Genomic DNA, 57,671 nt, shown 5'->3' with positions numbered 1-57,671 from the left:
ACCCTGTCCGTCCAGGACCACCCGGTACGCGGCATCGGCGCCGCCCGCGACTGGCTGCTCGCCGAACTCCGCTCGTACGCCGCGGCCTCCGGCGGCCGGATGACGGCGGAACTGCAGTCGTACGTCCAGGAACCCGCCTCCCGGGTCCCGACCGCCACCCGCATCACCAACGTGCTCGCCACCCTGCGCGGCTCGGTGACCCCGGAGCGCGTGTACGTCGTCTCCGGCCACTACGACTCCCGCGTCACGGACGTCATGGACGCCACGTCGGACGCGCCGGGCGCGGACGACGACGCGTCCGGCGTGGCCGTGGTGCTGGAACTGGCCCGGGTGATGGCGAAGCGGCGTCCGGCGTCGACGATCGTGTTCGCGGCGGTGGCGGGGGAGGAGCAGGGGCTGTACGGGGCGGCGCACATGGCCCGGCAGTTCAAGGCGGCGGGCGCCGATGTGCAGGGCATGTTCACCAACGACATCGTCGGCAGTCCCACCGCGGACGACGGCATACGGGACCCGTACACCGTCCGTCTCTTCGCGGAGGGCGTCCCGTCCTCCGAAACACCCGAACAGGCCGCGACCCGCCGGTCGGTGGGCGGCGAGAACGACTCCGCGACCCGCCAGCTGTCCCGGTTCGTGCGCGACGTGGCCGACAACGACGCGACCGGCATGCAGGTCCGGGTGATCTACCGACGGGACCGTTACGGCCGGGGCGGCGACCACATCCCCTTCCTCGAACAGGGCTATGCGGCGGCACGGTTCACGGAACCCGCCGAGGACTTCGCCCACCAGCACCAGGACGTGCGTGTCGACGAGACGGGCAAGCAGTACGGCGACCTGCCCGAGTTCTGCGACTTCCGCTACGTCGCCCGGGTTGCCCGGGTGAACGCGGCGGCCCTGTGGTCCCTGGCCCAGGCCCCCGGCACACCGCGCGGCGCGAAGATCATCACCTCGGCGCTGACGAACTCGACGGACCTGGCGTGGACCCGGGGCACCGAGCCGGACCTGGCCGGCTACGAGGTCGTCTGGCGGGAGACGACGGACCCCGAGTGGACCCATGTCATCCCGGTCGCGGACGTGACGCGGCACGAAGTGGACCTGTCCAAGGACAACGTGTTCTTCGGGGTGCGAGCGGTGAACAGGGCAGGGCTCAGGAGCCCGGTCGCCTTTCCGCAGCCGGCCGCCGGCTAGGAGCGGTCCGGAAGGTGCCCAGGGCTCCCCAAACGGGTCGCGTCCGCCGGGCTCGGGTTGGTAGCTTGCGGGCGGCCGTGATCTGTCCGAGGAGGTGAGACCCATGAACGCGGTATCCGTGCGGGTGCTCCCTCCTGTCGTCATGGCCGGGCGATCGACGTAGCCGTCGCCGGGAGCGCCGCAACGACAAGGCACTCCCGAAAGGCATCAACCGATGCAGCATGCTGTGCAGTTCACCGCGCGGTCGTCGGCGGACGGCGTCGTCGAACGCGGCTTCACCGTGGGCGAGGTCCCCGGTGTCCTCTGGTCGCCCGCCGCCGGTTCTGATCGCGCGCCCCTCGTGCTGATGGGGCACGGCGGCGGCACCCACAAGAAGTGGCCGGGCATGACAGGCCGCGCACACCGCCTCGTGACCGGCTGCGGCTTCCACGTCGCCGTCATCGACGCGCCCGGTCACGGCGGCCGGCCGCGCACGGCGCACGACGAACAGGAGATCGCCGCGCTGTACCGGGCGCGGGCGGCGGGCGAGGCGGAAGGCCCGATCGTCGTGCGCTACAACGCCCACCTCGCGGCACGCGCCGTGCCCGAGTGGCGGGCGACCCTGGACGTCCTCCAGGAACTGCCGGAGATCGGCACCGACGGGCCGGTCGGCTACTTCGGTCTGAACATGGCCACCGCGATCGGGGTGCCGCTCACGGCGGTCGAACCCAGGATCACCGCGGCCGTCTTCGGCCTCCACTGGCCCGATGCCCTCGCCGACCGGGCGAAGCGGATCACGATCCCGGTCGAGTACGTGCTCCAGTGGGACGACGAGCACATTCCGCGCGAGTCCGGTCTCGCGTTGTTCGACGCCTTCGCCTCGCGGGAGAAGACGTTGCACGCCAATGCGGGCAGACACAAGGAACTGCCGAGGTTCGAGGCCGACAGCGCGGTCCGGTTCTTCGCCCGGCACCTCGGACGAGGGGGCCGTCTCGCCTGCCTGACGTGACCGGCGCCGGTGCCGGCGCCTCCCGGCCGAGGCGGTTCTGCCGTCTCGGTCCGGACCGGCACACCGAGTGCCGCCCCCGTCCAGCGCCCCGCACGAAGCCGCGATGAGACGTTTGCTACTGCGTTTTTTATTCCAGTCAACCCTTTACAGCATGCCGTGATGATGGTCACTGCGAACGCATTTGCAAATATGAGGCCCCCCTCGGCTACGCTGGCATCAGCCGAACATGAGGACCCCCTCCGGAAGAGCCCCCTTGGCTCGGCAACCGGGCGGTCCGGATTTCCCGGATCGCAGATCACAGACATGGCAGCGGCCGCCTCGCGGCGGCACCGCGGCACATCATGAGGAGACGAAGATGAACAGGTGGATCAGGCGGGTCTCGGTCGGTCTTGCTTCTGCGGCACTGGCGGGCGGCGCCGTTCTCGGCGCCGGCGGCGCGGCTTCGGCGGCGGTTTCGCAGCCCGTGCAGGAGACCCACGCACAGCCCGCCCAGCACGCCCAGGTCACGGCCGCTGCTCTGCGGACCGGCGACGACCGGATCGGTTACCACGGCGACCGGTACGGCAACGGGTACGGGTACGGGTACGGAAACGGGTACGGAATCAGCTGGCCCGGCCAGCCGAACTATTCAGCACGCTGGGACGGTCGCCACGCGTACTTCTGGGGCGGGAACGGGTGGAACCAGGTCACGCCGTGGCGCGGCATCGGAGCCACTCAGTGGTACGTGAACCAGTACGTGTGGTACCTGAACCACCGGTGATGCGAATGCGGGCCGTCGAGGTCGGCCCGGCGTCGCGCGCGGACGAGACCCAGGAGGGTCGCGTCCGCGCGCCGTCGGGCCGCCGCGTCATGTCGGGCCACCGTGCGCCGTCGGGCCATCGCGTGCCGGGCCGGGTGGTGTCCCTGGGAGCGGAGTCCAGTCGGCTCGACCCGGACGCCGAACCGGCGGAGTCGCTTGCCGGAAGCTGACGAACGCCGTCCCCGCCGGGCGGCGGCATCATCCGGGGCCCGAGATGCCCCTGGCGGACCTGGGTCCGGTCGCCGACCACGGCAACCGGACCCGTTGTGTGTCTCACGCTGTGTGTCTCATGACCGAGTCTCATGCCCGGTCTCTCGTGACCCCGAGCCGAATGACCCGAGCCTCATGACCTGGCGGGCACGCCCGCCACGTCCGTCGCCACGTCGGTCATTCCTCCCCGTGGCACTCGACGCACTCCTCCTCGGGGCACTCCAGAGCCACAAGGCTCGCGTCGACCTGCTGGGGAGTCAGCGGGGGCTCGGCCAGTTCGTGGGCGCACGGGGCGCGGAAGGCGTCGAGCATCAGATGGAGGTGGCGGCGCCACGCGGTGGGGGCGACGGTGCGGGTGGCCTGGATGATCCCGGCCTGCGACCAGATCACGAACGCGATGTCCTGCGGGGTGACGTCGTCGCGGAGGGTTCCCTGCTCCTGGGCCTTGGCGAAGATCTCGGCGGCCAGTCCCTTCGCGCGCTCGAACATTCCCCTGCCGAGTGCGTGCAGGGGCAGCCGCGCGGAGACCAGGTCGTGGAACGCGCGGTCGCACGCCTGTAGCTCACACAGTTTTTCCAGGTAGTGGCAGAACCCGTCCCAGGCGTCGTCCATGCCCGCGGCCGCCTCGGCGGCGTCGAGCAGTTCCGTGAACTTCGCGGTGAAGAGTTCCTCGACCAGGTCCAGCCGGCTGGGGAAGTGCCGGTAGAGCGTTCCGATCGCGACACCGGCCTCGCGGGCGATGCCTTCCAGGGAAGCGCCCAGACCCTGCTCGGCGAAGCTCCTGCGAGCTGCGGCCAGGATGGCGTCCCTGTTGCGCTGCGCATCACGCCTGAGCGGTCGTGCCGCCGCCCGTGGTGCGGAAAGGGTGGGCTGGGGGCTCATGCGGCCAGCATAACATGAGGGGGCCCTCGAATTAAAGGTGTGACCTCGCTCACGGCGCGGGAGCCGGCCGCGGACGCCGGGCCCGCGGCGGGCGGTCGCACTCATACGTCCGCTCTCCCGGGGACGACGGGGCGCGCCCGACGCGTCCGGCCCGCACGCGCGACCGACGTCGGCTCGCCGCCCGACACCAGGGGGACGCCCGGCTGCGCCATCCGCGCAGGCTGCGTACCGCCGGCTCCGCCGTCGCGCGCGACCTCGCCCCGTGGTCGGCCGGCGCGACGATCCGTGCCCGTGCGACGGGACCTGGACAAGCCCCGGCGGCACGGGACGACGGGAGTGAACTGCCCTGTCCCGGCACGGAGATGAGGCAATCGGAACAACCGCCGTGCGGATCGGCGCGCGGCCCCGGCGCCGTACGCCGCCCCGGCGCCGGGCGAGGGCCGCGAACACGCCCGGCAGAATGAGCCCACCGGGCCCGATCGGAGGCGGATGTGACAGCAGCGGAGAGCGTCGGCGCGCTCGTGCGCCGACCCGACCTCGGCATACCCCGTCTGGTCGGCCGCGACCGCGACCTCTCGGCACTCGGCCAGGCCCTCGACGAGCGGCCGGGCCTCGTCGTGGTCGCGGGCGAGGCGGGCATCGGGAAGACCCGGCTGCTCCACGAACTGCTCGGGCGACGACCGGAGACGGCACTGGTCGCGGTCTGTCCGCCGTTCCGGGAGCCGTACACGCTCGGCCCGGTCGTCGACGCCGTACGCCGGCTCACCGACCGGGTCACCGGCCTGCCGTTGACCGGGCTCGCCGGGGCGCTGCGCCCGGTCTTCCCGGAGTGGGCCGGGCAACTGCCGCCCGCCCCCGAACCGCTGCCCGACGCGGCGGCCGCCCGGCACCGGCTGCTGCGCGCGCTCGTCGAACTCGTCGACGCCCTCGGCGTCGGGCTGTTCGTGGTGGAAGACGCGCACTGGGCCGACGAGACCACCCTGGAACTTCTGCTGTTCCTGCGGGCCAGGCCGGAGCGGAGCCCGCGCCTCGTCCTCACCTACCGGCCCGAGGACGTCCGCCCCCAGTCGCTGCTGCGCCGACTGGTCGCACAGGCAGGCGTCACCCGCCTGGAACCCGGCCCCCTGGACATCGCCGACACCGCGGACCTGGTCTCCTCGATGCTCGGCGGGGAGCCGGTCTCCGAGGAGTTCGCCGGATTCCTGCACGGCCACACCGACGGGCTGCCGCTCGCCGTCGAGGAATCGGTCCGCCTGCTCTACGACCGGGCCGACCTGGTCTGTGAGGACGGCGCCTGGCTGCGGCGCGACGTCGCGGAACTCGACGTACCGCCCAGCATCCGCGACGCCGTGCTGGAGCGGACCTCGCGCCTCGGGCCCGCGGCCCGCGCGACGCTCGCCGCGCTCGCCGTGCTGGAGGGGGAGCGGGCGCCGGCGCTGGTCGCCGAGGTCGCCGGTCTGCCCCTGCCGGAGGCGGAGAACGGGCTGGCCGAGGCGCTCGCCGGCGGGCTGCTGCACGAGGACCGCGACGCCCGGGTGGGGTTCCGGCACATGCTGGCCGCGCGCAGCGTCCACCACGCCCTCGGTGCCCTCGAACGCGGCCGCCTGCACCGTCGCGCCGGGGCGGCACTCGAACAGGAACCGGTGCGCCGCGTCGCCGAACTGGCCCGGCACTTCCGCGAGGCGGGCGACCCGGACCGCTGGGCCGCGTACGCCGAGCAGGCGGCCGACCACGCGATCTCGTCGGGGGATCCGCGTACGGCGTTCGGGCTGCTCCTCGACCTCCTCGCGGGCGGTGCAGTCCGCGGCGCCGCGGTGTCCCGTCTGGTGCAGCGCATGCCGCTGTACGCCGCGCCCGGCAACGGGCCGCTGCGCGAACTCGTCACCGTGCTGCGCGCCACCGCCGCCGGCGAACTCGCCCCGCCCGAGCGGACCGAGGTCACCTGGCAACTGGCCCGGCTGATGTTCCACGTCGGTGACGTGGAGGGCGCCTCGGCGGAGATGGAACGGGCCGTGCCGGGACTGGTCGGGGACCGGCCGGTCGCCGCGGTCCACGCGATGATGATGCTCGCCCGGCCGCTCGGAACCGCGCACCCCGCCGCACATCACCGTGCCTGGCTGGAGCGCGCCGGGCGGCTGGTCGAGGACCGGCCGGACCCGGCGCCCGAGGACCGGCTCTCCTTCCTCATGGACCGCGCCGCCACCCTCCTGGTGCTCGGCGACCCGGCCGGCTGGACGGCGGCCCGCGACCTGCCGGCCGACGGACGGACCCCCGGCGAAGTGCTGCAGCGCGCCCGGGGGTTCGCCAACCTCGGCGAGGCAGCCATGCTGTGGGGCCGCTACGCCGACGCCCGGCACCGGCTCGACGCGGCCGCCGCCCTGGCCGAGGAGCACCAGCACCTGCGCCTGCGCGACCTCGTCGGGGCGACCCTCGCCCACCTCGACTGGCTCACCGGCCACTGGAGCGGACCGCGGAAGTGGCAGGCGTCGGCCCTCGACGCCGACGAACCCGTGCTGCGCGCCGACGCACTGCTGCTGGCGGGACTGCTCGACGCCGCCCACGGCGACCACCGCCGGGCGCGGGAGCGGGCCCTGGCCGCGATCGCGGTCGGGCGTCCACGCGGCCCCGCCGACGGGTCCCGCGACCCGTCCGCCGTGCTCGCGCGGCTGGCGATCGCCGCCGGCCGCCCCGCGGAGGCCCTGGCCGCCACCGATGCCGCCTGGCGGCTCGTCGAGACCAAGGAACTCTGGCTCTGGGCCGCCGAGATCGCCCCGCTGCGGGTCCGCGCCCTGCTCGAAACCGGACGGGCCGCGGAGGCCGCCCGCGCGGCCACGGCCTTCGCGGCGGGTACCCGCGGGGCGGACGCGCCGGTCGCGACGGCGGCCCGCCTGCTGACCGCGGCCCTGCTCGCCCGCGCCGACGGCGATCCGGGCCGGGCAGCCGGGCACTTCGAGGAGGCGGCCACCGCCTGGACCACCCTGCCCAGACCGTACGACGCGCTGCTGGCCCGCGAGTCGGCGGCGGACTGCCGCCTCGCCGCCGGCGAACGGGAGGGGGCCGTCGACGTGCTCCGCGAGGTCTTCGACGGCCTCACCGGCCTCGGCGCCCGGGGGGACGCGGACCGGGTACGGCACACCCTCGCGGACGAGGGGGTCCGGGTCGGCACCCGGGTGGGCCGGCCCGGCTACGGCGACCGGCTCTCACCGCGCGAACTCGACGTGGTGCGACTGCTGGTGGAGGGCCGGACCAGCGGACAGATCGCCCGGGTCCTCGGGCTCTCGCCCCGCACCGTCGAGAAACACGTCCACTCCGCGATGCGCAAACGGGACGCGCCCTCGCGCACCGCGCTCGCCGTCGCCGTGGTGGAGTCCGGTGACGTGCCGCTGCCCGGGAACGTGCCGCAGCCGCCCGCGTCGACGGGGTAGTTCCGCGAGCCGCAGGAGTTTCCCGGGTAGTTCTGCGCATTGCCGCCCACGCGTCGCGCGGCGTTCACTGCTGGCTCTGGGACAGAACGGAGCAGCCGCGATGACCTCTGGCAACGGCGCCGAACCGGCCGGCGAGGAACCGGCGGCCGACAGTGTCGACGGACCCCAAAAGGGTCACGGCGACGACTCGGACGACGGTGCGGAACCCGCTGCCGGTCCGGCCACGGGCGCGGAACGGACGCGCATGAGCCGGCGGAAGGCGGGCGTCGAGTACCGGCCGGTCTGACCAGCACCCCACTCAAGTCGGCCCGGCCGACGCACCCTTCCGAGGAGAGTGATGTACGCACGACTACGCATGTGGGCCGCCGGGCTGGCGGTCGCCTGCGCCGCGGCGTCCGGCCTGGTGGCCGTCGCACCGGCACAGGCGGCGGCCGGCGCGACCGGTGCAGCCCCGAGCAGCACGGCGGGCTACAGACCCGTCGGCTGCGCCCTCCCCCTGCCCGCCGCCGAGCGGAAGGGTGACGCGCCCTACGCCACCTGCGACCTCATGGGTGTGACGGACCGTCACGGTGCCCTGGCCGCAGACGCGGACGGCCCGCCCGCCACCGCCCTCACCCCGAACGACATCAGGGCGGCCTACGACCTGCCCGAGGGCGGCGCCGGCCAGACCGTCGCCATCGTCGACGCCGGCGGCTACGCGTCCGCCGAGGCCGACCTCGCCGTCTTCCGCACCACCTACGGCCTCCCCGCGTGCACGACGGAGAACGGCTGCTTCACCAAGGTCGACCAGAACGGCGGCCACAACCTCCCGGCCGAGGACCCCCACTGGTCCATGGAGACCGCGCTCGACCTCGACGCCGTCTCCGCCGCCTGCCCGCAGTGCCACATCCTGCTGGTCCAGGCGGACTCGGCCGCCATCGACGACCTCGGCCAGGCCGAGAACACCGCCGCCGCACAGCACCCCGTGGCCATCTCCAACTCCTACGGCATCCCCGGCGAGGGCAGCGCCCCGACGGCCTACGACCACTACTACGACCACCCCGGTGTCGCGGTCACCGCGTCCAGCGGCGACTACGGCAACATCGTCAACTGGCCCGCGTCGAACGGAAAGGTCCTCGCCGTCGGCGGGACCACACTGACCCGCGACGCCACCACCGACCGCGGCTGGACCGAGGCAGCCTGGGCCGACGGCGGTTCGGGGTGCTCGACCACCGAGCCGAAACCCGCGTACCAGCAGGGCATCGACACCGCCTGTGACAACCGTGCCATCGCCGACATATCCGCCGACGCCGACCCGGCCACCGGCCTCGGCATCTACGACTCGTCCGGGCTCGGCGGCTGGGCCCAGGTCGGCGGCACGTCACTGTCGTCGCCGCTCATCGCCGCGATGTACGCCCTCGCGGGCACCCCGACGCCCGGCACCTACCCGGTGACCTACCCCTACGCCGACACGAACGCCGCTGACCTCACCGACGTCACCACCGGCTCCGACGGCCACTGTGGCAACCAGCTGTGCGAGGCCCGCAAGGGCTGGGACGGCGCGACCGGACTCGGCACGCCCGCCGGCGTCGGCGCGTTCCGCCAGGGCCCGCACGGCCTGGTCACCGGTACCGTGCGCGGCTCGGGCCCGGCGAACGGTCCGGTCTCCGGCGCCGCGGTCACCGCCACGGACGCGGACGGCCGCGGCTACACCGCCACGACCGACGCGTCGGGCGGCTTCACCCTCGCCCCCGCCCCCGGTGACTACACCCTGACCGTCGCCCAGTTCGGCTACGCGACGGCCCGCACCACGCTGAAGGTCACCGAGGGCGGCACGGCGAAGAAGTCCTTCACCCTGCGCGCCCTGCCCAGCCACGCCGTCTCCGGCGCCGTCACCGACGCCTCGGGCCACGGCTGGCCGCTCGCCGCGACCGTCACCGTCGACGGCTACCCCGGCGGCGCGGTCGACACCGACCCGGTCACCGGCCGGTACACCGTCCGCCTGCCGGACGACGGGCACTACAAGCTGCACGTCTCGTCGTCCCTGCCGGGCTACCGGACGGCGGACGACACCGTCGCCGTCGGCACCGCCGACGTGCGCCACGACGTGCCGCTGTCCGCCGACGTGAGCGCCTGCACCGCGCTCGGCTACCGCTACGGGTACGACGGGACCACGACCGGCTTCGAGGGCTGGAGCGGCGCCACCCCGCAGGACGGCTGGACCGTCACCGACACCAGCGGCTCCGGGGTCACCTGGCGCTTCGACGACCCGGCCCACCAGGGCAACGACACCGGCGGCAGCGGCCGGTTCGCCGAGGTCGACTCCTACGACGCGGGCCTCTCCACCCACGCGACGACCAGCCTGGTCTCACCGGTGCTCGACCTGAGCGGCGATGCCACGCCGATCGTCTCCTTCGACAACTCCTTCACGTCGCCCCGCTACAACTCCAACGCCTACGTCGAGGTCAGCGTCGACGGCGGAAAGACCTGGACCTCGGTCTGGCACATGGCCCAGACGATCTCCACCGGCCCCGAGGTCGTGGCGCTCCCGCAGGCGGCCGGCGAGAGCGACGTGCAGATCCGGTTCCGGTACGACGCGGTCCACTCGTACTACTGGAAGGTGGACGATGTCTTCATCGGTGAGCGCTCGTGCGATCCCGTCTCCGGCGGACTCGTCGCCGGCACCGTCGACGACGCCAACACCGGCAAGGCACTGACCGGTGCCACCGTCAGCGTGGCCGGCACCCCGGCGGCCTCGACGGCCGGCGGCGGCTACGAGCTGTTCGCGCCCGCCTCGGCCGCCGACAGCTCCGGCCGGACCACCCTCGGGGTCGCCGACGGCGCCTACACCGGCGCGACCGCCAAGGTCGCCGTCGCCCGCGACCGCATCACCCAGAAGGACTGGCGCCTGGGCGCCGGCCGGATCGCCGTCTCGGGCGGCGCGCTGCGGGTCACCCAGCCGCAGGGCCGCTCGACGACCCGGACCGTGACGCTGCGCAACACCGGCACCGCCCCGGTCCACGTCGTCCTCAACCCGCAGGACGGCTCGTACACGCCCGACTCGCACGCCGGACAGCCGGACGAACACGGCACCGGTGCACCGGTCCGCCGCCTCGACGGCGACTTCACCCGTGGATCGCTGCTCACCGGCGGGACCCGGCCGACCACGGCGGAGCAGGGCGCGGCCGACAAGACCAGCGCGGCGGGCACCAGCACGGCGGGCACCACCGGGTGGGCGACCACCGACGCCCTGCCGACGCCGGTGATGGACGGCGGCACGGTCACCCTCGACGGAAAGGTGTACACCTTCGGCGGGACCGACAGGGCGAGCCTGCTGTTCAAGGCATTCGTCCACGATCCGGCCGGCGGAGGCTGGCAGCGGCTGGCGAACCTGCCGGAGGGCCTGGAGAAGCCCGCCGTGGAGGCGATCGACGGCGACATCTACGTCGTCGGCGGCTGGAACAGCACCGGCAACGCCTCGACGGCCGTGTACCGCTACGACCCGAAGCACGACTCGTGGTCCACGGCGGCGCCGCTTCCCACGGGCGTCACGGCGGGCGGCAGCGCGGTCCTCGGCGGCCGGCTCTACGTGGTCGCCGGCTGCGGCGGCAACTGCGCCCCGGCCTCGCAGGCGACCTACGTCTACGACCCGAAGGGCGACGCCTGGAGCAAGGCGGCCGACTACCCGATCACCGACGCGTGGCTGTCCTGCGCCGGCATCGACGGCAAGGTCGTCTGCGCCGGCGGGACCGATCCGGTCAGCGGCAAGGACACGACGGCGACCTACGCCCTCGACCCGGTCACCGGCCAGTGGACGGCGCGGGCCGAACTGCCCTACCCGAACTGGGGGATGGCCTCCGCGTCCTCCGGCGGGCGGCTGCAACTGGTCGGCGGCGTCACCGGCGGACAGCTGACCAACCAGGCGGTGGAGTACGACCCGGCCACCGACTCCTGGTCGGCGCTGCCCGCGGCCGACGCGCCGGTCTACCGCGGCGGCGGCACCTGCGGGATGTACGTCGTCGGCGGCGCGGACGGCACCGGCGACGCGGTCACCGGCGTCGAGCAGTTGCCGGGCTACGGCGACTGCGGCACCTCGGGCGCGGCCGGCTGGCTGTCGGCCCCGCACTCCGTCACCGTCGCCCCGGGCGCCACGGCGCGGGTACCGGTCACCCTGGACGCGGCCGAGGCCGGTCGGGCCGGCACCTACACCAGCGGACTGACCGTCGGCACCGACTCGCCGTACGCCGTCCCGGCGCTGGCCGCGACGATGAAGGTGACCGGCACGCACTGACCGCGGACCGGCCCTCGGCCGGCCGTACCGGCACCGTCCGACGGGGCTCCCGGGAACCCACCCGGGAGCCCCGTCGGCGACACCGCCGGACCCTCATCCCCGTGCCGGCACGTGGGCACCACGCGGCCCCTGCGGACGCCGAACGCCCCGCAGGCAGACCGCCCGCGGGGCGTGTGCGAAGGTGCCGAGGGATCAGCCGATCGGCGGTGAATTGAGATAAGTGAATTTCCACACCTGGTTCCAGCGGTTCCATTCCGTGCCCGTTGTGATGCAGTTCCATGTCTGGAGGATCGCCTGCTCGCCGGGCTGTCCGGTGGAGGAGGCCGCGTCCAGACAACGGCCGGTCGAGCGATTCCTGATGATCATGTACGTGAGGGGGAAGCACATGCACGGTTCCTGCGGCGGAGTGATCTGCTGGGTGTACCACTCGGACGGTGAGTAGCCGGGATCGCAGTACGGGTCCTGGACGACCGGCGTCCCGTTCTGGGTGCCGCCGCCGAGCATCAGACACTGACCGGAGTGGCGTGCCTTGATGCGGAAGTATCCGTTGCCGCTGTCGAGCAGCTCGAACTCCTGCGACCAACTGGTGTTGTCCGGCCAGAGAAAGACCCCCTGACCTGGGCTGGTGGAGGCCCACATGACGTCGGCGCGGAGCCCGGTGGACTGATTCACGATCTCCACGAGAGGGACGTACGCGGCCGTCCCCGCGGGGGCGGCGCCGGTGATCGGGGCGGCCGCCGAGGACGGGGCGTCGTGTCCCTGGGCGGCGGCCGACGGGGTGACCACGCAGCCCGCCAGCGCGGCCATTGCCGCGATCAGCGCCGACTTTCTCAGCCTTGTCTTCGGTAAGAGCTGCAACCCATTTCCTTTCTTCGGCGCACACCGCATTTGCGTCCGCGACATGCGGTGGCGAACAGATGAAAATCGGGGCAGTGCCGGAGCGGAGCTGGGTGCAGGACAGATCAGTAATACGCCTCAGGCGCCTCGCGCGTCCCTCCCCCAGTCGAATTCAATCCTGGCCGGAATACGGCTGGAGAACAAGCGCCCACTTTCGCCACCGCCCCCTGCGCAAGAAAGCGCACGCACGCTACGTCGCGGCGGCAGGTGCCCGGGTCCGCCGCCGAGCCGCGCGGAGCGGCGCCCCGTTCCCGTGGCGCTGTCCGGGCGGCTCGACGTCCTCGGTTCCCTCCCGGGCCCGACGGCGGGCGGTGCGGAGCGGCCCGCCCGCTCAGCGGCCCGTACGGGGCACCGTCACCGCACCTCGATGGTGACCGTGGCCTTGCTGGTCGCGGCCGGCAGCTTGGTGGTGTCCACGGCGAGGTACTCACCGTCGTCCTGCCGACCGTCGGGCAGGGTCTTGGCGTGCAGGGTGTACGGCGGGGCGTCGTCGGAGATGCCGTCGATGCCGAAGTCGCTGTCGTTGCTGACGATGACGGTGCGGCCGCCGTCGGTGGTGGCCACTCCCTCGATCTTGTCGTGGCCGAAGAAGCCGCCGGTCGGGTCGAGGCGGGTGACCAGGGCGCCGAGGTCCAGGTACGGGCTCTTGGCGACCGGGGTGATGCCGGCCGCCTTCAGGGCGGCCTGGGCCGTGGCGGTGTTGCCGTCGCCGACGTACGCGTCGATGCTCCGGCGGTCCTGGCCGATGAGCAGCCCGCCCCTGGCCGCGTCGTACGTGGCACCCGGCACCTTGGCGGACGGACCGACGTCGGTCGCACCCTTGATGTCGATCTTGAACAGCTTCTTGTACGCGCCGGGTTCGAAGGTGCCGTCCCGCTCGTCGACCAGGAAGCTCGTGCTGCTGAGCGCGGTGATCTCGCTGACCGCACCGCTGTTGGTCTTCGGGTCGTCGAGCAGGTAGACGTACTCGTGGGTGGCGTGGCTGCGCAGGTCGTACGTGACGATGCGCAGCGCGGTGACGTTCTTGGTCTTCACACCGGAGGGCAGGTCGGGCACCTGGAGCGCGGACTGCATCATGCCGACGAGCGTGCTGCCGTCGGGGGTGACGGTCAGGCCCTCCATGCCCTTGTTCGGCACCCGGTCGGCCAACTCGGCCGGGAGCGAGCCGTCGAAGGGCGACAGGCGCCCGATCTGCTTGCCGGTGGCGGAGAAGTGCGTGATGTACGGGCCGTACTCGTCGGACACCCAGAAGGTGCCGTCGGGCAGGGCGACCAGGCCCTCGGGGTCGTAGCCGTACGGCGACGGCGCCAGCGCCTTGCCGTCGAGGTCGACCAGGGATTCGCCGGTGCTCGCCTGGGTGCTGACGTGTCCGTTGTACGGGGTGCCGTCGGCGCCGCGCAGCGGGATGGTCTGCTGGACCTCCGCCTTGCTGCCGGTCATGCGGATCCGGGCGATCGTCGGGTCGAAGTCGGGCAGCGGCAGGGCCTTCTTGCCGTCGGGAGTGTCCACGTTGGGGCCGCGGTCGGTGATCCCGTAGTACTCGTTCTTCTTGCCGGGCACCGGGTACAGGGACGAGCCGAACGCCCCGCCCGTCACCTTCACCCCGCCGATCGTGGCGAGCGGCGTGACATCGGTCTGGTACAGCTTGACGGCGTCGCTGACCGAGTAGTCGAAGCTGTCGGTGCCCTTGAAGCCGGGGTCCGGCGTGTAGTCGAACGAGCCGTCCTGATGCACGGTCAGCGAACCGTGGGCGGTCCTGGTGTGCGAGACGAGGGTCGCCGGGCTTCCGCTGTCGTTACCCAAAAATCCCCTCCCGCGCACGGTCAGGGTCCGGCCCGCGTGGGCGGTGTACGTGTCGGGGTGTGCGGAGAGCGCCGGTTTCCCGCCGTGGTGGGCCGTCGCGGCACTCGCCAGGCTGCCGCCCGCCACCGACAGCACCACAGCGGTGGCTGCGGCGGTCGCCATCCTCAGACGAGACATGTGTTCCTCCTAGTCGGTGCGTCTCCTTGCGCGACGCACGACCGGCGAGTTTCGTGAGCGGACATGTCCTGCGCCGCAAAAGGGACTTTCCGCGACCCGCTGATCAAGTGACGCGGAGATGGCCGACAGGTATGGCTTTCGTCATGCGGGGTTGAAGCTCCGGCCGCGCACACGGCATCCGGTGCTGTCGCGGAGGCCCGGCGCGGGCGGAAGGGACGGCGCGTCCTCCGGCGGCCGCGGGGCCCGGCGGTGCCCGGTCACCCGGCTCAGTGGTGGTCGAGGATCAGCCGCGTCGTGAGGATCAGCCGCATCGTGGGGATGTCGCCGCGGTACAGCCGGCCGTGTGTCTCGGCGACGGCCATGGCGTCGCCGTGCAGGTGGGCGGTGCCGGAAGCGAACGGTCACGCCGTCCGCACCCGGACCGGGATCGACGCCCACGAACGCAGCGTGTTGTTGAGGTGGTGCCGTGGTGCGCCGCCGAGTTCGATCCGCTCGACCCGCCGGGCGAGCACGCCCAGCAGGCACTCCGCCTCAAGACGCGACACGTGCTGCCCGATGCACTGGTGGATGACGCTCGCCGTACGCGGACGTCAACTCCTCGCGGAACGCCATGGAGGTCCGCCTGCGTCCGCCGTACAGCAACTGCCAGTCACAGCTCATCAGTTCTGCCTGGTGCACCATCGGTATCAAGGGCGTGATGCCGATGCCGCCCGCGATGAACAGGTACTTCGGCGAGGGCACCAGGGGGAACTGGTTGCGGGGCCCGCCCACGCCCACCGGATCCCCGACCGCCATGCTCGTGGGCGGCGTCGCGCAGCCACGGGATTCTCGCTGAGTGAGCGAGGAGTTCTCGGGGCACCGGCCCGACAGGGCCAGGCACGCCCGCCCACGGTCACACGCCCACGTACGGCCACACGCCCACACGTTCACACGTCCTCGTACGGCCACACGCCCACACGTCCACGACGGCCACACACCTCCGCGGACGTCCGCTGCCACCGGCCGTCGAGCGCCTCGGTGCCGGCCCTGCCGTCGGCGGTCGGCGGTCGGTCGTCCGGCCGCGGGCCGTTCCCGGTGCGGCTCACCCGGTCCGGGTCAGCTTCGTCCCGACCGAGGGTTCCCGCAGCTCCGACCCCAGCGCCACCGGCACCCGCTGCGCCCCCGTGCCGCCGCCCACCGCCAGCTCGCCGACCACGGTCCCGGCGGGCGCCCCGTGGACGAGGGACTTGCCCTGACCCCGGAGCGTGAGGGTCAGCTTCTGCCCCGGCACCCCGGCGACCTCCAGGTCCCGCGTCGCCACCACCGGCGTACGGCCGCCGAGACCGTCGTCCACGTGTCCGACGACCTGGCCCTTGCGCACCACCGTCGCCGAGGTGAGCGCCTCCCGGACGGCCGCGATGACCTTCTTGCTGTTGTCCTGCACCAACACGAGGCTGTTCGCGCCGTTGGGGTCCGCACCCGTGACGTGCTGGTCCAGCATCGTGCCGAGGATCAGCCGGTCCACGCCGTCCACGGACTTGTACGCCGCCCAGGACAGCGTGCCGCCCGCCGAGGTGTTGGACCCGGTCTTGATGCCCATGACGCTCAGTCCGGCCAGGAGCAGCCGGTCGTTGTTGTTGTAGATCCGCCCGACCCCGGGGATGTCGGCGCCGGCCATGGCGACGACGGCGCGGAAGGCGTCGGACCTCATGACCGCCTCGGCCAGGACGAGCTGGTCGACGGCGGTGCTGACGGTTCCCTCGTCCAGCCCGCTGGGATCGGTGTACGTGGTGTTCTTCATGCCGAGCGACCTGGCGGCCTCGTTCATCTTCCGGACGAACGCGGTCTCGTCCCGGGTACCCGTGTCCCACCGGGCGAGCAACCGGGCCACGTTGTTGCCCGAGGGGATCATCAGCATCCGCAGCATGTCCCGGAGGCTGAACGTCTGGCCGACCCGCAGCCCCTCGATGCGTGACTCGTCCTTGGCCTTGCCCTCCTCCACCGCCCGGGCGTCGACGGTGACACGAGGGCCCGGCTCGTCCCTCTTGAGCGGGTGCTCGCGGAGAATCACGTAGGCCGTCATGACCTTGGCGACGCTCGCCGTCGGGACGGGCTTCTGCTCCCCGAACGTACCGATCGTCCCCGAGCCCTCGACCATGACCGCGGCCTGCCCCCTGGCGGGCCACGGAACGGCGAAGGCGGTGCCGTCGACGGTGAAGGACGACATCCCCGCGTCGAGGGCGAGGACCGGCCGGGGCAGCGGACGGACCAACTGGACGACGACGAGGACGACCAGTACGAGCAGCGCTACGAGGGGCGCCCAAATCTTGAGCCCGCGACGGAGTGCGCGCGCCAGGAGCGACGGTGACGACGGCGGGTCGGTGAGGTGTGCGAGCGGGTCGACGGCGGGTTGTGTGCCTTGTGTGTCCTGCGGGCTCGGAGCGTCCTGCTCGGTGGACGGGGGAGCGGGTGCTTCGACACGTGCCACGCCGGTGACTTCTTCGAGGTCGCCGGCCTTTTCGGGCTTTTGAGCTGCTTCGGCCCTTCCGGGATCTCCGGGTTCGTCGTCGGAGGGCGCCTCGGTGCTCTCGACCGGGGATTCGTCGTCGCTGTCGTCCGGCTGGCGTGCGGGTGTGCCGGTGGTGCTTTTCGCCCGTTCGGACTCGCCCGTCCGGTCCGCCTGCTCGGACGGTTCCGGTTCCGACGCCGGCTGCTCGGCCGCCCCGGTGTTCTCGTCGGGGGTGTCATCGTCGTCGTCGGCCCGGTGTGCGGGTGTGCCGGTGGCGTTCTTCGCTCGTTCGGGCTCGCCCGGCCCGTCCGTCTCCTCAGCCGGCCCCGGCTCTGACGTCAGCTCCGGTTCCGACGCCGGCTCCGGTTCTGATGCCTCCTCCACTCCTGACGTCTGCTCGCCGGACGGTCGCCCGTTGTCCTTGGCGGTTAATTCCTGGCTCGGATCGCGTTGCGCGCTGGAGGGGTCCGCCGACGGGTCGCCCTGGTCGAGGACGCCGGTGTCGGGTGTGCGGTCCGCCATCGCTGTCTCCTTCGTACGCTCGCGACACATGCCGCCGACCGGACGGGCACGTCAGGCGACCCGACGACGGTGCTGGGGTGGGCGCCGGGCGATCCACGGCCCCCGGAAATCCGGCCGGCCATCGCCACGCGGCGGTGCGGCCAGCCTAACCGATCATCGTTCGAAACCCGGGCCGACAGCGGCCGGTGACCGGCTGAAAACTGTCGGGGTGTCAGCTCCTGCCGTCCTGCCCGGCGTACGGGTGCAGCGACGCGATCGGCACGCCGGGCGGCACGCCGATGCGGGTGATCAGCGGCCCCGCCCCCCCCCGGCGACCCCTGAAGGGACCCTGTAGGCGTCGCGGCGCTTAACCTATGGCCGCCCCGTGAGCACGGCGTGATCGGCTCGGGACACGGGCAGGATCAGGTGGGCCGTACGGTCGGGATCAGGACACGGCTCCCCGTACGGCCGTCGGGACGGGAACGGCAGGGAGACCCCGCGGGACCGCGGGTCACCCTTGCCCGGCGGGCGCCCGGCGTGGTCTTGTGGAGCGGTCGTGTGATCGGAGGGGTGACGGGTGGAGTCGTCGGCCGGGAGTACCGGCGAGTTGCTGGCCATCAGCGACCTGCACGTGGGATACCCGGAGAACCGGGCGATCGTGGCGGACCTGCGTCCGGCCTCGGACGAGGACTGGCTGATCGTGGCGGGCGATGTCGCGGAGACGGTGGCCGACATCCGCTGGGCCCTCCGGACGCTCGCGGACCGGTTCCGGCGGGTGCTGTGGGTCCCGGGCAACCACGAGCTGTGGACGCATCCCAAGGACGAGGTCACGCTGCGCGGAGCGGAGCGGTACGAGCATCTGGTGGCGCTCTGCCGGGAACTGGGCGTGACCTGCCCGGAGGACCCGTATCCGGTGTGGGAGGGGGCGGGCGGCCCCGTCGCCGTGGCGCCCCTGTTCCTGCTGTACGACTACTCGTTCCTGCCCCCGGGGTGTACCACGCAGGAGGAGGGACTCGCCTACGCGCACCGCACGGGCATCGTGTGCAACGACGAGTACCTGCTGCACCCGGACCCCTACCCCAGCCGCGAGGCGTGGTGCCGGGCGCGGGTGGCCGAGACCGAGCGCCGGCTGGCGGAGCTTCCGGACGGGCTGCCGACGGTGCTCGTCAACCACTGGCCGCTGGACCGGCATCCGACGGAGGTCCTGTGGTACCCGGAGTTCGCCATGTGGTGCGGTACCCGGGCAACCGCCGACTGGCACCGCAGGTTCCGGGTGCAGACGATGGTCTACGGCCATCTGCACATCCCGCGGACCACCTGGCTGGACGGCGTGCGCTTCGAAGAGGTGTCCGTGGGTTATCCCCGTGAGTGGCGCAAACGGCCGGGCACACCCGGCACACTGCGCCGCATTCTGCCGATGGAGGTTGGATCCGGTGATCGAGGAGCTGCTCCCGGACTCGGTCGTGGCCGTGGACAGGCACGGTGACGACGGGATCGAGGAAGCCCCGCTCTTTCCCGAGGAGGCCGCGCTCATGGTCCGGGCCGTGGCCAAGCGGCGGCGTGAGTTCTCCGCCGTGCGTGCCTGCGCCCGGCGGGCCATGGAGAAGCTGGGCGTGCCCGCACAACCGATCGTGAACGGGGAGCGCGGAGCGCCGCAGTGGCCAAACGGCCTGGTCGGCAGCATGACCCACTGCGACGGCTACTGCGCGGCGGCCCTGGCCCGCGCCACCGACCTGGCCTCCCTGGGCATCGACGCCGAGCCGAACGCCCCGCTGCCCGACGGGATCCTGGAATCCGTGTCCCTCCCGCAGGAGGCCCGCCGCCTGCGCGAACTGGCCGCGGTCCGGCCCGGGGTGCACTGGGACCGGCTGCTGTTCAGCGCCAAGGAGTCCGTCTACAAGGCGTGGTTCCCGCTCACCCGGCAGTGGCTTGATTTCAGCGAGGCGGACATCGAGATCCGCCCCGAGCCCGGCGGCGGTCCGCAGGGAAGCTTCCGGGCGGAACTCCTCGTCCCGGGACCGCTCGTGAACGGCCGCCGGGTCACCGGCTTCGACGGCCGCTGGGCGGTACGACGGGGCCTGGTGGCCACGTCGGTGACGGTCCCGCACGCCTGAACGGGTGCGCCCGCCGCCTGACGGGGACTGCCCGGTACGGGGCTCTCCGGTACGGGGTTTCAGCACGGGTGTGCCAGTACGGGCTTGTCAGGACCGGCCTCACGAGTACCGCCTTCGCGGTACCGGCTTTTTCGTACGCGCCTTCCGGTACCGGCCGTCCGGCGCTGCCTGTCCGGCATTGGTCGCGTGCCGCCCCGTACGGCCGTACCGTACGGGCCCGCCGAGGTCCCTCAGCCGGACAGTTCGCCTAGGGCCGGCTGCTTGCGCCGCGTGGTGATCAGCATCGCCCACAGCGAGAAGACCAGGGGTATGGCACCCGAAATGATCACCTGGCCGCGGCTGGAGACCAGGCTGTTGGGCGTGCCCAGCAGATAGCCGAGGCCGATGCAGGACCGGGACAACGCCTGGTAGCAGGCCCAGGCACTGCCGTGCACCTCGGCGGGCACATGGGTGTGCACCGCGTTGCGCAGCCCGACGTTGCACACGCCGTTGCCGAAGCCGCCCAGCAGGAACAGCGGGAAGATGACCGCGGCCACCGGGACGATGCCCGCGAACAACAGCCCCAGCGAGATGCCGAGCACCCCGCCCAGGATGAGAGCGGTGTGCCGGTTCGCCCAGCCCGCGCGTCCCGCGAGCAGCGCCCCGGGGACGCTGCCCAGCGCCCAGGTCGCCAGGAACAGGCCGAAGACGGTGTCGTTGCCGTCGGCGACGTCACGCAGGTAGTAGACGCCCGCCACGACCTCGATGCTGGTCGCCAGCATCGCCGCGGCCAGGGTGGGCAGCAGCGTGCCGACGACCGGCGCGCGCCGCAGCGCCTGGTAGCCGTCCGAGAGCTTCGCGGCGGGCCGCCGTTCGAGCGTCACGTCGGAGGACCTGGGAAGGTCCAGCGCGGTGCACCAGGCCAGGACGAGGAACGAGACGGCGTCGGCGCCGAGCAGCGCGGCGGTGCCCCAGGCGGAGTGCAGAAAGCCCGCAAGCGCCGGCCCGAGCAGCCCCGCGGCGGACAGGCCCGCGGTGAGCAGGCTGTTGGCCCGGCCGGTGTGCTTCTCCCCGGCCACCACGGGCAGGATCTTGAAACCGGCGGCCACCGACGCCACACCGGCCAGTCCGGCCACGGCGATCAGTGCCACCCGCAGGTGGAAGGCGTCGACGGCGGCGGCCGCGCCGAGCGTCAGCGCCTGGGCGACCAGGGCCCACAGACACACGGACCGCGCGCTGAGCCGGTCCACCAGGGACCCGATGAGGGGAGCGGCGACGACCGTGGGCACGAGATCGGCGAGGAACACCTCCGTCACGCCCCACGAGATGTCCTTGTCGGCCGCGTCGAGCACCATGCCCAGAGAGGCGAGCGAGTCGCCGACGCGGGAGAAGAGGGTTCCCACGATCAGGATGAGCACGGGGGCGGGGACCAAGGTCATCCGGCGGAGCGCGGCGAACGACGTCTTCCGCGTCTTCTGCGTGTCCAATCGATTCCAATCCGTCCGCTTCTGTGTCACCCATCGACTGCTGATGAACAGATTAGAACTGTTCGTTCAATGGGAGGGCGTCCACCGGCCATCCGTACGCACCACTGTGCGTGGCCCCGGCGACGGGTCGGTTCCGTGTGCGAGTACCAGTTTCTCGGCCATGAGCGGCACTTCACCGGAAATCCGTATTCGTTCTCCGGGAATCCGCTGAACGCCGGGCAATGCGTACTCGGCGGTGCGTCGTACCCGGTCCGAACCGGTCAGACACAACATGCCGATACCGTCCGAGCGTTGACCTCGTTTTTCGGACAGGCGCCGCAGCCGCCGGGGTTTACCGCGGTCAACCGCAGTGGCCGGGTGCCCAGCCAGGGTAACGCTGAGCCGATCACCACGGGTTTGCCGAATCCTGGCAGACGAATGTCCGGAAAATGTCAGGACCTTGCCCCGACGGAGTTGACCTGAGGCCGGTCCGTGGGCCCCGGCGCACTCGAATTCCCGGAAGATCAGGGTGGATCACGGAAGATCGCGGAGGATAGTGGAAGATCGCGGCAGAAGGGGACCGAACGGGCCGCCGAGGTAAGTTCGGGAGTTTGTCGAATTCGTCCCGCGCGGCACACTCCACACCGATCCGGATACGGCTCCGGAAAACTCGGATGCACCCTCCTCGCCGTCTTTCCTACACTCACCACGACCGCGCGCCACCGACCGGAACGGCGCGCCGCCGAGACCGCAGGACGAGACAGGACGACAGAGGGGAGTACGGCCGTGCCCGTTCGCACCGTCAACGCCGTTCCCCGTTCCCGCTTCGATGTGATCCTGGTGTCCTGGGCCGGCCGGTGCCCGCTGCGCGGCCGGCACCGGACCCCGTGATCCACGGCTGACCGGCACGAACACTGCGCCGTCCAGCGGACCGTCGCCACCCGCCGCCCGACGCCGGACAACTCCGCAGCACACGTCCGCGCCGGCCGCCGCCGCGTCCGCGCCGGCACACCCGCGTCCGCCGCACCGCCGCCGGTCACCTCGCCGACGGCGCACGGGACATCGCGCAGCCCCTCTCCCCACCACCCGCGAAAGGCATCGGGCCGTGCGCACCGAACCGCACCTCACCTTCGACATCCCCCTCACCGAAGTCCGCAACCTGGGCATCCTGGCCCACGTGGACGCCGGCAAGACCACCGTCACCGAACGGATCCTGTACGCGACCGGTACCACGCACCAGCGCGGCGAGGTCCACGACGGAACCACCGTCACCGACTTCGACCCCCAGGAACGCGACCGCGGGATCACCATCTTCGCCGCGGCCGTCAGCTGCGCCTGGGACGGCCACCGGATCAACCTGATCGACACCCCCGGCCACGTCGACTTCGCCGACGAGGTCGAGCGTTCGCTGCGCGTGCTGGACGGTGCCGTGGCCGTGTTCGACGCGGTCGCCGGGGTCGAGCCGCAGAGCGAGTCGGTGTGGCGGCAGGCCGACCGGTACGGCGTACCGCGGATTGCCTTCGTCAACAAGATGGACCGCGCGGGCGCCGACCTGGACACGGCCGTCGAGTCGATCCGGCGGCGGCTCCATCCGGCACCGCTCGTCGTGCACCTGCCGATCGGCGCGGAGGACGCCTTCACCGGCGTGGTCGACCTGCTGCGCATGCGCGCCCTGGTGTGGGCCGGCCGCGACGGCACCGCCGTCGAGGGCCCGGTGCCCCGGGAACTCGCACAGGAGGCAGGACGGCGGCGCCGGCTCCTGGAGGAGGCGGTCGCCGAACTGCATCCCGCGGCAATGGAGGAGTTCTGCCTGCGCTCCGCCGTGTCCACCCCGACCCTGGTCACCGCCCTGCGCGCACTGACGCACAGCGGGGACGGGGTGGTCGTGCTGTGCGGTTCGGCCTACCGCAACCGCGGCATCGAACCGCTGCTGGACGCCGTCGTCGCCCACCTGCCCGCACCGTCGGACGTACCCGCCGTGCGCGGCACCCACGACGGGACGGCGCAGTCGCGGCCCGCCGACCCCGACGCGCCGTTCGCGGCCCTCGCGTTCAAGGTGCACGCCACACCCACCGGGCGGCTGACCTGTCTGCGGATCTACTCCGGCACCATCGAGAAGGGAGACACCGTGTGGGACCCGGTCGCCCGGCGCACCGAGCGCGTCGCGCGGATCCTGCGGGTCATGGCCGACCGGCACGCCCCGCTGGAGCGGGCGGTCGCCGGTGACATCGTCGCCGTGGCCGGTCTCCGGCAGACCCGCGCCGGTTCGACCCTGTGCGCCGTGGACGCCCCGCTCGTCCTCGAACCGCCCACGCCCGCCGACCCGGTGGTGTCCGTGGCGGTCGAGGCCCGGCGGAGCACCGACACCGGACGGCTGGCGGCGGCACTGGCCCGCCTCGCGGAGGAGGATCCCGCGCTGAGCGTGCGGACGGACGCCGAGACCGGCCAGACCGTGCTCTCCGGCATGGGCGAACTGCACCTGGAGGTCGCGGTGGAGCGGATCCGCCGGGACGGCGGCTTCGACGTCACCGTCGGGCTGCCGCGGGTCGCCCACCGGGAGGCCGTCGTCCGTGGGGTGTCGGGGCTGGTGTTCCGGCACGTCAAACAGGACGGCGGCGCGGGGCAGTTCGCCCATGTCGTGCTCGACGTGGAGCCGCTGCCGGACCCGACGGGCGCGCTCGGCATCGAGTTCCGCTCCACCGTCGTCGGCGGACACGTCCCGCAGGAGTACGTCCGGGCGGTCGAGGCCGGCTGCCGGGACGCGCTGGCCGAGGGACCGCTCGCCGGGCACCCGGTGACCGGGCTGCGGGTCACGTTGACCGACGGGGCCACCCATGTGAAGGACTCCTCCGAGCGGGCCTTCCGCACGGCCGGCCGGCTCGGGCTGCGCGCGGCCCTGCGCGCCTGCGCCCTGGTCCTGCTGGAGCCGGTCGCCGAGGTCACGGTCACGGTGCCGGAGGACGCCGTCGGCGGGGTGCTCGGCGATCTGGCGGCGCGCCGCGGCCGGGTCACGGCGACCACGGCCCGGGGCGGCACGGCGGTGCTCACCGCCACCGTGCCGCTGGCCGAACTGTTCGGCTACGCCACCCGGTTGCGCAGCCGCACACAGGGCCGGGGCACGTTCACCACCCGGCCCGGCGGTTATGCGCCGGCCCCCGGGGCGACGGCCCCGGCCCGGTGATCAGGCCGTTGGCCAGGCCGTGGTCCGGGCCGGTCGTCCGGGCCGGTGGTCCGGCCCGGTGATCCGCGGTGATGATCCGGGAATGATCCGGGGCGGGGGGGGGGGGGGGCCCCCCCCCCCCCCCCCCCCCCCCGCCCCTGCCCGCCTCGTCAGGGGTACGACACCACCGTGGACGGCGTCGTCGAGGTGCCCGAGGTGGGCGACCCGGTCTCGTTGATCACGCGCTCGTACTGGCCGTTGCCGCCCAGCGAGACGACGAGCAGGTTGTGGAACTTCACACCCGAGGTGTTCGGGGCGGCGAAGCCGTGGTGTTGCACTATCGTCGGATCGACGTTGTAGTAGCAGTAACTGCCCAGGCCCCAGCCCTCGTGTGCGGTGACGTTGTCGCCCACCCGGTAGGCGGCGAACCCCTTCACCGAGCCGTTCTGGACCGCCGCCTGGTTCGGGGCGTCGTACGCCTTCTCGTTCTGGAAGAAGATCGTGCGGCCCCGCTGCCCGAACCACTGCACGTCGTACTTGTTGAAGTGCTCCACGAACAGACCGGTGGCCAGTACGTCGTCGCCGTTGACGACGACGCCGTAGTCGGCCCGGTTGGTGTCCCAGCCGACACCGGTGCCGTGGTCGGCGCGCCACACCCAGGTGTGGTCGACGATGGTGTGCCGGCTGTTGATCACCATGCTGGTGGTGGCCTTGCCCGCGCCGGCGCCGCCGATGCGGACGAACACGTCCTGCACGGTGATCGGGTTGGCCGAGTGGTCCCGGGACGCGCCGGTCGGTCCGACCTCCAGCAGGGTGGGGGAGTTGACCGGACCCGCGTCGATCAGGAAGCCGGCGAGGCGCACCCCGTCCACGTCCGCGACCCGCAGCGCGGTGACCCCGTTGTCGGGCACGATCGTGGCGTAACCCAGGCCCAGGACGACGGTGTTGGCGTTGTCGACCTGAAGGGTCTGGTTCACGTGGTAGATGCCCGGCGTGAGCAGCAGGTGCAGGCCCTGTGCGAGTGCCTGGTTGAGGGTGGCCGCGCTGTCTCCGGGCTTGGCGACGTAGAACTGGGACAGCGCCAGGGACGTGCCCCGCGGGGTGCCGTTGCCCCAGGTGACCCCGCGGGCGTCGGTCCGCTTCTCCGGCAGAAAGACCCGGTACTCGCTGCCGCTCACATACAGGAAGGGTTTCTCGCGGGAGACGGGTGTGGTGTTCAACGTGGTGTACGGCGGATTGGGGAAGGTCTGCGCCGGGGCGCCCTCCACACCTGAGAACACCATGTTCCACACGCCGTTGAGCCAGCTGCCGACCGCGCTGTCACGGGTGTACCACTGCTGCTGCGAGTACGGCCCGACCTGGCCGTCGATCCGGCTGTCCGCGATGTAGCCGCCGCTCGCCCAGCCGTAGCCGTTGGGCGCCAGGTTGAGACCGCCGCGCACATGCATGCGGCGGAACGGCGCGGCCTGTGCCACGGCCCAGCGGTTGGTGCCGTTGACCGGCACCAGGGCCAGGTTCTCCGCCGAACGCCAGAAGTTCTGCGTGGCGTTGCCGTTGAACCAGCCCGCGTCGACCGTGACGTCGCCGTTGATGGTCGTGTCGTCGGGGGACAGGCCGAGGCCCGCGACGGAGGTGTAGAAGCCGATCTGCGCGTTGAGGCCGTTGTAGGTGCCCGGCTTGAACAGCAGGGCGTAGCGGCCGGTGCCGAACTGCGCCGACTCCTGCTGCCGGAACACCTCGTCCAGCCGGGCCTGGATGCCCGGTGTGGACGGGTCGAACACGATGACGTTGGGGCCCAGGTCACCGCCGCCCGGCAGATCGAGCGGGCGCCCGCCGGACGGTGCGGCGGACGTCGGTGCCGATGCCGCCGACGCGGTGGCCGGCAGGCCCGCGACGGTGGTGGCGACAGCTGCTGCGGCGCCGAGTACGGCTCTGCGGCCCATGGAGGGGGAAGTAGGGGGCATGCGCGGCTCTCCTGGTTCAGGAAGTGAACGAAGTGGGGGTCGGGGAGCGCTCTCTCGCGGTTGGATGCTTCATTGGTGTGAACGATGCGTCAAGGGTCGTGACGAGATTCCGACCGATTTTGCTGATCGCTCGTCAATTCTCTTTCCCTGCTTTCGAGAAGTGAGCACGGAGCATCCCTGATCCTTGCGCCGGATCCCTTGACACCCTCGTGCCACCGCCTCAACACTCCAGCCGTGGGAGAGCGCTCTCCCCCAGCGTTTCCACGCTCTCTCCGTATACCCCCACAGACCCCCACCTCCCGTACAGGAGCCTTCCATGGCACGGAGACCGAAGACTGTTTCAGGCGCACTGATCGCCGGTGCCTTACTGCTGACCTCGCTCGGCCTCAGCGGTATCGCGCGGTCGGCCACGGACACCCCCGACGGCGGGCCGGAACACCTCGCGCACGCGGCACAGGCGGCCGCACACGCCATGGCCCCCTCGACCGCGTACTCACCCGAAGACCCCGACGGCGACGGCTACATCCCGGCGAATCCGCCGGTCACCGGCGTCATCCCGTCCGCTGACAACCCGCCGCACCGGTACTTCCACGAGTTCCAGGCCAACTGCTCGGTCAGCCACACCAAGCCGGACGACCCCATCGTCTATCCGCAGCAGCCCGGCAAGTCCCACGACCACACGTTCATGGGCAACACCACGACGAACGCGAACAGCACGACGGCCTCGCTCGACGCGGGCACCACCACCTGCAAGGCGCCCGGCGACCGCTCCGGCTACTGGATGCCCACCCTGTACAAGGGCGACCAGCCGGTGCTGCCGGTCGGCCCGCAGGTGATCTACTACAAGGCCGGCGTCACCGACTACACCAGTGTCCGCCCCTTCCCGAAGGGCCTGCGGTTCGTCGTGGGCAGCCCGATGCAGACCGCCGACGAGTTCCGGTCCCACCGCGGCTTCGTCGAGGGCTGGGAGTGCGGCGAGAGCTACTTCAACACCGACTTCCCCGCGAGCTGTCCCACGGGCGCCGACGTCCAGCTCAACATCCGCTTCCAGGCCCCCAGTTGCTGGGACGGACAGTACCTGGACACCCCCGACCACAAGAGCCACATGGCCTATCCGGTGGTCAAGCCGGGCACCAACGACAACGTCTGCCCCGCCGACCACCCGGTCGCCCTGCCGATGATCGAGTTCAAGATGGCGTTCCCGGTCAACGGGGACCTGTCCCAGGTGAGGCTGTCCAGCGGACGGGGCTACTCGTTCCACTACGACTTCTTCAACGCCTGGGACGACGCCACCCTCAAGGCGCTCGTCGACCACTGCGTCGTCGGCGGACTGCAGTGCGACGCGCGGGGCTACGACCAGACGCACCCGGAGGCGGGCGCGGCACTCGACGAGAACTACGAGCTTCCCTGAGCCCCCGCGGCACTCACTCGACACGCCACCCGCAGCGTTCCCCGTACTCCGGAGCGACCACATGACCCCGTTACCCCGTACCCGCGCGCGCCGGCTGGCAGCGCCCCTCACCGCAGGCATCCTGACCGTCGGCGCCCTCACCGCCCTGCCCGCGGCCCAGGCGCATGCCGCCGGAAGCGTCGTCCGCGTCACCGGCGGCCAGGGCGCCTGGCAGCTGACCGTCGACGGACAGCCGTACCGGATCAAGGGCCTCACCTGGGGCCCGGCCACCGCCGACGCCGAGCGCTACATGCCGGACCTCAGCTCCATGGGCGTCAACACCGTCCGCACCTGGGGCACCGACGCCACCAGCAAACCACTGCTCGACTCCGCCGCCGCCCACGGCATCAAGGTCATCGCGGGCTTCTGGCTCCAGCCCGGCGGCGGCCCCGGCAGCGGCGGCTGCGTCAACTACGTCACCGACACCGCCTACAAGAACCAGATGCTCGACGAGTTCCCCAAGTGGGTCCAGACCTACAAGGACCACCCCGGCGTCCTCATGTGGAACGTCGGCAACGAGTCGGTGCTGGGCCTGCAGAACTGCTACAGCGGCGACGAACTGGAGCGCCAGCGCGACGCGTACACGACCTTCGTCAACGACGTCGCGAAGAAGATCCACGGCATCGACCCGAACCACCCGGTCACCTCCACCGACGCGTGGACCGGCGCCTGGCCCTACTACAAGAAGAACGCCCCCGACCTCGACCTGTACGCCGTCAACGCCTACAACGCCGTCTGCGACATCAAGTCCACCTGGGAACAAGGGGGTTACACCAAGCCGTACATCGTCACCGAGACCGGCCCCGCGGGCGAGTGGGAGGTGCCGGACGACGCCAACGGCGTGCCCCAGGAGCCCACCGACCAGGCCAAGGCGGACGGGTACACCCGCGCCTGGAACTGCGTCACCGGGCACCAGGGCGTCGGCCTCGGCGCCACCATGTTCCACTACGGAACCGAGTACGACTTCGGCGGCATCTGGTTCAACCTGCTGCCCGCGGGCCAGAAACGGCTGTCGTACTACGCCGTGAAACGGGCCTACGGCGGTGACACCACGCACGACAACACCCCGCCGGTCGTCTCCGGCCTGACCGTGGAGGGCGACGCGGGCGCGGTGCCCGCGGGCCGTGACCTGACCCTCGCGGTCCGGGCCGCCGACCCGGACGGCGACCCGGTCTCCTACGAGGTCCTCGACAACAGCAACTACATCGACCAGAGCAAGAACCTCGCCACGCTGCCGTTCACCGACCTCGGCGGCGGCCGGCTGCGGACCACCGCGCCCGACCGGCCCGGCGTCTGGAAGATCTATGTGAAGGCGACGGACGGCCACGGCAACGTCGGCGTCGAGACCCGCTCGATCAGGGTCGTGCCGCCCCCGGTGGACGGCACCAACGTCGCCCTGCGCAAACCCGCCACCGCCTCCTCGTACCAGGGGAGTTACGGCGACTGCCCGTGCCCGCCCGCGAGCGCCGTGGACGGCGATCCGGCGACCCGCTGGGCCAGCGACTGGAGCGACCCCCAGTGGATCCAGGTCGACCTCGGCAGCCGCACCTCGTTCCGGCACGTCCAACTGGTCTGGGAGACCTCCTACGCGAAGGCGTACGCCGTCCAGACCTCCGACGACGGGCAGAACTGGCAGACCGTGCGCACGGTGACCGACGGCAACGGCGGCGTCGACGACCTCGACGTCACCGGCGCCGGCCGCTACGTCCGGATCAACGGCACGGCGCGCGGCACCGGCTACGGCTACTCGCTGTACGAGTTCGGCGTCTACAACTGACCGCGCACCGAGACCGGGGGTGAGGATGACCGACGAGGAGGAACTCGACCGGCTGACCGGCAAGCTGGCGCTGCCGGCCAAGGTCCGGCTGCTGACCGGTGCCACCACCTGGCGCACGGCCGCCGAACCCGCCGTCGGGCTGCGCGAACTGGTGCTGTCCGACGGCCCGGCGGGGGTGCGCGGCCAGACCTGGGACGAGCGGCACACGGCCGTGCTGCTGCCCTCGGCCACCGCGCTCGCCGCTACCTGGGACGAACGGCTGGTCGGGGAAGTCGGCGGCCTCCTCGCCTCCGAGGCACGGCGCAAAGCCGTGGACGTGGTCCTCGCCCCCAACCTCAACCTGCACCGCAGCCCGCTCGCGGGCCGCCACTTCGAGTGCTTCTCCGAGGACCCGGAGCTGACCGGCCGCATCGGCGCGGCCCTGGTCCGGGGCATCCAGGCACACGGAGTGGCGGCCACCGCCAAGCACTACGTGGCCAACGACTCGGAGACCGACCGGCTGACCGTCGACGTACGCGTCGACGAGCGCACCCTGCGGGAGGTCTACCTCGCGCCCTTCGAGGCCGCGGTGGCGGCCGGGGTACGGCTGGTCATGGCCGGATACAACCGGCTCGACGGCACCACCATGACCGCACACCCGCTGCTGGCCGACCCCCTGAAGACCGAGTGGCGCTTCGACGGCGTCGTCGTCTCCGACTGGGGAGCGGCCCGCGGCACACGGGACACCGCGCGCTCGGGGCTCGACCTGGTCATGCCCGGCCCCGACGGACCGTGGGGGCGGGCGCTGGCACGGGCGGTGGAGGAGGGGCGGGTCCCCGAGTCCGCCGTCGACGACAAGGTACGCCGGCTGCTGCGGCTGGCCGACCGGTGCGGCGCCCTCGGCGAGCGCCGCCCGGCCCGGCCGCCGCTGCGCTCGCCCCGGACCCGGGCGCTGGCGCGGCGCGCCGTCGCCGCCGGTGCCGTGCTGCTGGCCAACCGGGACGTGCTGCCGCTCGACCCCGGGCGGCTCGCGACGCTGGCCGTCATCGGCGAACACGCCGCCCGCACCCGGGTCCAGGGCGGCGGCAGCGCGGGTGTCTTCCCGCAGGACGAGGTCTCGGTCCTCGACGGGATCAGGGCCGGACTGCGCGGCCGCGGCCGGGTCGTGCACGTGCCCGGGCCCGCGCCCGGCGGTCCGCCCGCCCCGCTGGACATGACCCTGTGCACCGATCCGCGCTCCGGGGTGCCCGGCGTGCTGCTGCGCGTACTCGACCCGGACGGGCGTGAGCTGTATGCCGAACGGCGGGGCAGTGGACGGCAGTTGGAGCCGCCGCTGGTTCCCGGGGGGCATATCGTGGAGATCAGCGCGCGGCTGCGTCCGCGGGTGTCCGGGCGCTGGACGCTCGGGATCGCCGGCTTCGGCCGGCTCTGGCTCGGCCTCGACGGCAGCACCCTGCTGGACGAGACCGTCGTCAAGGACACCGACGACCCCGCGCTCGTCCACGTCCGCCCGCCGGCCCGACTGGTCACCGCGGAGCTGGCCGCGGGCAGCGCACCGCACCTGGTGGCGCGCCGGGAACTCGCCCCCGGCACCGGCCGGGCCACGGTCGTCGGCGCGGCGCCGCCCGCCCCCGACCCCGCGGCCGCGCTCGCCGACGCGGCCCGCGCGGCGCGCGCCGCCGACGCGGCCGTGGTGGTCGTCGGCACCACCGAGCACGGCGAGTACGAGGGGCACGACCGGACCTCGCTCGCCCTGCCCCCGGGTCAGGACGCCCTCGTGAGCGCCGTCGCCCGGGAAAACCCGCGGACGGTGGTCGTCGTCAACAGCGGCGGTCCCGTCGAACTGCCCTGGCGGGACGAGGTCGGCGCGCTGCTGCTGGCCTGGTTCCCCGGGCAGGAGGCGGGCGGTGGACTGGCCGACGTACTGCTGGGCCGCGTCGAGCCCGGCGGACGGCTGCCCACCACCTGGCCGGCCGCACTCGCCGACGCCCCCGTCACCCGGACCCGGCCGGTCGACGGCCGCCTCGACTACACCGAGGGCCTGCACGTCGGATACCGCGGCTGGCTGCGCCGGCACCGCACCCCGGCCTACTGGTTCGGGCACGGACTGGGATACACCGGCTGGTCGTACGAGGAGGTCACCGGGCCCGCCGAGGTCCGCGCGGGCGACGCGTTCACCGTGCGGGTCCGGGTGCGCAACACCGGGCCGCGAGCGGGGCGCGAGGTCGTTCAGGTGTATCTCGCCCGGCCCGGGGCGGCCGTGGAGTACCCCGAGCGGTGGCTCGCCGGGTACGCGGCGGTGCGGGCCCGGCCCGGCGAGACCGTGACCGCCGTGGTGCGGATCGCCGCGCGCGGGCTGCGGCACTGGTCGGCCGAGGCGGGCGGGTGGCGGACCGAGCCGGGCCCGTGCCGGGTGCTGGCCGGCCGCTCCGCGGGCGACCTGCCCCTGGCCCTTGAGGTGGTGATACGGGACCGGAGGTGAGGGCGGCCGGGGCCGGGAGAGCGCTCTATGCCCTGGTGGCGCGGGGCCGTTAGGGTGCGGGCATGAACAGTAGGGCCCCGACGCTCGAGGACGTGGCCCGGGAGGCCGGCGTCTCCCGGGCGACCGTGTCCCGCGTCGTCAACGGTGTGCGCAACGTGGATCCCGCGATCCAGGAGGTGGTCCGCCGGGCCATCGAGCGGACCGGGTACGCGCCCAACCGGGCCGCCCGCTCACTGGTGACCCGGCGCGCCGAGACCGTGGCGCTGGTGGTGTCCGGCGCCGGGGACGCCTCGGACGCCACCCAGAACGCGTTCGCCGCACGGGTGTTCGCGGACCCCTTCTTCGGGCGGGTGGTCGGCGGGGTCGTGGGTTTCCTGCGACCGCGTTCCATGCATCCGGTGCTGATGTTCGCGGAGTCGGCCGAGGCCCGGCAGGAGGTGCTGACGTATCTGCGGCAGGGGCGGGCCGACGGCGCGCTCGTGGTGTCCACCCATGCCGACGATCCGCTGCCCGCGCTGCTCGCCGGGGCCGGGCTGCCGGCCGTGCTGTTCGCCCGGCCCTCGCGGCCGGTGCCGCTCAGCCACGTGGACCTCGCCCACCGGGACGGCGGGCGCCTGGCCGCCGAGCATCTGCTCGCCCGCGGCTGCCGCCGACCCGCCACGATCTCCGGCCCGTTGGCGGTGGCCGCGAGCCAGGAGCGGCTGGCCGGCTTCCGGGACGCGCTGGCCCGGCACGGCCATCCGCGCGTGCCGGTCGCCGAGGGCGGTTTCACCCTGGACAGCGGAGTGGCGGCGATGTCCGGACTGCTGGCCGAACACCCCGATGTCGACGGGGTGTTCGCCGCCAACGACCTCATGGCGCAGGGCGCCTGCCAGGTACTGCGCGAGCGCGGGCGCCGGATCCCCGAGGACGTGGCGGTGGTCGGCTTCGACGACTCCAGTGTCGCCGTCACCTGCCGGCCCCGGCTGACCACCGTCCGCCAGCCCGTCGAGGACATGGCGGCGGCGATGGCCCGACTGCTCGACGAACACGTCCGCGGCGCCCGCACCGACGTGACGTCGGTCGTGTTCGAACCCGAACTGGTGGTACGGCAGTCGGCGTGAGACCGGCCGCGGCCCGCACCGGCACGACCGTGCGGATGGGCGGACCGCCGCGGTGCGGCGGCGGGGCGGCCGGGAGCGCGGGGCGGTGACGGCGGCTCCAGGGGCCGGGGCGGTCACCCGCGTGCGGCGACGGCCGGGACTTGGCGGGTGCCCCGCGGCGGCCGGTCGTCCGGTGGGCGCCGCGACTCGACCACCGTGACGGGCGCGCCCGCCCAGTCCCGCGCCGGGTCCGGCGTGGTTCCGGCCGGTGGAGACCGGCCGGCCGTCAAGAGCACGGTCGCGTGCCGGTTCGACGGGCGCCCGACCCCCGCCCGCAGCGAACACCGGCAGGTCGACGACACGAGTGCCCGGGTGGTGGCCCACTGCGGTCCCCCGTTCGCTGCCGGGGCGGTGCGGGCGGGTCCGCTCCGAGCCGGGGCAGGCGCGTCCGAGCCGACGAGGCCCCGCCGTTCAGGCCAGCCGTCCGTCCAGGGCCGTGCGCCAGGCCGGTGACGGCGGCCGGGGCGGGGCGGCGGGTAGGCGACGGCCGCCGCGGGTGAGGAAGGCCGCGAGCGGGAGCGTGGCCGCGCCGACCGTCACCGCGTCCGGGCCGAGTCTGCCCAGCTCGATGCGGACGCGTCCGGCGGGATGGGCCAGCGCCGTGGCGAGGGCGTGCTCGCGCACCCGGTCGAGGAAGTCCGGGCCGAGCTGGAGCCCGGCCCACCCGCCGACCAGCACCCGTTCCGGCTGGAACAGGTTGATGAGGTCGGACAGGCCCGCGCCGAGGAACTCCGCGGTCTCCGCGAGCACCCCCGCCGCGACGGGGTCGGGCTCCCGGCCGTCCCCGGGGCGGGCCGCGGCCAGCAACTCCGTCAGCGCCGTCTCCTCGTCCGCCCCGGCACCCGGCCGCCCGCCCGCCTCCCGCCAGCGGGCCAGCAGCGCCTCGGCCCCCGCATACGCCTCCAGGCAGCCGCGCGCACCGCACCGGCAGCGGCGCCCCCGGACCCGTACCGTCAGATGCCCCCACTCCACCGCCCGGCCGTGCTCCACCTCCGCCGTGACCACGCAGGCGCCCACCCCGGAGCCGAACAGCACGACCACGGCGCTGCGGGCCCCGCGCCCGCCCCCGAACCACATCTCCGCCTGCCCGAGCGTCTTCGCGCCGTTGTCGATGAAGTACGGCACCTGCTCGGGGAGCTGCCCGGTGGCGCGCAGCAGCCGTTCCAGCGGCACCGCGTCCCAGCCGACCGTCTGCCCGTGCACCACCGCCCCCGGCCCGCCCGGACCGCCGGTGTGCTCGACGATGCCGGGCACGCCGACGCCGACGCCGAGCAGGTCGCCGGGGGCCGTCCGGGCGGTCCGCAGCACCTCGGCGACACCGTCGCGGACCTGGTCGACGACCAGGCCGACGTCGTACCGGTCCGTCGTCAACGGCCGTTCGGACCGGGCGAGTTCGACGAGGGTCAGGTCGAACAGCTCGACCCGTACCCGGGTCTCCCCGACATCGACCCCGATGAGCTGCCCGCTGCCGGGCACGACGCGCAGCAGGGTGCGCGGCCGGCCGCCGTCGGAACCCACGCTGCCCGCCTCCTCCAGCAGCCCGTCGGCGATCAGTTCGGCCACCACGGTGCTGATGGAGCCCGAACTCAGCCCGGTCGCCGGGCCGAGCGCCTGCCGGCTCGTGGGGCCGTCGAAATACAACCGTTGCAGAACGGCCGCCCGGCTCTCCCGCCGCAGGTCACGCACCGTACGACCGCCCCGCACCGCCACCTGGTCTCCTCGTCGTGTGGTCCGTCCGGTCAGATACCTGTGCCGGGTCTCTTGACGACCGTTTCTCTTGAGGTTTAACTCACGTCCTAAATTAAGCCATGAGGGGCTTCGGGAGTCGAACGGGGTGTCGCCTTCCCGCGGGCCGTCCTCAGGTTCTCGACTCCCGGAAAGGGACACCAGGAGCCATGCGCAGCATCCGAGCCGCGGCCGTAGGCGCCGTCACCATGTCACTCGCCCTGGCCGCCTCGGCTTGCGGAGGCGGTTCGTCCGGCGGCGGGTCCGACGACTCACCGAAGACGCTCACCTACTGGGCCTCCAACCAGGGCGCCAGCGTCGCGATCGACAAGCAGGTCCTCCAGCCCGAACTCGACAAGTTCGAGAAGCAGTCCGGGATCAAGGTGAAGCTGGAGGTCGTGCCCTGGTCGGACCTGCTCAACCGGATCCTCACCGCGACCACCTCGGGCCAGGGCCCGGACGTCCTCAACATCGGCAACACCTGGAGCGCCTCGCTCCAGGCCACCGGCGCGCTGCTGCCGTGGGACACGAAGAACTTCGACAAGATCGGCGGCAAGGACCGCTTCGTCGACTCGGCGCTCGGCTCCACCGGCGCGAACGGCAAGGACCCGGCCGCGGTGCCGCTGTACTCGATGGCGTACGCGCTCTACTACAACAAGGACATCTTCGCCGAGGCCGGCATCGACAAGCCGCCGGCCACCTGGGACGAGCTGATCGCCGACGGCAAGAAGATCCAGGCGAAGGGCAAGTCGGTCCTCGGCGCCGAGGGCGCGAACGTCTCCGAGAACATCCACCACGTCTTCGTCTTCGCCAAGCAGCACGGCGCCGACTTCTTCACCGCCGACGGCAAGCCCGACTTCACCAACGACAAGATCGTCGCCGCGGTGCAGCAGTACATCGACCTGATGGCCAAGGACAAGGTCATCCCGGCCGGCGACGCCGAGTACGCGCAGAACCAGTCCGTGAGCGACTTCGCCAAGGGCAAGCAGGCGATGCTGCTGTGGCAGTCGGCCGCCGCCAACCTCAAGTCCCAGGGCATGAGCGAGGACAAGTACGGCATAGCCCCCGTGCCCGTGCAGTCCGGCGCTCCCGGCACCGGCACCCAGATCAACTCGATGGTCGCCGGCATCAACATCGCCGTCTTCAACAACAGCCACAACATCGACGGCGCGACCGACTTCGTGAAGTTCATGACCAGCGACGAGGAACAGAAGATCCTCAACAAGGCGTACTCCTCCGTCCCGCCGGTCAAGAACGCGCAGAGCGACCCCGCCTTCAACACCCCGTCGAACTCCGTGCTGAAGGACACCCTCGCCAAGAGCGCCGCCGCGCTGCCGCAGGTCGCGTCCGAGTCGCAGTTCGAGACGGCGGTCGGCACGGCCGTCAAGGACCTGTTCGCGGACGCCGCGGGCGGTCGCGCGGTCACCGCCGAGTCGGTGAAGGCCGCACTCGAAAAGGCCCAGCAGCAGATGCCGGCGGCCTGAGCACGATGACCGCCGCCACCGTCCCGACGGAGACAGACGGGCGGACCGTGCGCAAGGATCCACCCGGTGCGGCGCGCCGCCCGCGCCGCCCCGGGCGGATCCGCCGCATCGGACTGCCGTACCTGCTGCTCCTGCCCGCCCTGCTGCTCGAACTCCTGGTCCACCTGGTGCCGATGGTCATCGGCATCGTGATGAGCTTCAAGGAACTGACCCAGTTCTACATCCGGGACTGGAGCACCGCCCCCTGGTCCGGTCTCGGCAACTACCGCATGTCGGTGGACTTCGACGCCCCCGTCGGCAAGGCGCTGCTGCACTCCTTCTTCGTCACCGTCGCCTTCACCCTGCTCTCGGTCGCGCTGTGCTGGCTGATCGGCACCGCCGCCGCGGTCTACATGCAGGACGCCTTCCGCGGCCGGGGGGTGCTGCGGGCGCTGTTCCTGGTGCCGTACGCGCTGCCCGTGTACGCCGCCGTCATCACCTGGGTGTTCATGTTCCAGCACGACAACGGGCTGGTGAACCACGTCCTGCACGACCAGCTGCACCTCACCGACAAGCCGTCCTTCTGGCTCATCGGCGACAACAGCTTCTACGCCCTGCTGACCGTCTCGGTGTGGAAGGGCTGGCCGTTCGCCTTCCTCATCGTCATGGCCGGACTGCAGAACATCCCCAAGGAGCTGTACGAGGCCGCCGCGCTGGACGGCGCCGGGATGTGGCAGCAGATCCGCCGCATCACCCTGCCGTCGCTGCGCCCGGTCAACCAGGTGCTGGTCCTGGTGCTGTTCCTGTGGACGTTCAACGACTTCAACACGCCGTACGTGCTGTTCGGCAAGGCGGCGCCGCAGGCCGCGGACCTCATCTCGGTCCACATCTACCAGGCGTCGTTCGTCACCTGGAACTTCGGCACCGGCTCCGCGATGTCCGTCCTGCTGCTCCTGTTCCTGCTCGTCGTGACGGGCGTGTACCTCCTGCTCACCTCGCGCGGACGGAGGGCCGCCGATGTCTAGCCCCAGCTCGCCGATGGCCCCGCCGCGCTCGTTCCTGTGGTCCCGGCGGATCTTCCTCACCCTGCTGACCGGCTTCGTCCTGGTGCCGGTGTACGTCATGGTCTCCAGCTCGCTGAAGCCGCTCGCCGACGTCACCGGCAAGTTCCGCTGGCTGCCCAGCGGCCTGACGATCCGCCCGTACATCGACATCTGGTCGACGGTGCCGCTCGCGAAGTACTTCATGAACTCACTGATCGTGGCGGGCTCGGCCACCGTCTGCTCGGTGGTGATCGCGGTGTTCGCCGCGTACGCCGTCAGCCGCTACAGCTTCCGCGGCAAGCGGGTGTTCACGGTGACCGTGCTGTCGACCCAGATGTTCCCGGGCATCCTCTTCCTGCTGCCGCTGTTCCTCATCTACGTCAACATCGGCAACGCCACCGGCATCGCCCTGTTCGGCTCGCGCGGCGGGCTGATCCTGACCTACCTCACCTTCTCGCTGCCGTTCTCCATCTGGATGCTCATCGGGTACTTCGACTCGGTGCCGCGCGACCTCGACGAGGCTGCGCTGGTGGACGGCTGCGGACCGCTCGGCGCGCTGCTGCGGGTGGTCGTGCCGGCCGCGATCCCCGGCATCGTCGCGGTCGCCGTGTACGCCTTCATGACGGCCTGGGGCGAAGTGCTGTTCGCCTCGGTGATGACCAACGAGGCCACCCGCACCCTCGCCGTCGGACTCCAGGGCTACTCCACGCTCAACGACGTGTACTGGAACCAGATCATGGCGGCGTCGCTCGTCGTCAGCGTGCCCGTGGTGGCCGGCTTCCTGCTGCTCCAGCGCTATCTCGTCGCCGGGCTCACGGCGGGAGCCGTCAAGTGACACACCCCTCGCCCGGCAACTCCGCCCCTTCTGAAAGGTCTTCCGTGTCCGACCGTATCGACCTCGCCGCGCTTCCGCACGACTTCCTGTGGGGCACGGCCACCGCGGCCTACCAGATCGAGGGAGCGGTGGCCGAGGACGGCCGCTCCCCATCGATCTGGGACACCTTCTCGCACACCCCCGGCAAGATCGAGAACGGCGACACCGGCGACGTCGCCTGCGACCACTACCACCGCTGGCGCGAGGACATCGAGCTGATGCGCCGGCTCGGCACCAACGCCTACCGGCTGTCGGTCGCCTGGCCGCGCGTGGTGCCGGGCGGCGACGGCCCGGTCAATCCCAAGGGCCTCGCCTTCTACGACGAACTGATCGACGCCCTGCTGGCGGCGGACATCACCCCGTCCGTCACCCTCTACCACTGGGACCTCCCGCAGGTCCTCCAGGACCGCGGCGGCTGGGCCGAGCGGGAGACCGCCGAGCACTTCGCGGCGTACGCCTCGGCCGTGGCCGGCCGGCTCGGCGACCGCGTCCGCCTGTGGACCACCCTCAACGAGCCCTCCTGCTCCGCCTGGATCGGGCACCTGGAGGGCAAGATGGCCCCCGGCCTGACCGACCTGACCGCCGCGGTCCGCGCCTCCTACCACCTGCTCCTCGGCCACGGCCTGGCGGTCCAGGCCATCCGCGCCGCCGTGCCGGACGCCGAGGTCGGCATCGTCAACAACCTCTCCACCGTGCACCCCGCCACCGAACGCCCCGAGGACGAGGCGGCCGCCCGCCGCCAGGACGGGCACGTCAACCGCTGGTGGCTGGACCCGATCCACGGCCGCGGCTTCCCGGCCGACATGCGCGAGGTGTACGGCGTCGACCTCCCCGAGCGTCCCGGCGACCTGGAGACGATCGCGGCACCGCTGGACTGGCTGGGCCTCAACTACTACTTCCCGGCATACGTCGCCGACGACCCGGCCGGCCCCGCGCCCCGCGCCCGTTCCGTGCGCCGTCTGGGCGTCCCGCGCACCGGCATGGACTGGGAGATCGACGCGAGCGGCATCGAGACGCTGCTGCTGCGCCTCACCCACGAGTACGGGGCCCGCCGGATCTACGTCACCGAGAACGGCAGCGCCTACCCGGACGTGGTCCGCCCGGACGGCACCGTCGACGACCCCGAGCGCCAGGAGTACCTGGTGGAGCACCTCGCGGCCTGCGCCTCCGCGGCCCGCAAGGGCGCCCCGCTGGCCGGCTACTTCGCCTGGTCGCTGCTCGACAACTTCGAGTGGGCGTACGGCTACGACAAGCGCTTCGGGCTGGTCCACGTGGACTACCGCACCCAGGTGCGCACCATGAAGGGCACCGGCGACCGGTACGCGGACATCGTCCGCCGGCACCGCAGCCGGGCACGCCGGGCCGCCTGAGCCCGGCCCGGACGGTGGGCGCGGGCGCGGGAGCCCGCGCCCACCGCCGGCGGCCGCAGGCCAGTTGCACCCCGGTATGTCTGTGCCATGAACCTCTTGCATGTCATGAACGCACCAAAACGCAACTGATCCCCCTCTTCGAAGGAGAGCCGCATGCCATCCCGGATCCCGCGCACCCTCCTGACCGTCCTCGCCGCCGGAGTGCTGGCGGCCACCGGCCCGGCGCTCGCCGCACCCGCCTCCGCCGCCGTCAACGCGGTGGCCTGGGACACCGACCGCGCGGCCACCGCCTACGCCGCGAACCCGGCCGCGGTCACCGCCTCCGGCAGCGAGAACGCCGGCACCGCCCCCGGCCTCGCCCTCGACGGCGACGGCACGACCCGCTGGTCCAGCAACTTCGCCGACGACGCCTGGATCAGGGTCGATCTCGGCACGACGATCCGCGTCGACCGGGTGGTCCTGGACTGGGAGGCCGCGTACGGCAGGAGATACGTCCTGGAGGCGTCCCGCAACGGCACCGACTGGACCCCCTTCTACACCGAGACCGCCGGCACCGGAGGATCGGTCACCGCGCACACCTACCCGCAGGAGGTGACCGGCCGCTACATCCGCATGCGCGGCATCGAACGCGCCACGCCCTACGGCTACTCGCTCTACTCCCTCAAGGTCTACGGCGGCGAACCGGCCCCCGCGTCGACGACCCGCACCAACCTCGCCCTGAACCACCCCGCGTACTCCAACTACTACCAGCACGCGGGCAACTCACCCGCGTTCGTCACGGACGGCGGCTGGCCCGCCGGCCTGAAGGGCGACACCAGCCGCTGGGCCAGCGACTGGAACGCCGACCGCTGGGTCTCCGTGGACCTCGGCGCCCCCGCGACCGTCTCCTCCGTGGACCTCTACTGGGAGGCGGCCTACGCCGTCGACTACCGGCTCCAGGTCTCCGACGACAACCGCACCTGGCGCACCGTGTACCAGCCGTCGGCGGCCGACGTCGCCGCTCGCCGCGCCGACGTCAAGGCACCCGGCGACGCGGCCGGCCGGCAGGACACCGTGACCCTGTCCGCCCCGGTGACCGCCCGCTACGTCCGCGTGCTCGGCACGGAACGCCGCTCGTTCTACAACCCCGCCCCCTACACCGCCCAGTTCGGCTACTCCCTCTACGAATTCCAGGTCTGGGGCACCGGCGGCAGCGCGACGGCGGCCTACCCCGCCCTGCCCGCCGATCCGCCGGGCACCTACCGGACCACGTTCTTCGACGACTTCACCGGCACGGCACTGGACCGCTCCAAGTGGCGCGTGGTGCGCACCGGCACCGAGATGGGACCGGTCAACGGCGAGTCGCAGGCGTACGTCGACTCGCCCGACACCCTCCGCACGGAGAACGGCGAGCTGATCCTGCGGGCGAAGTACTGCAAGGGCTGCACCCAGGCGGGCGGCGGCACCTACGACTTCACCTCGGGCCGCATCGACACCAACACCAAGTTCGACTTCACCTACGGCCGGGTCAGCGCCCGCATGAAACTTCCCGTGGGCGACGGCTTCTGGCCCGCGTTCTGGCTGCTCGGCAGCAACGTCGACGACCCGTCCGTCTCCTGGCCCGCCTCCGGCGAGACCGACATCATGGAGAACATCGGCTACCCGGACTGGACGAGCACCGCCCTGCACGGCCCCGGCTACTCCGCTGACGGCAACATCGGCGCCCGCCAGACGTACCCGGCCGGCGGCACGGCCGACCAGTGGCACACCTACGCGGTGGAGTGGACACCGACGGCCATGCGCTTCTTCGTGGACGACCGCCTGGTCCAGGAGACGACGCGCAACGTCCTGGAGTCCACCCGGGGCCAGTGGGTCTACGACCACAACCAGTACGTGATCCTCAACCTCGCCCTGGGCGGGGCGTATCCGGCGGGCTGGAACAAGGTGACGACTCCGTACTGGGGGCTGCCGCAGTCGAGCGCCGACCGGATCGCCGCCGGGGGAGTCCAGGCGGAGGTGGACTGGGTGCGGGTGGAACAGAAGCCCTGACCCCGGGGGGAGGGCCCGGCGGACGGCCGGGCCCTCCCTCCGCCGCCCCGCTCACCGCACCCCGGACGGCTCCCGTCCCTCCCCGGTGGGGACGGCCGGGGCGGGGATCCGCGACGTCCGCCACAGCCACGCCACGTCCCGGCCGAACGACCACACCAGCGAGACCAGCGCCAGGAGTACGACGGCGAAGTCCCCGGCGGGCGGCAGCAGACGGGATGCCGCCAGCAGGAGGCAGACGCCTTGCAGCGCGGCGACCGTCTTGCGGGCGAAGGACGGGGGGAGGGGGGCGTTCAGCCAGGGGGCCGGGCGGGCCGCCGCCACGAACGCGTAGCGCATGCCGCCGATCAGCAGCACCCACACACCCAGCCGCGCCGACACGTACACGCTCAGCACCAGGATCAGGAACGCGTCGACCTCCATGTCGAAGCGGGCCCCCAGCTCGGTCGACGTGCCGGTGCGGCGGGCGACCTTGCCGTCCACGCCGTCCAGGAGCAGCGCCACCGCCGTGAGACCGACCAGCAGGGTGAGCGGCGGTGCGCTCTCGAAGGAGTCCGCGACCAGCGCCGTCACCCCGCCGACCAGCGTGGTCCGGGCCAGGGTGACCCGGTTGGCCGGGCCGAAGGAGCGCAGCCTGCGGCGGTGCAGCGCCCGCGACAGCGCCGCCCAGGTCGCCAAGGCGAACGCCACCCCGGTCAGCCAGCCCGCCGGGCCCATGCCGAACGCCTTACCCAGCAGGACCAGCAGCAGGATCTGCCCCCCCGCTCCCACGGCCGTCTCCTGCTGGACCGGACGGGCGTCGTACGTGTCGTTCAGGGCCACCGCGCATCCTCCGGCCGAGTGACGAATGACAGAGTCGATCAGTGCCGCGTACTGTGCGCGGCCTGTGCACATCCCGGTACGTGAACAACGTCCCGATCGTTCAGGAGGATGCCGATGAACCGGTCCGCGCGCGCGTTCTGGCTCAGCTCGCCGGGCCACGGCGAACTGCGTGACCTCACCGTCCCCGAGCCCGCCCGGGGCGAGGTCCTGGTGCGCACGCTCTACTCGGGAGTCAGCCGCGGCACCGAGACCCTGGTGTTCCGCGGCGGCGTCCCGGAGAGCCAGCACACTGTGATGCGGGCGCCGTTCCAGGACGGTGAGTTCCCCGGCCCGGTGAAGTACGGCTACCTCAACGTGGGCGTGGTGGAGGAGGGCCCGGACGGCCTGACCGGACGTACGGTGTTCTGCCTGTATCCGCACCAGAGCCGTTACGTCGTTCCGGTGAGCGCCGTCACCCCCGTGCCGGACACGGTGCCCGCCGCACGGGCCGTCCTCGCCGGCACCGTGGAGACCGCCGTCAACGCCCTGTGGGACGCAAGGCCCCTCATCGGCGACCGGATCGCGGTGGTCGGCGGCGGCATGGTCGGCTGCTCGGTGGCCGCCCTGCTGGCCCGTTTCCCCGGCATTCGGCTCCAGCTCGTGGACTCCGACCCGGCGCGGGCCGCGACCGCCCGGGCCCTGGGCGTCGGCTTCGCCGCGCCCGAGGACGCCCTCGGCGACTGCGACCTGGTCGTCCACGCGAGCGCCGACGAGCAGGGCCTGGTCCGCTCACTCGGCCTGCTCGCCGCCGAGGGCACGGTCCTCGAACTGAGCTGGTACGGCGACCGGCGCGTCACCCTGCCGCTCGGCGAGGCGTTCCATTCCCGGCGGCTCACCGTCCGCGCCAGCCAGGTCGGTGCGGTCTCCCCGGCCCGCCGCGCGAGCCGCAGCCACGCCGACCGGATGGCCCTCGCCCTCGACCTGCTCGCCGATCCCGCCCTGGACGCGCTCATCACCGGAGAGAGCACGTTCGAGGAACTGCCCGAGGTGATGCCACGGCTCGCCACGGGTGAACTCGCGGCCCTGTGCCACCGGGTCCGGTACGCCTGACCCGAGCGCGGGGAGGGTACGGACTGAACACGGGGACGCCAGGAGCCGTACTACGTGCCGCACGGCATCCCCCGGCAGGCAACGGCGGGGGGAACCAGACACGCCGCACCTGGAGGATCGTCCCTTGTCCAGCACCACCGTCCGCGATCGCCTCATGATCGCCCACCGCTTCCGCGGCGAGGCCGGACGCGTCCACCGGGGCGCGCTCGGCGAGGGCGCCGAGGCCCTGGCGGACGTCCTGGCCACCCTGCGCGAGTCGCACGCCGGCCGGGCGAGCACCGAGCGTGAGCGGTGACCGGCACGACCACCGGCCGGACGCCGGCCCCGCCCCGCGGGCCCGCACGGCGCACGGCCCCGAGGAGGACCGGGATCGTCCCCATGTCCCTGCGCACCGTGCACTTCGTCCTGCCGGGCGGCGTCGACGACCCGGCCGCGCCCAGCGGCGGCAACGCCTACGACCGGCGCCTGTGTCGGGACCTGCCCGGCTTCGGCCGGCAGGTCGTCAGGCACGCCGTCGCGGGCCGCTGGCCCCGCCCCGGCCCCGCCGCCCGCGCCGAACTGACCCGCCGCCTGGGGGAGTTGCCCGACGGCTCGGTGGTCCTGCTCGACGGGCTGGTGGCCTGCGGGGTACCGGAGACCGTGGTCCCCGAGGCGACGCGGCTGCGCCTCGCGGTCCTCGTCCATCTGCCGCTCGGGGACGAGACGGGCCTGGCCCCGTCCGTGGCCGCCGGCCTGGACGCCGGGGAGCGCGCCGTGCTCCGCGCGGTGCCCGCGGTGATCGCGACCAGCGAGTGGGCGGTCCGCCGTCTCGTCGCCCACCACGGCCTCGCCCCCGAACGGGTGCACGTCGCCGTCCCCGGCGCCGACCTCGCGCCCCTCGCCACCGGCACCGACGGGGTCTCGCACCTGCTGTGCGTGGCCGCGGTGACTCCCCGCAAGGGCCAGCACCGGCTGGTGGAGGCGCTGGCCGCGGCCCGCGACCTGCCGTGGACCTGCGTGTGCGTCGGCGGCCTCGGCCAGGACCCCGCGTACGTCGCCCGCCTCCGGACCCTGATCGAGCGGTACGGCCTGGCCGACCGCCTGCGTCTGGCGGGCCCGCGCACCGGCGCCGGCCTCGACGCCCGTTACGCCGCCGCCGACCTGCTGGTCCTCACCTCGTACGCCGAGACGTACGGCATGGCGGTGACCGAAGCGCTCGCCCGGGGCGTCCCGGTGCTCGCGACGGACGTCGGCGGACTGCCCGAGGCGGTCGGCCGCGCCCCCGACGGGGAGGTGCCCGGCATCCTCGTCCCGTCGGCGGACCCCGCCGCGTTCGCCGCCGCACTGCGCCACTGGTTCGGCGAGCCCGCCGTACGCCGGCGCCTCAAGGCCGCGGCCCGAGGCCGCCGGGCCGCGCTCGACGGCTGGGCCACCACGGCCCACCGCGTCGCCGGAGTCCTGCAACGGCTCTCGGACGAACCCCGGAGGACGGCATGAACCGGAGGACGACCCCGCAGGCCGGGAACATCCCCGAACGGCCTGGAGCCCGGGACGTACCGGGCGGGGGAGCGACGGCGGGGACGGCCGGCCCGGTGGAGTCAGGCCGGCCGGGAGCACTCCCCGGGCCCGCGGAGGACGAGCGGTCCGTGCTCACCGGCGCGGGCCCCGCGCCGCGGCCGGCGCAGCGGTCCACGGTGTCTCCGCCCGGCGCCGGACCCGCGGAGCCGCCGCGGTACGCACCCGAATGGCTCGGGCTGCGCGAAGCGGCCGACGCCGCGGCCCGGTCCGCCGCGCTGCTCGACCCGCTGCGGATCCGCCTCGCCGATCAGCCGGGGCGGCCCGACGGACTGGTGGTGCACGACCTGGGCTGCGGCACCGGGTCCATGGGCCGCTGGCTGGCACCCCGCCTCAACGGCGCCCAGCACTGGATCCTGCACGACCGCGACCCCTCCCTGCTGCGCCCCGCCGCCGCCGGCGCCCCGCGGGCCGCCGCCGACGGCAGCCGGGTCACCGTGGAGACGCGACGCGGCGACCTGGCCCGGCTGACCCCGGCCGCCCTGGCCGGGGCCTCGCTGGTGACGGCTTCCGCGCTGCTCGACGTGCTCACCCGCGCGGAGGCCGAGAGGCTCGCCGACGTCTGCGTGGCAGTGGGCTGCCCTGCACTGCTGACCCTCACGGTCGCCGGACGGGTCCGGCTCACCCCCGCCGACCCGCTGGACGCCGAGATCGCGGAGGCGTTCGACGACCACCAGCGGCGCACGGGTCTGCTCGGCCCGGACGCCACCGCCGTGACCTGCGAGGCGTTCGCCGGCCGCGGGGCGGCGGTGCGAGTGCGTCCCAGCCCCTGGCGGCTGGGCCCCGAGCAGTCCGCGCTGACCGCGCAGTGGCTGCGCGGCTGGGTGGGCGCGGCGGTCGAACAGCGTCCCGGCCTGGCGGAGCCCGCCGGCCGGTACCTGGCGGACCGTCTGGCGGCGTGCGCGGCGGGTGGGTTGCGCGTCGTCGTCGACCACAGCGACCTGCTCGCGCTGGTCCGGCCGACGGGGCGGGACGCATGACCGCGCGCACGGCGCGCGCCGAGCCGACGGCTCGTCCGTCCGCGCTGCCCGGCGGGACGGACGCCGTGCAGCCGCGTACACCGGACGCCCAGTCGCCGCCCCCGCCGCCGTGCCCGGCCGACGGCGTGCCCGATGGCGCTCCGGCCCGTCCCCGCGGCTCGTGGGGTGCGGTGCGCGGCCGGCTCGGCGCCGTGGCCGGCGCCGGCGTCCTCGGGGTGCTGCTGTGGCGGCTCGGTACCGGTGTGTTCCTGGACGGGCTGCGCCGGATCGACGCCGGGACCCTCCTGGCCGCCGTCGGCATCGGCGCCGTCACCACCGTGTGCAGCGCGTGGCGTTGGCAGCTGGTGGCCCGGGGACTGCGGATCCGGCTGCTGCTGGCCCCGGCCGTCGCCGACTACTACCGCGCGCTGTTCCTGAACGCGGCCCTGCCCGGCGGAGTCCTCGGCGACGTGCACCGGGCCGTCCGGCACGGACGCCGCGCCGGGGACGTCGGCCGTGGCGTCCGCTCGGTCGTGCTGGAACGGGCCGCGGGTCAGGTGGCGCTCGCCGTTCTCGGTACGGTGGTGCTGTTCACCCTGCCGTCCCCGGTCCCGCACGGCGTCCGGGACTTCGCCCCGCCGCTGGTCCTCGCCGCGGTGGGCGGATGTGCCGTGGTCCTCGCCGTCCGGATGAACCGGGTCGGCTCCCGGCGCCGCGGCGCCCCGCGCCTTCTGCTCGCCGAGGCCCGCGAGGCGCTGCTCTCCCGTGCCACCTGGCCGGGCATCGCCCTGTCCTCGGTGGTCGTGCTGGCCGGACACCTCGCGATGTTCCTGGTGGCGGCCCGGGTCGCGGGCTCGACGGCGCCGGTCAGGGTGCTGCTGCCGCTCGCCGTCCTCGCCCTGCTCGCCATGGGCCTGCCCCTCAACATCGGTGGCTTCGGACCCCGGGAGGGCGTCACCGCCTGGGCGTTCGGCGCCGCCGGTCTGGGTACGGACGACGGGCTGGCCACGGCCGCCGTCTACGGGGTGCTGGGCCTCGCGGCCGGCCTCCCGGGCCTCGCTGTGCTGATCGTCCGCCGCCGCCCGGGGTTCCAGCCGCGCCGGCGGGCGGTCGAACCGCCGCCCGCCGACGCCGTGTTCCCGTCCCCGTCCGTTGCTCACGCCCTTCCGGACCCCGCCGCCGGCCCGGTCCCTCCCGCAGGCTCCGCCCCGCCCGCCGTCCCGGCCCCTGCCCCCGGGATCCCTCCCGCCTCGCCGGTGAGCAGGGCGAAATACTCCGCAAAGGATTCCGCGAGGCTCATCAGCAGATTCTTCCCTTTTTCCGCGGACCCCAGGGAAGGACGGCCGATGACCCCCGATTCGGTATAGGCGGACATTCCCGTGCTGAGCAGTCGGCGGCGGTCGTCCGCGGTGAAATCGGCGGACTCGTATCCAGGGCGGACCAATTCGGGATCGGTGTGCAGCAGAATGGAGGTCTCTATTTCCCCCGCGTGCATGTCGGTGAGCAGCGAGGTGCGCACCCCGGCCCGCTCCCGGGCGGTCTCCCAGTCCTCCGGGGCCGGGAACAGGGCCATCCGTTCCCCGCGCGCGGAGGACTCCTGGACCACGTTGCCCAGTACGTAGTTGCCGCCGTGGCCGTTGACCACGGCGAGCGCGTCCACGCCCGAGCGGCGCAGCGACCCGGCGATGTCCCGCACCACCGCGTGCAGGGTCACCGCGGAGATGCTGACCGTCCCCGGCCAGGCCGCGTGCTCGTGCGAGCAGGACACCGTCACCGGCGGGAGGAGGTGCACCGGGTACGCCGCGGCGATCTCCCGCGCGACGGCACAGGCGACCAGCGTGTCGGTCGCCAGCGGCAGGAACGGACCGTGCTGCTCGTAGCTCCCGACGGGAAGCACGGCGACCCGGACCGGCAGGCCCGCCCCGCGGGCCCGTACGTCCTCCGTGGTGTCCGCGGGCACCAGACCGTGTGCCACCGCACGCGCACCCGAACCAGTCATCTTTTCCCGGCCTTTCGTCTCTGCTTAGGAATCAGATCATGACAGAAAACAACGGGGTACTCGGCGAGAATCCCGCATCGCGTTCCGGCGTGGAACGTGTCGTGAATGCGCCGCTGCACACCGCGTACGGGGAATTCCAGGCCATCGGCTACCTGGACCACGACCGCGGTGACGAGCAGATCGCGCTCGTGCACGGCGACCTCGGCAGCGAGGGTGTCCTGACCCGGCTGCACTCGGAGTGCCTCACCGGCGACGTGTTCGGTTCCCGGCACTGCGAGTGCGGCGACCAACTCGCCTTCGCGCTGCGTGCGGTGGCCGCCGAGGGCAGCGGCGTCGTCGTCTACCTGAGGGGGCACGAGGGCCGGGGCATCGGACTGCTCGCCAAGCTGCGCGCCATGGCCCTGCAGGCGCAGGGCCTGGACACCGTCGAGGCGAACCTCGTCCAGGGGTTGCCGGCCGACGCCCGCGACTACGGCGTGGCCGCCGGGATCCTGCACGACCTGGGCGTCGTCTCCGTACGCCTCATGTCCAACAACCCGCGCAAACGGGAGTCGCTGCTGCGGTACGGCATCCGGGTCGCCGAGGAGGTGCCGGTGCTGATCCCGCCGTGCGAGAACAACATCACCTACCTGCGGACGAAGCGGGCACGCCTGGACCATCGCCTGCCCCATCTGGACGCGGTGGCGCACTGGTCCTGACACCCGGCCCGATCCGGCCGGAGCGGGTCAGCCCACGACCGCCTCGTGCACCAGCCGCTTCACCTCGGGGATCACCTTCAGCGCCCGCGGTCGCACCTGGGTCAGGAACTGCACGGTGAGGTCACGGCCGGGGTCGACCCAGAAGGTCGTGGTCGCCGCCCCGCTCCAGCCGTAGGTGCCGAGTCCGGCCGGGACGGAAGCGCGGTCCGGGTCGATCACCACCGAGACGCCCAGGCCGAAGCCGATCCCGTCGTTGCCGGACTCCTGGTGGGCGGGGGTGCCGAAGGTACGCAGGTCGGCGCCGCCGGGGAGGTGGTTGCGCGTCATCAGCGCCACCGTCTGCCGCCGCAGCAGCCGGACGCCGTCCAACTCGCCGCCCCGGCGCAGCAGTTCGGCGAACCGGTGGTAGTCGTACGCCGTGGCCACCATGCCCCCGCTGCCGGACAGGAAACGGGGACGGCCGTGCAGCGGCAGTCCCGGGACCGGCTCGATGCCGCCGTCCTCGGTCTCCCCGTACAACTCGGCGAGCCGTTCGGCCTGTTCGGGCACGACGTGGAACCCGGCGTCCGGCATGCCGAGCGGACGGAAGATCCGCTCGGCGAAGAACGCGTCGAGCGGCTGTCCGGAGGCCACCTCGACGACCCGGCCCAACACATTGGAGGCCACGGAGTAGTTCCACCGGGTGCCCGGTTCGAACTGGAGCGGCAGTCCGGCGTACACGTCCGTCGTCTCGGCGAGATCCGCGCCGGGCGGCACGGACGACTCAAGACCGGCGGCGCGGTAGAGGGCATCGACGGGGTGGGAGTGGTAGAAAGCGAAGGTCAGGCCCGCCGTGTGGGTCAGCAGGTGCCGGATCAGGACGGGGCCGTCCGCCGGGCGGGTGGTGACCTCGGTGCCGGAGCCGCCCACGTACACCCGAGGGTTCGCGAAGGCCGGCAGATGGCGGTCGAGCGGGTCGTCCAGGGACAGCCGGCCCTCCTCCGCCAGGAGCAGCACGGCGAGCGCGGTGACCGGCTTGGTCATCGAGTAGAACCGCCACAGGGTGTCCGCCTCGACCGGCAGCCCGGCGGCCCGGTCGCGATGGCCGTGCGCCGTGAGACGGGCGATGCGCCCGCCGCGGGCCACGGCCAGCAGGTAGCCGGGCAGCCGGCCCTCGTCGACGTGATGCGCGAGGTACTGGTCGAGGCGGTCCAGCGCCTTCGGATCGAGACCCGCCTCGTCCGGGTCGGCTTCCTGTCGCAGCTGTGGCATCGCTCTCCTCCGGTCGGGCGGTACGCGGTGCGGTCCGGCGCACCCCGCCGGGACGGCCGCGGACCCCGCTGGACCACATCGTGGCGCGGGGAACGGGGGCTGGTGCGCCCGTCCCCGGCCCTGATCGACGCGACGCGCCGTCACGGGGGAATGCCCGGGCACGGCCGCCCGGTTGATCCTTGCATGACTGAGGACGCGACACAGGACGCACTGCTGGAACTGCTCTGCGACGGTCACGGCGGAGTGCTGGTCACGCTCAAGCACGACGGCCGCCCCCAGCTGTCGAACGTGAGCCACGCCTACGACCCGAAGGAGCGCGTCATCCGTGTGTCGATCACGGACGACCGCGCCAAGACCCGCAATCTGCGCCGCGACCCGCGGGCCTCGTACCACGTCACCAGCGCCGACCGGTGGGCGTACACGGTGGCCGAGGGCACGGCCGACCTCTCCCCGGTGGCCCGGGACCCGCACGACGAGACGGTCGGGGAACTGGTCCGCCTCTACCGCGACGTCCTGGGCGAGCACCCCGACTGGGACGACTTCCGGGCGGCCATGGTCCGCGACCGACGTCTGGTGCTGCGGTTGCGCATCGAACGGGCCTACGGGATTCCGCGGCGCTGAGCGCCGCACCGGACGGGGTGCGAGGGTGCCGCCAGGACGCGCCGCCGGTCCGCCACGGCGGTGCTGTGTGCGGTCGCGCGGGTCCCCGCACCCCTCACAGGCGTGCCGCGGGAACCTCGGTGGCGGCTGTCTCGGTGCGTGCCTCGATGGCCCGTAGCACGGCGACCATGTCCTCGCCACCGTACCCGTGGGCCACGGTCTCCTCGAACAGGCGGTGGCAGGCGTCGAGCAACGGCGAGGCCAGCCCCGCCGTGCGGGCCGCCGCCGCGATCAGGCGGTTGTTCTTCAGCACGTCCAGGGCCGCCGCCTGTACCGCGAAGTCCCGCTCCTCCAGCTTGGGCGCCTTCATCCGGGAGACCCCGCTGGCCATCGGGCCCGCGTCGAGCACGTCGAGGAACAGCCGCCGGTCCAGGCCCTGCCGTTCGGCGAAGTGGAACGCCTCGGTCAGCCCGGTCACCAGGGTGATGAGGAAGAGGTTCACCGAGAGCTTCATCAGCAGGGCGTGCGGTGCCGGACCGCACACGAACACCTCCTGGCACATCGGCGCCAGCAGCGGCCGTACCTGGGCCACGGTCGCCTCCTCCCCGGCCAGCATGGCCACCAGCCGGCCCTGCTCGGCGGGCACCCGGGAGCCGGAGACCGGCGCCTCGGCGTAACGGCCGCCCGCCGCGCGGACGTCGGCCTCCAGCGCCCGCGAGTACTCGGGGGAGGTCGTGCCCATGTGTACGACGACGCGCCCGGCGACGCGGGCCGCGAACCGCGGGCCGCCGCGGTCCAGCACCGCGTCGATCGCCGTGTCGTCGGCGAGCATCAGGATCACCACGTCCGACCGTGCGAACACGCCGTCGGGGTCCGGGGCCACCTCGGCGCCGGCCGCGCGCAGCGGCTCGGTGCGGCCGGCGCTGCGGTTCCAGACCACGAGCGGGGTGCCCGCTGCCGCCAGGCGCAGCGCCATGGGCTGCCCCATCACTCCGAGTCCGATGAATCCGACGTGCACGTGAGGACCACCCTCCGCCCCCGAAGCGACTATGACAGCGGTCATAGTAGCGGGTGCTATGACGGTGGTCATAGGCTGGGCCGGGCAGCGAGGCACAGCACGCCGGGAGGTCGACGATGGCGGTGTCCCGGAGGGGACCGCGGGAGCGGATGGTCTTCAGCGCGGCTCAGCTCATCCGGCGCGACGGGGTCACCGCGACGGGCATGCGCGAGGTGGCCGCCCACGCGCAGGCGCCGCGCGGATCGCTCCAGCACTACTTCCCGGGCGGCAAGGAACAACTCGTCAACGAGGCCGTGGACTGGGCCGGACGGTACGCGGGCAACCGGATCGCGCGCTTCCTCGCCGAGCAGGAGCGGGCGACGCCGAGCGGGTTGTTCGCCGCGATGGTGCGGCAGTGGACCGACGAGTACGGCACCAGCGGCTTCGACCGGGGCTGTCCGGTCGCCGCGGCCACCGTGGACTGCGCGGCGGCGGGCACGTCCACCCGTGCCGCGACCGCTGCCGCGTTCGCGGCCTGGCGGACCCCGCTCGCCGCCGCCCTGGCCGATCTGGGGGTGCCCGCCGAACGGGCCGCCGCCCTGGCCACCGTGATGATCAGCGCGTTGGAAGGGGCGATCCTGCTGGCCCGGGCCGAACGCGACGTGGCGCCCCTGACGACCGTGGCCCGGGAACTGGGCCCCTTCCTCGACGCGGCCGTGCCACCCACGTCCTGACACCGTCACCCGTCCGCGGCACGGGCGCCGCGTCGGCCGGACCGAGCCGACACCGTCGTGCGCACACGGCGGCACGGCGGCTGGTCGCGCGGTACCCCGCGCCCGTCCGGGGCGCTGCCGGACCGTCCAGGACGTACTGTCTACGACGAAGGCGCAGGATCCGTTGGCCGATGGCTCGCCGGTCGTCCATTTCCTGGGCCCGCCCGGCAGCTCGCCGGCAGAGGCCGTCACGGAGAACCAGGAAGAAGAGGTCCCGATGCCCGTCAACGGACGCAGCCACATCCGTGTCGCCCGGCCGTCCCGGGACCTGGCGGCGGCCGAGCGGTTCTGGACCGCCGGGCTCGGACTGAGCGTTCTGTGGCGGGCCGAGGGCGGACCCGAGCCGGGCGAGCACGACCTGCTCATGCTCGGCTGGCCGGACGCCGACTGGCACCTGGAACTGGTCCACGAGCCCGCGCGCCCCGTCGATCCCCGCCCCACCGAGGAGGACCTTCTCGTCGTGTACGCCGACGGGGCCGTCCCGGAGGAGCTGATCGCCGCGCTGGAGGCGCACGGCGGACGGCGGGTCCTTTCGCCCAACCCCTACTGGAACGAGTGGGGCGTCACCGTCGAGGACCCGGACGGGTACCGGCTGGTGCTGTGCCGCCGGGACTGGTCGAACCGCTGACGCGGCGTCCCCGGGACCGACCGTCGGGCCATGACGCGGCGACGACGTGACCGACCGTCGGGCCGTCGTCACACCGGGCGGTGACGAAGTCCGGTGGCCGGGCGGGCCGGCCTCCTGGAATCTGCGGCACTGGCCCTACCGTCCGGAGGATCCCGATGGCGAGCGGCGGCGTACCGGCAGGACGGAGCGGGCGGGGCCGTGACGCCGACCGCACCCGGGCCGAGATCCTGGACGCGGCGACACAGGAGTTCGCCCGGGCCGGCTACGCAGGGGCCCGGATCGACGAGATCGCCGCCCGCACCCGCACCACGAAGCGGATGATCTACTACTTCTTCGGCGGCAAGGAGCAGCTGTTCACGGCCGTACTGGAGCGGGCGCACGGGATGATCCGCGTGGCCGAGCAGCGACTCGACGTCGCGCACCTCGATCCGGTCGCGGCCGTCCGGCGGCTGGCCCAGCTGACCTTCGACCAGCACGAACAGCACCCGGACCTCATCCGGTTGGTCAGCATCGACCCCGGCCACGGGGCCGGCCGCAGCGCCGCTTCCGAACGACCGGCGACCACGGACTCCCCGGCCCTCGACGCGATCCGCCGGATCCTGGCGGCGGGCCGGGCACGGGGTGTGTTCAGAGCCGGCGCCGATGCCGTCGACGTGTACGCGATGATCCGTGCGTTCTGCTTCCTCCGGGTCGCGGGCCGGCCCGGATACGGACCACTGTCCGCCCACGACCCGGCCGACCCGGTCCGGCGCGAGCGCCACCGCGCCCTGCTCGCCGACATGGTGATCGCCTACCTCGCCGCGGAGCGGACGAGGGACTGATCCGGCCTCGCCCGGACGGCGGCGCGGTACGCCGTGCGGTCCCGCACCGGCGAAGGGTCCAAGCCGCCCCCCCGCACCGGTCATGGACCCGGTGTGGACGGGGTGAGAGGCCGGTGAGACCGGCGCCTTGTTCAGGTTCTGTACAGGTTGGTGAACTGATACTCGACAAAGTCCGGAATGCCGCCCCGCATTCCGGACCCCATTCGTTCCGGCCGTCCCCCCCCCCACGATCGAGAGCCGTTCATGCCGAGCGTCGTCAGCGAACCGCGCGCCGTGGTCCGTACGGGTTGGCCACCGCCCCGGGCAGCGGTGCGGAACCGCGCCGACCACTACGAGCGCCCGGTCCTGCTGGGCATAACCGCGCTCGCCGCCCTGCTCTTTCTCTGGGGCATCGACCACAGCGCCTACCACGCCTTCTACGCGAGCGCGGTGCGCAGCATGACCGGCAGCCCGGTCGCCTTCCTCTACGGCGCCTTCGACCCCGCGGGCTCCATCACCCTCGACAAGCTGCCCGGATTCCTGTGGCCGCAGGCCCTGTCGGCGATGGTCTTCGGTTTCCACGCGTGGGCGCTGGTGCTGCCGCAGGCCGTCGAGGGGGTGGCCTGCGTGCTCCTGCTCCACCTGCTGGTGCGCCGCTGGGCCGGGGTGCCCGCGGCTCTCGCGGCGGCTGCCTTCCTCACGCTCACCCCGGTGACCGTGGGCGTGGGGCGGTCGGTGGTCGAGGACGCGCCGTTCGTCCTGCTGCTGCTCCTCGCCGCCGAGGCCACCCAGCGCGCGACCGAACGAGCCCGGCCGCGCACCCTGCTGCTCGCGGGCGTCTGGGCGGGCGTGGCCTTCCAGTGCAAGATGCTGGAGGCATGGGCGGTGCTGCCCGCACTCGCCGTGACCTACCTGGTCGCCGCCCCCACCACCCGCCGCCGCCGGATCGGCCATCTGGCCCTGGCCGGCGCGGTGACGGCCGCGGTGTCCCTGTCGTGGATGCTGGCGGCGACCCTCACCCCGCCCGGGTCCCGCCCCTACCTCGACGGCACCACCGACAACTCGGCGTCCGGCATGGTCGTCGGCTACAACTTCCTGACCCGCTTCCACCTGGTCGGCATCGACGCGGCCGGCACCGGCAGCATCGTCACCGGCGGCGCGGCACAACCGGGCGGCGCCGCGCCCGGCATGGGCGACAGCGTGTGGAAGATGTTCAGCCCCGGACTCGCCACCCAGAGCGGCTGGCTGTACCCGCTGGCGGCCCTCGGCCTCGTCGGCGGCCTCGCGGCGCTGTGGCGCCGACGCGCACCGCGCACGGACCGGCTGCTCGCCGGCCATCTGCTCTGGGGGGTCTGGCTGGCCACCTTCTTCGTGGTGTTCAGCTTCGGCAGTGTCACCGGCCACACCTACTACCTGGGTGTGGTCGCGGTGGCCCTGTCGGCGCTGGCCGGCGCCGGCGTCGTCCAGGGGTGGCGGGCGTGCCGGGCCGGAGGCCGCCGGGCGTGGGTCCTGCCCGCGGTGATCGTCGTCAACGTCGCCTGGTGCGCGGTCCTCACCCTGCGCTACCCGCGGTTCTTCGGCTGGTCGGTGCCCGTCGCCGTCGTCCTCTGCCTGACCGGGCCGGTCCTGACCGGCATACGGCCCACGCGGCGCACCGGCACGGTCGGCCTGGCCGCCGGGCTCGCCGCGGTCCTGCTCATACCCGCCGTCTGGTCGGCCTCGGCGCTGTCGCTGCGCTACAACCAGCCCGGCGCCTTCGGCCGGGTCGGCCCCAGCAGCGTCCGCACCGGTACGGCGCTGTCGACGCTGACCCCGGCCCGGCAGCGTCTGCTGGCCTATCTCACCGCGCACCGCGACGGCGCCCGGTACCTGGCGGCCGTGCCCGCCTGGACGACCGCCGCTCCGTACATCATCGCGGCCGACGCGTCGGTGCTCCCCGCCGGCGGTTTCACCGGACGCGTCCCGTTCCCGACCACGCGGGACCTGAGCGGGCTGATCGACTCCGGCCGGCTGCACTACGTCCTGCTGCGCCGCTCCGACACGGTGGCGGGCACCCGCGCCGCACAGACCCCGGCGGGCGCGCTGGCCCGCTGGACCGTCGCCCACTGCTCGCCCGTCCCGCCGGCCGCCTACGGCGCACCCGGCCGTACGTCCCCGCTGTACCACTGCGGCCCGGGTCACGGCGGGTGACCCGGGCCGGGACGGTCAGACCGTCCTGTTCCACTCCGTGACCACGGGCCGCCCGTGCTCCAGGGACAGCCGGCTCACGGCGCCGGTGGCCAACTGGAACAGGCGGCCCTCGGCAGGCGGCAGGCCCAGCCGGCGGGCGGTGAGCACCCGCAGGAAGTGGGCATGGGCGACGAGCACCACATCGCCGGCGTCCCGGGCGAGGGCGGCCTCGACACGGGAGAGCACCCGGTCGGCCCGCCGTCCCGCCTCCTCGGGCGACTCGCCGGGATGCCCGTGGGGGCCGGGCGGCACGCCGTCCGTCCACAGGTCCCAGTCCGGGCGGTCGCGGTGGATCTCGTCGGTGGTGATGCCCTCGTAGCCGCCGTAGTCCCACTCGTGCAGCTCGGGATCGGGCACCGTCCCGGTCAGGCCCGCGAGTTCGGCGGTGCGGATCGCGCGGGCGAGCGGACTGGTGAGGGTGAGCGCGTAGGTCCGGCCCGAGAGGAGCGGAGCGAGGGACTTGGCCTGTTCCTCGCCGTGCCGGGTCAGCGGCAGGTCGGTCCAGCTGGTGTGCTGTCCCGTCAGACTCCACTCCGTCTCACCGTGGCGGACCAGGATGAGGTCCCCCACGGCCGGTCACTCCTTCGCCGACTCGACGGCGTGCCCGCCGAACTGGTTGCGCAGCGCCGCGATCATCTTCATCTGCGGCGAGTCGTCCTGACGCGAGGCGAAGCGCGCGAAGAGCGCGGCGGTGATCGCCGGCAGCGGGACCGAGTTGTCGATGGCGGCCTCGACGGTCCAGCGGCCCTCACCGGAGTCCTGCGCGAAGCCCTTCAGCTTCTCCAGGTGCTCGTCCTTGTCCAGGGCGTTGACCGCGAGGTCGAGCAGCCAGGAACGGATGACGGTGCCGTCCTGCCAGGAGCGGAACACCTCGCGTACGTTGTCGACGGAGTTGACCTTCTCCAGCAGCTCCCAGCCCTCGGCGTAGGCCTGCATCATCGCGTACTCGATGCCGTTGTGGACCATCTTGGAGAAGTGCCCGGCGCCGACCCGGCCCGCGTGGACGTAGCCGTACGGGCCCTCTGGCTTGAGCGCGTCGAAGATCGGCTGGAGCCGCTCGACGTGCTCCTTGTCGCCGCCGACCATCAGGGCGTAGCCGTTCTGCAGGCCCCAGACGCCGCCGGAGACGCCCGCGTCGACGAAGCCGATGCCCTTGATGGTGAGCTGGGCCGCGTGCTTCTCGTCGTCGGTCCAGCGGGAGTTGCCGCCGTCGACCACCGTGTCCCCGGCGGACAGCAGGTCGCCCAGTTCGTCGATGACCGACTGGGTGGGGTGTCCGGCCGGGACCATCACCCACACCGTGCGGGGGGCGTCGAGTCGCTCGACCATCTCCGCGAGGGTTTTCACGTCGGAGAGCGCGGGGTCGCGGTCGTAGCCGATGACGGTGTGGCCCGCGCGGCGGATGCGCTCGCGCATGTTGCCGCCCATCTTGCCAAGACCGATGAGTCCGATCTGCATATCAGTTCACACTTCTTTCTGATCGTTCTTGAGCGTGCGATAGGCGGCGACGAGAGCGGTGGTGGACGGGTCGAGACCGGGGACCTCGGTGCCTTCGGTGAGTGCGGGTTCGACGCGTTTGGCGAGGACCTTGCCGAGTTCGACGCCCCACTGGTCGAAGGAGTCGATGTTCCAGA

At 72.9% G+C, this 57,671-nt stretch carries 44 protein-coding genes and 1 pseudogene (1 of these 45 running past the window's edge); 29 read left to right on the top strand and 16 right to left on the bottom strand.

Annotated elements, in window-relative coordinates:
* The 3 genes from ACFY2B_RS19905 to ACFY2B_RS19895 form a co-directional block, all read left to right on the top strand.
* On the top strand, positions 1-1,185 hold the 3' portion of the coding sequence (locus ACFY2B_RS19905; RefSeq protein ID WP_390764412.1) for a M20/M25/M40 family metallo-hydrolase. It extends 231 nt beyond the left edge of the window; 1,185 of the gene's 1,416 nt are visible here — the last part of the coding sequence; its start codon lies beyond the left edge, outside the window; the stop codon is at positions 1,183-1,185.
* A gap of 214 nt (positions 1,186-1,399) precedes the next feature.
* Positions 1,400-2,173 carry an alpha/beta hydrolase gene (locus ACFY2B_RS19900; protein ID WP_390764411.1) on the top strand — a complete coding sequence of 258 codons (774 nt, stop codon included), beginning with the start codon at positions 1,400-1,402 and terminating at the stop codon, positions 2,171-2,173.
* Between the two features lie 355 nt (positions 2,174-2,528).
* The gene (locus ACFY2B_RS19895) at positions 2,529-2,933 is read left to right on the top strand and encodes a hypothetical protein (RefSeq protein WP_390764410.1); all 405 of its coding nucleotides are present in this window, start codon (positions 2,529-2,531) and stop codon (positions 2,931-2,933) included.
* A 426-nt stretch (positions 2,934-3,359) separates the two neighbouring features.
* Here ACFY2B_RS19895 and ACFY2B_RS19890 read toward each other — a convergent pair whose 3' ends face one another.
* Entirely contained in the window at positions 3,360-4,064 is a 705-nt protein-coding gene (locus tag ACFY2B_RS19890) for a TetR/AcrR family transcriptional regulator (RefSeq protein ID WP_390764409.1), read from the bottom strand.
* 491 nt (positions 4,065-4,555) lie between these two features.
* Here ACFY2B_RS19890 and ACFY2B_RS19885 point away from each other — a divergent pair, with 491 nt between their 5' ends.
* From ACFY2B_RS19885 to ACFY2B_RS19875, 3 genes are all read left to right on the top strand, one after another.
* Complete coding sequence (locus tag ACFY2B_RS19885) at positions 4,556-7,489, top strand: ATP-binding protein (protein WP_390764408.1); 2,934 nt, start codon at positions 4,556-4,558, stop codon at positions 7,487-7,489.
* Positions 7,490-7,589: 100 nt separating this feature from the next.
* Positions 7,590-7,775, top strand: a complete 186-nt coding sequence (locus ACFY2B_RS19880) for a hypothetical protein (RefSeq protein WP_390764407.1) — start codon at positions 7,590-7,592, stop codon at positions 7,773-7,775.
* Between the two features lie 51 nt (positions 7,776-7,826).
* Complete coding sequence (locus ACFY2B_RS19875) at positions 7,827-11,759, top strand: carboxypeptidase regulatory-like domain-containing protein (protein WP_390764406.1); 3,933 nt, start codon at positions 7,827-7,829, stop codon at positions 11,757-11,759.
* A 192-nt stretch (positions 11,760-11,951) separates the two neighbouring features.
* Here ACFY2B_RS19875 and ACFY2B_RS19870 read toward each other — a convergent pair whose 3' ends face one another.
* From ACFY2B_RS19870 to ACFY2B_RS19850, 5 genes are all read right to left on the bottom strand, one after another.
* The gene (locus ACFY2B_RS19870) at positions 11,952-12,617 is read right to left on the bottom strand and encodes an RICIN domain-containing protein (protein WP_390764405.1); all 666 of its coding nucleotides are present in this window, start codon (positions 12,615-12,617) and stop codon (positions 11,952-11,954) included.
* A gap of 393 nt (positions 12,618-13,010) precedes the next feature.
* Positions 13,011-14,636 (bottom strand): esterase-like activity of phytase family protein, encoded by a 1,626-nt coding sequence (locus ACFY2B_RS19865; protein WP_390764404.1) that lies wholly within the window; start codon positions 14,634-14,636, stop codon positions 13,011-13,013.
* Between the two features lie 401 nt (positions 14,637-15,037).
* The gene (locus tag ACFY2B_RS19860; RefSeq protein ID WP_390764403.1) at positions 15,038-15,181 is read right to left on the bottom strand and encodes a hypothetical protein; all 144 of its coding nucleotides are present in this window, start codon (positions 15,179-15,181) and stop codon (positions 15,038-15,040) included.
* Positions 15,168-15,431, bottom strand: coding sequence for a hypothetical protein (locus ACFY2B_RS19855; RefSeq protein WP_390764402.1), 264 nt, complete (start codon positions 15,429-15,431; stop codon positions 15,168-15,170). The genes ACFY2B_RS19860 and ACFY2B_RS19855 overlap by 14 nt, the downstream gene beginning before the upstream one ends.
* Before the next feature lie 286 nt (positions 15,432-15,717).
* A complete protein-coding gene (locus ACFY2B_RS19850; RefSeq protein WP_390764401.1) occupies positions 15,718-17,646 on the bottom strand; it encodes a serine hydrolase in 1,929 nt (642 codons plus the stop codon).
* Positions 17,647-18,202: 556 nt separating this feature from the next.
* On the opposite strand from ACFY2B_RS19850, the gene ACFY2B_RS19845 reads away from it, so the two are divergent.
* Both ACFY2B_RS19845 and ACFY2B_RS19840 read left to right on the top strand, forming a co-directional pair.
* Positions 18,203-19,111 (top strand): metallophosphoesterase family protein, encoded by a 909-nt coding sequence (locus ACFY2B_RS19845; protein WP_390764400.1) that lies wholly within the window; start codon positions 18,203-18,205, stop codon positions 19,109-19,111.
* On the top strand, positions 19,059-19,739 hold the full coding sequence (locus tag ACFY2B_RS19840) for a 4'-phosphopantetheinyl transferase (protein ID WP_390764399.1): 681 nt from the start codon (positions 19,059-19,061) through the stop codon (positions 19,737-19,739). The genes ACFY2B_RS19845 and ACFY2B_RS19840 overlap by 53 nt, the downstream gene beginning before the upstream one ends.
* Positions 19,740-19,969: 230 nt before the next feature.
* Here ACFY2B_RS19840 and ACFY2B_RS19835 read toward each other — a convergent pair whose 3' ends face one another.
* The gene (locus ACFY2B_RS19835) at positions 19,970-21,205 is read right to left on the bottom strand and encodes an MFS transporter (protein WP_390764398.1); all 1,236 of its coding nucleotides are present in this window, start codon (positions 21,203-21,205) and stop codon (positions 19,970-19,972) included.
* A 1,084-nt stretch (positions 21,206-22,289) separates the two neighbouring features.
* Between ACFY2B_RS19835 and fusA the strand changes: the two genes are divergently transcribed.
* Entirely contained in the window at positions 22,290-24,365 is a 2,076-nt protein-coding gene (gene fusA, locus ACFY2B_RS19830) for an elongation factor G (protein ID WP_390764397.1), read from the top strand.
* Positions 24,366-24,514: 149 nt separating this feature from the next.
* Here fusA and ACFY2B_RS19825 read toward each other — a convergent pair whose 3' ends face one another.
* Complete coding sequence (locus tag ACFY2B_RS19825; RefSeq protein ID WP_390764396.1) at positions 24,515-26,308, bottom strand: coagulation factor 5/8 type domain-containing protein; 1,794 nt, start codon at positions 26,306-26,308, stop codon at positions 24,515-24,517.
* A gap of 316 nt (positions 26,309-26,624) precedes the next feature.
* On the opposite strand from ACFY2B_RS19825, the gene ACFY2B_RS19820 reads away from it, so the two are divergent.
* From ACFY2B_RS19820 to ACFY2B_RS19805, 4 genes are all read left to right on the top strand, one after another.
* The gene (locus ACFY2B_RS19820; protein ID WP_390764395.1) at positions 26,625-27,719 is read left to right on the top strand and encodes a DUF1996 domain-containing protein; all 1,095 of its coding nucleotides are present in this window, start codon (positions 26,625-26,627) and stop codon (positions 27,717-27,719) included.
* Positions 27,720-27,780: 61 nt separating this feature from the next.
* Positions 27,781-29,535, top strand: coding sequence for a discoidin domain-containing protein (locus tag ACFY2B_RS19815; protein ID WP_390764394.1), 1,755 nt, complete (start codon positions 27,781-27,783; stop codon positions 29,533-29,535).
* A gap of 25 nt (positions 29,536-29,560) precedes the next feature.
* Positions 29,561-31,996: a glycoside hydrolase family 3 C-terminal domain-containing protein gene (locus ACFY2B_RS19810; RefSeq protein ID WP_390764393.1), complete on the top strand. Its 2,436-nt coding sequence runs from the start codon at positions 29,561-29,563 to the stop codon at positions 31,994-31,996.
* Positions 31,997-32,058: 62 nt separating this feature from the next.
* Positions 32,059-33,099, top strand: coding sequence for a LacI family DNA-binding transcriptional regulator (locus ACFY2B_RS19805; protein WP_390764392.1), 1,041 nt, complete (start codon positions 32,059-32,061; stop codon positions 33,097-33,099).
* Between the two features lie 450 nt (positions 33,100-33,549).
* On the opposite strand, the gene ACFY2B_RS19800 is transcribed toward ACFY2B_RS19805, so the two are convergent.
* A complete protein-coding gene (locus ACFY2B_RS19800) occupies positions 33,550-34,848 on the bottom strand; it encodes an ROK family protein (RefSeq protein ID WP_390764391.1) in 1,299 nt (432 codons plus the stop codon).
* A 185-nt stretch (positions 34,849-35,033) separates the two neighbouring features.
* Between ACFY2B_RS19800 and ACFY2B_RS19795 the strand changes: the two genes are divergently transcribed.
* The 5 genes from ACFY2B_RS19795 (at position 35,034) to ACFY2B_RS19775 (ending at position 41,641) form a co-directional block, all read left to right on the top strand.
* A complete protein-coding gene (locus ACFY2B_RS19795; RefSeq protein ID WP_390764390.1) occupies positions 35,034-36,347 on the top strand; it encodes an ABC transporter substrate-binding protein in 1,314 nt (437 codons plus the stop codon).
* Positions 36,348-36,352: 5 nt separating this feature from the next.
* On the top strand, positions 36,353-37,351 hold the full coding sequence (locus ACFY2B_RS19790; protein WP_376538245.1) for a carbohydrate ABC transporter permease: 999 nt from the start codon (positions 36,353-36,355) through the stop codon (positions 37,349-37,351).
* Complete coding sequence (locus tag ACFY2B_RS19785) at positions 37,344-38,204, top strand: carbohydrate ABC transporter permease (RefSeq protein WP_390764389.1); 861 nt, start codon at positions 37,344-37,346, stop codon at positions 38,202-38,204. Before ACFY2B_RS19790 ends, ACFY2B_RS19785 begins: the two co-directional genes overlap by 8 nt.
* A 44-nt stretch (positions 38,205-38,248) precedes the next feature.
* A complete protein-coding gene (locus tag ACFY2B_RS19780; protein ID WP_390764388.1) occupies positions 38,249-39,613 on the top strand; it encodes a GH1 family beta-glucosidase in 1,365 nt (454 codons plus the stop codon).
* A gap of 153 nt (positions 39,614-39,766) precedes the next feature.
* Complete coding sequence (locus ACFY2B_RS19775; RefSeq protein WP_390764387.1) at positions 39,767-41,641, top strand: discoidin domain-containing protein; 1,875 nt, start codon at positions 39,767-39,769, stop codon at positions 41,639-41,641.
* Between the two features lie 51 nt (positions 41,642-41,692).
* Here the strand turns inward: ACFY2B_RS19775 and ACFY2B_RS19770 are convergent, their stop codons facing one another.
* Positions 41,693-42,460: a CDP-alcohol phosphatidyltransferase family protein gene (locus ACFY2B_RS19770; RefSeq protein ID WP_390764386.1), complete on the bottom strand. Its 768-nt coding sequence runs from the start codon at positions 42,458-42,460 to the stop codon at positions 41,693-41,695.
* 114 nt (positions 42,461-42,574) lie between these two features.
* Here ACFY2B_RS19770 and ACFY2B_RS19765 point away from each other — a divergent pair, with 114 nt between their 5' ends.
* The 5 genes and pseudogenes from ACFY2B_RS19765 to ACFY2B_RS19745 all read left to right on the top strand — a co-directional run.
* Positions 42,575-43,549, top strand: a complete 975-nt coding sequence (locus ACFY2B_RS19765; protein ID WP_390764385.1) for a zinc-binding alcohol dehydrogenase — start codon at positions 42,575-42,577, stop codon at positions 43,547-43,549.
* A gap of 124 nt (positions 43,550-43,673) precedes the next feature.
* Positions 43,674-43,844 (top strand): hypothetical protein, encoded by a 171-nt coding sequence (locus ACFY2B_RS19760; protein WP_390764384.1) that lies wholly within the window; start codon positions 43,674-43,676, stop codon positions 43,842-43,844.
* Complete coding sequence (locus tag ACFY2B_RS19755) at positions 43,841-45,025, top strand: glycosyltransferase family 4 protein (RefSeq protein WP_390764383.1); 1,185 nt, start codon at positions 43,841-43,843, stop codon at positions 45,023-45,025. Before ACFY2B_RS19760 ends, ACFY2B_RS19755 begins: the two co-directional genes overlap by 4 nt.
* A complete protein-coding gene (locus ACFY2B_RS19750) occupies positions 45,022-46,083 on the top strand; it encodes a methyltransferase domain-containing protein (protein ID WP_390764382.1) in 1,062 nt (353 codons plus the stop codon). The genes ACFY2B_RS19755 and ACFY2B_RS19750 overlap by 4 nt, the downstream gene beginning before the upstream one ends.
* A pseudogene (locus ACFY2B_RS19745) lies at positions 46,080-47,039 on the top strand (lysylphosphatidylglycerol synthase transmembrane domain-containing protein); the annotation flags it as partial. The gene ACFY2B_RS19750 and the pseudogene ACFY2B_RS19745, both read left to right, overlap by 4 nt.
* 179 nt (positions 47,040-47,218) lie before the next feature.
* Here ACFY2B_RS19745 and ACFY2B_RS19740 read toward each other — a convergent pair.
* Positions 47,219-48,061, bottom strand: coding sequence for a creatininase family protein (locus tag ACFY2B_RS19740; RefSeq protein WP_390764381.1), 843 nt, complete (start codon positions 48,059-48,061; stop codon positions 47,219-47,221).
* Between the two features lie 38 nt (positions 48,062-48,099).
* On the opposite strand from ACFY2B_RS19740, the gene ribA reads away from it, so the two are divergent.
* Positions 48,100-48,759, top strand: a complete 660-nt coding sequence (gene ribA / locus ACFY2B_RS19735) for a GTP cyclohydrolase II (RefSeq protein ID WP_390764380.1) — start codon at positions 48,100-48,102, stop codon at positions 48,757-48,759.
* Between the two features lie 27 nt (positions 48,760-48,786).
* Here the strand turns inward: ribA and ACFY2B_RS19730 are convergent, their stop codons facing one another.
* Positions 48,787-50,010, bottom strand: a complete 1,224-nt coding sequence (locus tag ACFY2B_RS19730; protein ID WP_390764379.1) for a serine hydrolase domain-containing protein — start codon at positions 50,008-50,010, stop codon at positions 48,787-48,789.
* A gap of 183 nt (positions 50,011-50,193) precedes the next feature.
* Between ACFY2B_RS19730 and ACFY2B_RS19725 the strand changes: the two genes are divergently transcribed.
* Entirely contained in the window at positions 50,194-50,631 is a 438-nt protein-coding gene (locus ACFY2B_RS19725) for a TIGR03618 family F420-dependent PPOX class oxidoreductase (RefSeq protein ID WP_390764378.1), read from the top strand.
* 94 nt (positions 50,632-50,725) lie between these two features.
* On the opposite strand, the gene ACFY2B_RS19720 is transcribed toward ACFY2B_RS19725, so the two are convergent.
* The gene (locus tag ACFY2B_RS19720) at positions 50,726-51,628 is read right to left on the bottom strand and encodes an NAD(P)-dependent oxidoreductase (protein WP_390764377.1); all 903 of its coding nucleotides are present in this window, start codon (positions 51,626-51,628) and stop codon (positions 50,726-50,728) included.
* 116 nt (positions 51,629-51,744) lie between these two features.
* On the opposite strand from ACFY2B_RS19720, the gene ACFY2B_RS19715 reads away from it, so the two are divergent.
* The 4 genes from ACFY2B_RS19715 to ACFY2B_RS19700 all read left to right on the top strand — a co-directional run bounded on the left by ACFY2B_RS19715 (position 51,745) and on the right by ACFY2B_RS19700 (position 55,998).
* Positions 51,745-52,341, top strand: coding sequence for a TetR/AcrR family transcriptional regulator (locus tag ACFY2B_RS19715; RefSeq protein WP_390764376.1), 597 nt, complete (start codon positions 51,745-51,747; stop codon positions 52,339-52,341).
* A gap of 256 nt (positions 52,342-52,597) precedes the next feature.
* The gene (locus ACFY2B_RS19710) at positions 52,598-53,008 is read left to right on the top strand and encodes a VOC family protein (RefSeq protein WP_390764375.1); all 411 of its coding nucleotides are present in this window, start codon (positions 52,598-52,600) and stop codon (positions 53,006-53,008) included.
* Between the two features lie 155 nt (positions 53,009-53,163).
* Positions 53,164-53,829 carry a TetR/AcrR family transcriptional regulator gene (locus ACFY2B_RS19705; RefSeq protein WP_390764374.1) on the top strand — a complete coding sequence of 222 codons (666 nt, stop codon included), beginning with the start codon at positions 53,164-53,166 and terminating at the stop codon, positions 53,827-53,829.
* A 243-nt stretch (positions 53,830-54,072) separates the two neighbouring features.
* The gene (locus ACFY2B_RS19700; protein WP_390764373.1) at positions 54,073-55,998 is read left to right on the top strand and encodes a glycosyltransferase family 39 protein; all 1,926 of its coding nucleotides are present in this window, start codon (positions 54,073-54,075) and stop codon (positions 55,996-55,998) included.
* A 15-nt stretch (positions 55,999-56,013) separates the two neighbouring features.
* Here the strand turns inward: ACFY2B_RS19700 and ACFY2B_RS19695 are convergent, their stop codons facing one another.
* From ACFY2B_RS19695 to ACFY2B_RS19685, 3 genes are all read right to left on the bottom strand, one after another.
* Positions 56,014-56,607 (bottom strand): histidine phosphatase family protein, encoded by a 594-nt coding sequence (locus ACFY2B_RS19695; RefSeq protein ID WP_390764372.1) that lies wholly within the window; start codon positions 56,605-56,607, stop codon positions 56,014-56,016.
* A gap of 6 nt (positions 56,608-56,613) precedes the next feature.
* Positions 56,614-57,495, bottom strand: a complete 882-nt coding sequence (gene gnd, locus ACFY2B_RS19690; protein ID WP_390764371.1) for a phosphogluconate dehydrogenase (NAD(+)-dependent, decarboxylating) — start codon at positions 57,493-57,495, stop codon at positions 56,614-56,616.
* Between the two features lie 6 nt (positions 57,496-57,501).
* Positions 57,502-57,671 (bottom strand): hypothetical protein (locus tag ACFY2B_RS19685; RefSeq protein WP_390764590.1); only part of this gene is annotated, 170 nt, incomplete at its 5' end.

Origin of the sequence: Streptomyces sp. NPDC001270, assembly GCF_042896695.1 — a bacterium.
GTDB lineage: Bacteria > Actinomycetota > Actinomycetes > Streptomycetales > Streptomycetaceae > Streptomyces.
The sequence above is the reverse complement of the archived record's forward strand: the minus strand, read 5'-3'. Positions and strand labels throughout refer to the sequence as shown.

Excerpts from the sequence above, each read along its gene's own strand:
- ACFY2B_RS19865 (WP_390764404.1), bottom strand. The coding sequence starts at position 14,636 with ATGTCTCGTCTGAGGATGGCGACCGCCGCAGCCACCGCTGTGGTGCTG.
- ACFY2B_RS19715 (WP_390764376.1), top strand. The coding sequence starts at position 51,745 with ATGGCGGTGTCCCGGAGGGGACCGCGGGAGCGGATGGTCTTCAGCGCG.
- ACFY2B_RS19825 (WP_390764396.1), bottom strand. The coding sequence starts at position 26,308 with ATGCCCCCTACTTCCCCCTCCATGGGCCGCAGAGCCGTACTCGGCGCC.
- ACFY2B_RS19785 (WP_390764389.1), top strand. The coding sequence starts at position 37,344 with ATGTCTAGCCCCAGCTCGCCGATGGCCCCGCCGCGCTCGTTCCTGTGG.
- ACFY2B_RS19810 (WP_390764393.1), top strand. The coding sequence starts at position 29,561 with ATGACCGACGAGGAGGAACTCGACCGGCTGACCGGCAAGCTGGCGCTG.
- ACFY2B_RS19805 (WP_390764392.1), top strand. The coding sequence starts at position 32,059 with ATGAACAGTAGGGCCCCGACGCTCGAGGACGTGGCCCGGGAGGCCGGC.
- ACFY2B_RS19895 (WP_390764410.1), top strand. The coding sequence starts at position 2,529 with ATGAACAGGTGGATCAGGCGGGTCTCGGTCGGTCTTGCTTCTGCGGCA.
- ACFY2B_RS19765 (WP_390764385.1), top strand. The coding sequence starts at position 42,575 with ATGAACCGGTCCGCGCGCGCGTTCTGGCTCAGCTCGCCGGGCCACGGC.
- ACFY2B_RS19705 (WP_390764374.1), top strand. The coding sequence starts at position 53,164 with ATGGCGAGCGGCGGCGTACCGGCAGGACGGAGCGGGCGGGGCCGTGAC.
- gnd (WP_390764371.1), bottom strand. The coding sequence starts at position 57,495 with ATGCAGATCGGACTCATCGGTCTTGGCAAGATGGGCGGCAACATGCGC.
- ACFY2B_RS19740 (WP_390764381.1), bottom strand. The coding sequence starts at position 48,061 with ATGACTGGTTCGGGTGCGCGTGCGGTGGCACACGGTCTGGTGCCCGCG.
- ACFY2B_RS19890 (WP_390764409.1), bottom strand. The coding sequence starts at position 4,064 with ATGAGCCCCCAGCCCACCCTTTCCGCACCACGGGCGGCGGCACGACCG.
- ACFY2B_RS19850 (WP_390764401.1), bottom strand. The coding sequence starts at position 17,646 with ATGGCGGACCGCACACCCGACACCGGCGTCCTCGACCAGGGCGACCCG.
- ribA (WP_390764380.1), top strand. The coding sequence starts at position 48,100 with ATGACAGAAAACAACGGGGTACTCGGCGAGAATCCCGCATCGCGTTCC.
- ACFY2B_RS19775 (WP_390764387.1), top strand. The coding sequence starts at position 39,767 with ATGCCATCCCGGATCCCGCGCACCCTCCTGACCGTCCTCGCCGCCGGA.
- ACFY2B_RS19880 (WP_390764407.1), top strand. The coding sequence starts at position 7,590 with ATGACCTCTGGCAACGGCGCCGAACCGGCCGGCGAGGAACCGGCGGCC.
- ACFY2B_RS19710 (WP_390764375.1), top strand. The coding sequence starts at position 52,598 with ATGCCCGTCAACGGACGCAGCCACATCCGTGTCGCCCGGCCGTCCCGG.
- ACFY2B_RS19750 (WP_390764382.1), top strand. The coding sequence starts at position 45,022 with ATGAACCGGAGGACGACCCCGCAGGCCGGGAACATCCCCGAACGGCCT.
- ACFY2B_RS19875 (WP_390764406.1), top strand. The coding sequence starts at position 7,827 with ATGTACGCACGACTACGCATGTGGGCCGCCGGGCTGGCGGTCGCCTGC.
- ACFY2B_RS19795 (WP_390764390.1), top strand. The coding sequence starts at position 35,034 with ATGCGCAGCATCCGAGCCGCGGCCGTAGGCGCCGTCACCATGTCACTC.
- ACFY2B_RS19730 (WP_390764379.1), bottom strand. The coding sequence starts at position 50,010 with ATGCCACAGCTGCGACAGGAAGCCGACCCGGACGAGGCGGGTCTCGAT.
- ACFY2B_RS19815 (WP_390764394.1), top strand. The coding sequence starts at position 27,781 with ATGACCCCGTTACCCCGTACCCGCGCGCGCCGGCTGGCAGCGCCCCTC.
- ACFY2B_RS19900 (WP_390764411.1), top strand. The coding sequence starts at position 1,400 with ATGCAGCATGCTGTGCAGTTCACCGCGCGGTCGTCGGCGGACGGCGTC.
- ACFY2B_RS19725 (WP_390764378.1), top strand. The coding sequence starts at position 50,194 with ATGACTGAGGACGCGACACAGGACGCACTGCTGGAACTGCTCTGCGAC.
- ACFY2B_RS19700 (WP_390764373.1), top strand. The coding sequence starts at position 54,073 with ATGCCGAGCGTCGTCAGCGAACCGCGCGCCGTGGTCCGTACGGGTTGG.
- ACFY2B_RS19855 (WP_390764402.1), bottom strand. The coding sequence starts at position 15,431 with ATGGCGGTCGGGGATCCGGTGGGCGTGGGCGGGCCCCGCAACCAGTTC.
- ACFY2B_RS19790 (WP_376538245.1), top strand. The coding sequence starts at position 36,353 with ATGACCGCCGCCACCGTCCCGACGGAGACAGACGGGCGGACCGTGCGC.
- ACFY2B_RS19820 (WP_390764395.1), top strand. The coding sequence starts at position 26,625 with ATGGCACGGAGACCGAAGACTGTTTCAGGCGCACTGATCGCCGGTGCC.